Consider the following 57,671-nt stretch of genomic DNA (forward strand, 5'->3'; position numbering starts at 1 on the left):
AGCATATTGTTAACCAAAAAGTTTTAGAAACCATTGCGAAAGAAACTTCTCTGGAAATTGATTTCGGGGGCGGACTGAAAACTCTTGAAGACATTGAGATAGCTTTCAGTTCGGGAGCAAAGCAGATTACGATTGGAAGTATTGCGGTTCAGGATCCCGATTTCTGTTTTGATCTGATTGAAAAATATGGTCCGGAAAAAATTATTCTCGGAGCCGACTGCGAAAACCGTAAGATAAAAACTTCGGGCTGGCTGGAAGAAAGCGAACTGGATGTGATTGATTTTATTCTCAAATATAAAAATAAAGGAATTAAAAACGTGATCTGCACGGATATTTCCAAAGACGGAATGCTTCAGGGCGCATCGGATGAATTGTACAGAGAAATTGTAGAAAAGACAGCAGTTCAGTTAATTGCAAGCGGCGGAATTTCGTGTATTGAAGATGTCGGACAGATGAAAAAGATCGGCTGTTCCGGAACAATTATAGGAAAGGCAATTTATGAAGGAAAAATCAGTTTGCAGCAACTCCAAAATTTTATTGAAAATGCTTAAAAAAAGAATCATTCCGTGTCTGGATATCAAAGACGGAACTACGGTAAAAGGAATTAATTTTGAAGGATTAAGAAATGCGGGAGATCCTGTAGAACTTGCCAAAAGATATGAAAAAGAAGGCGCAGACGAACTGGTTTTTCTGGATATTACCGCAACGATAGAAGAACGGAAAACTTTTGCCGGACTGGTACAGAAAATCGCAGCAGAATTAAGTATTCCTTTTACGGTCGGTGGAGGAATTTCTACGGTGGAAGATGTAAGAAGACTCTTGGAAGCAGGAGCAGACAAGATCAGTATCAATTCTTCGGCGGTTAAAAATCCGGCTTTAATTTCAGAGTTGTCAAAAGAATTCGGAAGCCAGTGTGTTGTGGTTGCAATTGATACGAAATTAGTGAACGGATCCGATTGGGTTCATGTGAAAGGAGGAAGGGAAATAACGGATCTGAAAACATTAGACTGGGCAAAGAAAGCAGAAGAACTGGGAGCAGGAGAAATTCTTCTTACTTCAATGGATGGCGATGGTACAAAAAACGGATTTGATCTCAGAATAACGAAGTTAATTTCCGAAAGTATCAATATTCCTGTCATTGCTTCCGGAGGTGCAGGAAAAATGGAAGATTTTGAGGAAGTTTTTAATCAGACCAAAGCAACAGGAGCTTTGGCGGCAAGTATTTTCCATTTTGGAGAAGTACAGATTCAGGATCTTAAAAATAATTTGAAAATTAAAAAAATTGCAGTACGATGAATATCGATTTTAATAAAAGTGAAGGTTTGGTTCCGGTGATTATTCAGGACGACAGAACGTTACAGGTTTTAATGTTGGGTTACATGAATGAAGAAGCTTTTGAAAAAACCAAAAAAGAAGGAATTGTAACTTTTTTCAGCCGTTCCAAGAACCGACTCTGGACAAAAGGTGAGGAGTCCGGAAATTTTTTAAAGGTTAAAAATATTTCGACAGACTGCGATCAGGATACGGTTTTAATTAAGGCAATTCCTACGAATGTTGTTTGCCACACCGGAAGTTTCAGTTGTTTTGGCGATAAAGATTCTAAAGGTTTTCTGTATGAACTGGAAGAAAAAATAAGCCAAAGAATTGATGAAAAAACCGAAGGTTCTTACACGTATTCATTATTTCAGAGAGGAATTAATAAAATGGCTCAGAAAGTGGGAGAGGAAGCCGTAGAAGTGGTGATCGAAGCCAAAGACAGCAATGATGATTTATTTAAAAATGAAGCGGCAGATCTGCTGTATCACCTTTTGATTTTACTGAAAGCCAAGAATTTTACACTGAAAGATATCGAAGAAATTTTGCTTTCCAGAAACCGATAAAGTTGTATTTTTATCTCTAAACTCATTAAGAATCAACCGCAAAAGAGGCAAAAGACCATTATGTTGCAAGAATTAGAATATTCAAAGCTATCAGAAGAATAAAATCGAAGATTTTTTTAACTGTTTTAAATGAAATTTCAGCTTATTTTTGTCACTTATGTGTTTTAAATACAATTCATTAAAAAATTATCCCATGAAAGAAGACAACAATGAAAATCAGCAATCCAAAACCGAACCGGAAAGTAAAGGAAAAATTAACCCTGAAAAGGGAAAAGTAAAAGAAGTAAAACCTCCTAATTCTGATACTGCAAAAGGCGGTACAAGAGCCGGATAAATGAAAAGCCAGTCGGATTTTTCGGCTGGCTTTTTTAGAACAATTTGATTATCTCTATTTTTTCGATGCGACAGCGAAATGCTGCAATGCTCCGATTGCCGCTTTACCAATATTAAAAACATACTGAACATCAGTATTCGCAAAAGTATCATCCGCAGTATGAGGAAGATCGCTTCTGAGATATTCAAAAAATCCGGTGATTACTTCACCCTTTTTTTCAAAAGAGATGTAGTCGGTATCTTCTGCGGGATCGATTTTTACCTGTAATGGAGAATATAAAGTTGTGCAGGTCATCAATTCTTTGGTAACCTGTTTAGAAGCTTCATTATTTTTTGAGTTTCCTCCCTGATCTTCATCACAAAATACGGTATCGTTGAACATCCCTTTTTTACCACCAACCTGATCCAGATTGAAGACCATTTTTATATCAATCTGCCTGGTTTTGTTCTGATAAACGACTTCATTTACATAATGTCTGCTTCCGTACAATCCCTGCTCTTCTCCTGAAAAATGAATGAATTTAATGGAATATTCAGTTGGAATGTCTTTCAGGATTTTTGCGGCTTCCAGAATGATGGACGTTCCGCTTCCGTTATCGTTGACTCCGGGACCGTTAATACTGTCGAAATGCCCGCAAATAATGATGTATTTGTCAGGATATAAGGTTCCTTTCTTAGTAATGATCAGGTTTTTAGATTTTAATTTTCCTATGGAAAAAGGATCTTCTTCTATCTGGTTTTCGGAATATCCGTAAGATAAATATTTATTTTTGATCCAGTTCAGGGCGTTGTCATTTTCTACAGAACCTGTGGTTTTAACACCCAGTTTTTCAAATTCCTTTAAATTAGATACGATGTCCTCTTTTTTTAATAAGTTAACTCTGTCCTGATAAGTCTGAATAAATGTTTGTGCCTGAAATCCAACGGCTGTTACCGAAAAAAGAAAAATGGCTGTTAATTTTTTGAAATTCATATTGGAAATTAGTTTACTATTTTACAAATATAGAAATAAAAAATCCTGAGGAAAAGCTCAGAATTTTGCTTGACCGTTGATTATTTTCCAATAATTATTTTTCTTACCGCTTTTTGGTCTTTTGTTTTAATTGTTGCGATATACGTTCCGTTTGGTAATTCTGAAACATTTACTTTTGCTTCATTTTCCTTATTTAAAACAAGCCTGCCATTGATATCTGAAATTTCAAGCTTGAAATCTTTAACATCTTCAGGAAGTTCGACATTTAAATAATCTTTCGCAGGATTGGGATAGATCTTTATAGATTCTATAGAATTTCCAGAAAGTAACACTTCTTTTTTCTGCAAAGAATTTGCTGCTACTGCAAAGTGCTGTAAAGCTCCCAAAGAAGCTTTTGCTACATTATAAATATAAACAGGATCTGTATTAGCAAATGTATCGTTTGAAGTATGAGGATAATTACTTCTTATTTTTTCAAAAAAGCCTGTAATAATTTCGCCTTTTCTTTCAAAAGGAATATAATCTGTAGCTTCAGCCGGATCTACCGCCGTTAGAAGAGGAGAATATAAAGCGGTACAGTTTCGCAATTGCTGTGTAACGTTTGCTGAAGCTGCATTATTGCTCGACAGACCTCCCTGATCTTCATCACAATAGATCGTATTGTTATTATTGCCCATTTTTCCGCCAACCTGATCCAGATTAAAGACTAATTTAATGTCTAATTTCTTAATATTATTTTGATAAACAACGTTATTTACGTAATGTGAACTTCCAATTAGCCCCTGTTCTTCACCTGAAAAATGGATGAATTTAATTGAATATTCTGTAGGAACGTCTTTTAAAATTCTTGCAGCTTCCAGAATGATGGATGTTCCGCTGCCATTGTCGTTTACTCCGGGACCGTTTATACTGTCGAAATGTCCGCAAATGATAACGTATTTGTTAGGATAAACGGTTCCTGTTTTAGTTATGATTAAATTTTTTGAACTTTTGCCGTTGTAAGTGAAGGCATCTTCCGAAATCTGGGCTGTAGAATATCCGAAAGCCAGATATTTATTTTTAAGCCAGTTGAAAGCATTATTATTTGCTGTGGAACCCGTGGTTTTAATCCCTAGATTGGCAAAATTCTGTAAGTTTGTAGTAATATTGGTCTGTGTCACCATATTAGCTCTGTCCTGATAAGCCTGAATAAAAGATTGTGCATTGAAGCTTAAAGCAGATAAAGAAAACAGCAGAAATGTAGAAGTCTTTTTCATTTTGATATTAATTTTTGTAATTTGATTGGTATACAAATGTAATAATAAAAAAATCCTAAACAAAAGTTCAGGATTTTAATTTTATAGAGAATCAAAAATTATTTTCCGATCATTATTTTTCTTACCGCTTTATGGTCTTTTGTTTTAATCGTTGCGATATACGTTCCGTTTGTTAGTCCTGAAACATTTACTTTCGTTTCATTCTGTTTGTTTAAAACAAGTCTGCCGTTCATATCCGAAATCTCAAGACTGAAGTTTTTAACGTCTTTCGGAAGTTCAACATTTAAAAAATCTTTCGCCGGATTGGGATAGATTTTTATTAATTCCAATGGATTGTTGGAAAGTAGTTCTTCTGTTTTTAATAAAGAAGCTGATGCTACTGCAAAATGCTGCAAAGCACCAACAGAAGCTTTTCCGACATTGTAGATATAAACAGGATCTGTGTTGGCAAATGTATCGTTTGAAGTATGAGGATAATTACTTCTGATTCTTTCAAAAAAGCCTGTAATTACTTCACCTTTTCCCTCAAAAGGAATATAATCTGTATCTTCAGCCGGATCTACCGCTGTTAAAAGCGGAGAATAGAGAGCCGTACAGTTTCTTAATTGCTGGGTAACATCTGATGATGCTGCGTTGTTACCGGATAAACCTCCCTGATCTTCATCACAATAGATCGTATTGTTGTTATTGCCCATTTTTCCGCCAACCTGATCCAGATTAAACACCAATTTGATATCTAATTGTTTGATATTATTCTGATATACAACATTGTTTACATAATGCGAGCTTCCAATCAGCCCCTGTTCCTCGCCTGAAAAATGAATAAATTTAATCGAATATTCCGTAGGAACATTTTTAAGAATTCTTGCAGCTTCCAGAATAATGGAGGTTCCGCTTCCGTTGTCGTTTACTCCGGGACCGTTAATACTGTCGAAATGTCCGCAAATGATAACATATTTATTAGGATAAACCGTTCCTGTTTTAGTTATGATTAAATTTTTTGAACTGTTGCCGTTATAAGTGAAAGCATCTTCCGAAATCTGGGCTGCAGAATATCCGAAAGCCAGATATTTATTTTTAAGCCAGTTGAATGCATTGTTGTTGGCTGTAGAACCTGTTGTTTTGATCCCTAAATTGGCAAATTCCTGTAAATTTGTAGTAATATTGGTCTGGGTTACCATATTGGCTCTGTCCTGATACGCCTGAATAAAAGATTGCGCATTTAAACTGAAAGCAGATAAAGAAAAGAGCAGAAATGTAGGGATTTTTTTCACTTGATGATCAATTTTTATATTTTTAATAATAATGTGCAAATGTAACAATAAAAAAATCCTAAACAAAAGTTCAGGATTTTAATTGTTATGCAGACCAAAAGATTATTTTCCGATAATAACTTTTCTTACCGCTTTTTGGTCTTTTGTTTTAATCGTTGCGATATACGTTCCGTTTGTTAATCCTGAAACATTTACCTTAGTTTCGTTTTCCTTATTTAAAATAAGTCTTCCGTTCATATCCGAAATTTCTAGACTGAAGTTTTTAACATCTTTTGGAAGCTCAATATTTAAAAAGTCTTTTGTCGGGTTGGGATAGACTTTTACAGATTCTAAATGATTTACCGCTTTTTCGTCCGTAGCCAGTAAACTTGTAGAGGCTGTTGCAAAATGCTGTAAAGCTCCTACAGCCGCCTTTCCTACGTTGAAAACATAAGTGGGGTCTACATTGGCAAAAGTATCGTTTACGGTATGTTCATTATAACTTCTTACCGTTTCGTAAAAGCCTGTAATAATGTCTCCTTTTGCTTCAAAAGGCATATAATCGGAAGAGTAGGCGTTCGACATTACCGTCTGTAATGGTGAATACAGCGTTGTACATGCTGCAAGCTGCTGTGTAACGGAAAGAGAAGCTGCATTGTTTCCTGTTTGTCCGCTTTGGTCACTTTCACAATTGATGGCAACATTAGAATTGCCTATTTTTCCACCTACCTGATCTAAATTAAAAACCAGTTTGATGTTTAACTGACGGACACTGTTCTGGAAAACCACACTGTTTACATAATGTGCACTTCCCTGTAATCCCTGTTCTTCACCGGAAAAATGGATAAATTTAATAGAATACTCTGTCGGAATGTCTTTTAAAATTCTTGCCGCTTCCAGGATAATAGAAGTTCCGCTTCCGTTATCGCTTACTCCGGGACCGGTAATCGTGTCGTAATGCCCACAAATAATAACGTACGTATTCGGATAAACGGTTCCTGTTTTGGTAATAATTAAATTTTTAGAACTTGTAGAACTTCCGAAAGTAAACGGATCTTCTACGATCTGACTTGCTGTATAACCGTAAGACTGATATTTTGCTTTAAGCCAGTTCAGAGCATTGGTATTGGCAGTAGAACCCGTTGTTTTTACGCCAAGATTCCCAAATTCCTGAAGTAACGTTGTTATATTGGACTGGGTAACCAAATTGGCTCTGTTCTGATAAGCCTGAATAAAACTTTGAGCCTGAAATGCATATGTTCCTAATGAAAACAGCAGAAGAGTAGTTATTTTTTTCACTTTAAAGGAAAATTTTATAAATTTAATAATATTACGCAAATGTAAATAATAAAAAAATCCCAAGCAAAAAACCTGGGACTTATATTGATAACAAAAATTTTACATTATTTTACTTGATCTACAACTGCTTTGAAAGCTTCAGGGTGATTCATTGCTAAATCTGCTAAAACTTTTCTGTTAAGCTCAATGTTGTTCTTTTTAAGAGCCCCCATAAACTGAGAGTAAGACATTCCGTGCTCTCTGGTTCCCGCGTTGATACGAGTGATCCAAAGTGCTCTGAAGTTTCTTTTCTTCTCTTTTCTACCACGGTAAGCATATTGCATTGCTTTTTCTACCGCGTTTTTAGCTACCGTCCAAACGTTCTTTCTTCTTCCGAAATAACCTTTAGCGTGCTTAAAAATTTTCTTTCTTCTAGCTCTTGAAGCTACCGAATTTACTGATCTTGGCATAATTTAAATTGTTTTTTTGAAATGTGCGGTAATTATTTCATTACTCTTAGCGGCTCCATTTCAGGGTTAAAATGTTGAATTTGTTTGAATTCTTATAAACCGACTATAGATTTATAAAAACTACTTAATTGCTAATTGACGCAATACGCTTTTCTCGTCCACAGCAGCAACGTAAGAAGTCGTAGTAAGATTTCTCTTCTGCTTCGTTTCTTTCTTCGTTAAGATGTGGCTTTTGTAAGCGTTCTTTCTTTTGATCTTACCAGATCCGGTAAGAGCAAAACGTTTCTTAGCACCTGATTTCGTTTTTAATTTTGGCATTGTTTTGCTTTTTATTGTTTTGTTATCAATATCTGTTTTGGCTATTTCCGATTGCCCGGAATAATAGTCTGCAAAATTACAGAAAAATTTCGAGATTTGAAAAAGATTTTTTGAATAGAATAGGGAAGTGTATGAAGCTTTATATATTACCGTTTTGTGAGATAAATTTTATTTGAAGCTGTTTCCTGCTTTCCACTGTATCTTTTTGGTTGCGGACTCCGCTTAGCTCCGCCCGCAACCAAAAAGGATGTCGTTCCAATCAGGGCTAGAGTGGCAGTTCCCAATATAAATAGTAAACGAATATCCATAATATCTGTCATACTGAAAGCATCTAAACACAGTATTTCAATGTATTGTTGGTATCCTTTCAGGATGACAAACTTTGTAAATATTTTTGAATAAAAATTACTGAAAAGTTCCGGCAAAGCCGCTTGAAATAAAAAACAGCAACCATAATACTCTGATTGCTGCTTTTACTTATATGTATTATGTATGTCGAAAAAATTAAGCCTCAATAAACTCCAGAAGATCTTTATTAATCGTTTGATGTTCAGTAGTAGGCATTCCGTGAGGGAATCCCGGATAAGTAATCAGCTTACCGTTTTTCAATAGTTTAGCAGATTTTATAGCGGAATTTTCAATAGGCACAATCTGGTCGTCTTCACCGTGCAGCAACAGTACCGGAATATCAACAGCTTTCAGGTCTTCTGTAAAATCTGTCTCAGAAAAAGCTTTGATTCCGTCATAATGAGCCACAATTCCTCCCATCATTCCCTGTCTCCACCAGTTGGTCTGTACACCTTGCTTCACTACGGCACCTTCTCTGTTGTAACCGTAGAAAGGAACCGTTAAATCCATAAAAAACTGATTTCTGTTATTTAAAGTCTGATCTCTGATGTTGTCAAAAACCTCCATCGGAACGCCATCCGGATTGTTTTCGCTTTTTACCATTACCGGAGGAACAGCGCTTATCAATACTGCTTTTTTTGCTCTTCCGTTGGCATATTTGTTTACATAGCGGATCACTTCACCACCTCCTGTAGAATGTCCGATATGGATAACATCTTTCAGATCCAGAAATTCTACCAATTCTGCGGCATCAGAAGCATATTGTTCAATCGTATGATTATAAATATTCTGGCTGGAACGTCCGTGACCTCTTCTGTCGTGAGCAATTACCCTGTAACCTCTCTGCAAAAAGAAGATCACCTGTGCATCCCAGTCATCAGAAGATAAAGGCCATCCATGGTGAAACATCAATACTGGTCCTTCTCCCTGATCTTTATAAAAAATTTCTGTTCCGTCTTTTAATTTTAATGTACTCATTGCTTTGTTGTTTAATTTGTTATTCAATTTTAATTCTTAAATAAGTTGACTGTTGTCTTATTTTCTAAAGCAAATGTAGTAGTAAATTAAATGAATAATCTTGATCTATGTTAAAAATTAAAAAATATTTAATAATTAATGTAAATTTTATAACATAACTTTAATCTGATTCATTAAAATTAAATTGCTATAAAAGCAAAAGCCTCAAAAATAATTTGAGGCTGTATATTTTAGTTTCAGATCCGTAGATCCGGCTGTAGATTATTTAGCTGGTTTTTTAGGACTCATCATCATAATCATTCTTTTTCCTTCAAGCTTAGGAAGCTGGTCTACTTTCCCAACGTGCTCCAATTCCTGAGCAAGTTTTAAAAGTAAGATTTCTCCCTGGTCTTTAAAGATAATCGAACGTCCTTTAAAAAATACGTAGGTCTTTAATTTTGAACCTTCTTCAAGGAATTTCTCAGCATGTTTCTTTTTGAATTCGTAATCGTGCTCATCTGTCTGAGGTCCGAAACGGATTTCTTTCACAACTACTTTTACCTGCTTAGCTTTTAATTCCTTCTGCTTTTTCTTTTGCTCGTATAAGAACTTTTTATAGTCCAGAATCCTTGCAATAAACGGTTCAGCCTTATCGGAGATTACTACAAGATCCAATTCCTGCTCCTGCGCAATCTGTCTTGCCTTATCAGTAGGATAAACTCCCGGCTCTACGTTATCGCCCACCAAACGAAGCTCTCTCACACGAATTTTATCGTTGATCAAGTGTGCGTCCTCCTGTACCGGACGTCTCTGTGGGCCCCTGTTGTTAAATCTTTGTGCTATTGTATTATAATTTTATTGGTTAACTTCTATTTTTATCAATCATTCTGAATAAAAAGTAATTTTCAGTTATTCAGAATCATATTCTTTCAGATTTAAGCGTTAAACTCAAATCCTGTTTTTGACTGTTCTTTAAAATAAGCAACGAAATCTTCGATCTTCATTACTCCTAAATCGCCTTCGCTACGTCTTCTTACAGAAATTGTGCCATCCTTTTCTTCATTTTCTCCCACTACAATCATGAATGGAATCTTCTTTAATTCGGCATCGCGGATCTTTTTACCCGTCTTTTCGTTTCTGTCGTCAATTAATCCGCTAATATCGTGATTTTCCAGTAATTGAGAAACTTTTTTAGCATAATCTACGTATTTTTCACTGATCGGAAGAATGATAAACTGATCAGGAGCCAGCCACAATGGGAAATCTCCCGCTGTATTTTCAATAAGAATCGCAATGAATCTCTCCATAGAACCAAACGGCGCTCTGTGAATCATTACCGGTCTGTGCTTTTCGCCATCGCTTCCTGTGTACCAAAGATCGAATCTTTCCGGTAAGTTATAATCCACCTGAATCGTTCCAAGCTGCCATTTTCTGCCTAAAGCATCTTTCACCATGAAATCCAGTTTAGGACCGTAGAAAGCGGCTTCGCCATATTCAGTTACTGTATTCAATCCTTTTTCCGTTGCTGCTGTTACGATTGCATTTTCTGCTTTCTCCCAGTTTTCGTCGGTTCCGATGTATTTTTCTTTATTTTCAGGATCTCTTAAAGAAATCTGCGCAGTAAAATCAGCAAAACCTAATGAACCGAAAACATATAGAACCAAATCAATTGTTTTCTTAAATTCATCCATTAACTGATCCGGAGTACAGAACAAATGCGCATCATCCTGAGTAAATCCGCGAACTCTCGTTAAACCGTGAAGCTCACCACTTTGCTCATATCTGTAAACGGTACCGAATTCTGCATATCTTTTAGGCAGATCTCTGTAGCTCCATTGTGAAGTTTTGTAAATTTCACAGTGATGCGGACAGTTCATCGGCTTCAGCATGAATTCTTCTCCTTCATTCGGTGTTTTAATCGGCTGGAAGCTGTCGGCTCCGTATTTATCCCAGTGACCGGAAGTTACATACAATTCCTTCGCACCGATATGCGGAGAAATTACAAATTCGTAACCTGCTTTTTTCTGAGCTTCAGAAAGGAAATTCTCTAATTTTTTTCTTAAAGCAGCTCCTTTTGGCAACCATAAAGGTAATCCCTGACCTACTTTTTCAGAGAAAGCGAAAATTCCAAGTTCTTTACCCAGTTTTCTGTGGTCTCTTTTTTTAGCTTCCTCTAAAAGTTCAAGATATTCTGTTAAATCTTTCTGTTTTGGGAAAGAAATACCATAAACTCTTGTTAACTGAGGATTTTTTTCATTTCCTCTCCAGTATGCTCCGGCAGCATTTAAAATCTTCATTGCCTTTACAATACTTGTGTTCGGAATGTGTCCTCCACGACAAAGATCTGTAAAGTTATCATGCGTTACGAAAGTGATTTCTCCATCATTAAGATTAGAGATCAGTTCCACTTTATAAGGATTGTCTGCATACACTTTTAAAGCTTCTTCTTTAGAAACCGGATATAAAGAGAATGTAGATCCTTTTTTAGCATTTTCCAAAACCTTCTTTTCGATCTTTTCGAAATCTTTATCAGATAAACTTTCGTCCCCGAAATCTACGTCATAATAGAATCCTTTTTCGATGGCAGGACCAATGGTTAACTTAGCATTAGGATAAAACTCAAGGATTGCCTGCGCCAAAAGGTGGGCAGAAGAATGCCAGAAAGCTTTCTTTCCAAGATCATCATTCCAGGTAAGCAATTGTACCGTAGCATCCGTGGTTATAGGTGTGGTCGTCTCTACTTGTTTGTCGTTTACAACTGCGGAAATGGTATTTCTAGCCAATCCCTCGCTTATAGATTTTGCCACATCTAGCGGAGTAACTCCCGCCTCGAATTCTCTGACACTATTGTCTGGAAGTGTAATTTTTATCATTGTTTACTAAGAAATTTTAAGATGCAAAAATACGGATTTTTTATTTAAAATACTACTTTCACGCATTTTTGAGACGAGATTTAATACGAAAAATCTCAGAATACCGTTATAAATAATTAACGTTTAACCAACGGTCTAATTATGAATAGGTTAAATTATGACTGATGCTTTCTTTTGTACCGTACTTTTTCTTTAATAATCTCAATAACATCCACATTTCTCACTTTAGACTGTACCCAACCGTGAATATCTATATACAGCAAAGACCTTCTGTAGTATTCATTTTCAGAAAAAAGAGTTAATTTTTCATCAAATTTTTTGAAAGATTCCAATTGTTTGTCTGGTGTTATATTATTCAGATTTTTGAAAAAATGAATGCTTTCAAAATGAAATTCATCCGGTTTTTTCATCTTTTTGGTGAATTTTAAAGTTGCTTTTATAAATTCATCATAATCTTCATCGTTTCCGGATTCGTGTTTCGCCATCAGAATCAAAATTCGGGTGTGGAACAGTAAATCTTCCTGAACATTTCCCTTCGATTCGATCACTTTTAATGAATAACTGATGGATTCCTCAAATTTTTTGCTTCCAAAAAACATCGCTGCCATTTTTAAATAAAGAATCATAAAATGATGCTCATCAATTTTATCACGGAGCTTTTCCATTTTCAGCTCGATTTCAGGAATTAATTTCGAGCCGGAAAAGAATTCACCTTTCACAAAGTGAATGTTCATTAAAGTATTGTAATGCGTCAGAAAAATAAGTGATTGCAGGTTTTCATTTTGAGCAAAACTTGAAGAATGAACCACTTCATTAAAATCCTTAAAACTTTCCTCAAGAATATCAATATTTCCGTAAAGGAATAAGATTTTCAGCAGGTAGGTATTTCCTTTGATGTACCAAACGGGATGACTCACGATCATTTCAGGATTTTTGTGAAATAAATCCACCCATTGAAAAGCATATTTCAACGTATATTTATATTCCTGAAGCAATTGGTTTTTCCAGACGTGCGCTTTAAAATACCATAATTTCTCCGTAAAATTCAGCTTTTCAAAATTGATTTTCTGAATCTGCGCATTGAAAATTTTCATAATTTCCGCACGGTCTTCATCGTTTTTTACATAACCTTTTGTAAGCATTTCGCTGTACAGTTTCAGCGAAAGATTGGATAATTCTGTCGCATAATGATTCTGTTTGCTGATTTCTGTAGACTGTCTGATCAGTTCATCGGCTCGACCTTCAATACTTCGGGTAATGAACTGGGATTCAATTACTTTTTCCAGATCAATAATTTCCGAAGCAATACTTTTTTCATCCAATTCTAAAGCAGTCTGTTTTGCTTTGTCTAAAATTTTTAAAGCCTGTTTATAGAGCCCTTTTTGGTATAAAATATTCGCAAAATCAAGCTGTTCACGCAGTTGAATTCTGTAATTCTGATGACTTGGGTTCATTCGTAAACTCACCAGAATCTGCTTGTAAAGATGCGCTTTCAGGTTCGATAACTGCTGTTTTGTCGAAATTTTTTTGTTGATGATGATATGTTCATCGTATTCCTTCATCTTATCCAGTTCTGAAAAAAGAAGAAGAAATTTGGCATCCGCATTAATTCCGAGACGATTTACATACAAGGTGAATTGCCTTTTTTCTGAAGTTGTCAGAGATTTAATGAGTACGAATAAAAAATCTTTATGCAATTCTGCCATTGTAAATTTTTAAAATTTAAAATAATGATAATCAAATAATTGAAATTAAAATACAATATTTTGAGTATTGTATTTTTTATAAAAACTGAAAATGAATAAACGTTTCATCTTTCTAGTTTTGAATCAAAATTAAGTAAAAACTTCATTATGAAATCCGAAAAAGTCGAAATTTTTGATACAACCCTGCGTGATGGAGAGCAGGTTCCCGGCTGTAAGTTAAATACCGAGCAAAAATTAATTATAGCCGAAAAACTGGATGAACTGGGAGTGGATGTCATTGAAGCCGGTTTCCCGATTTCCAGTCCCGGAGATTTTCATTCGGTTTCGGAGATTTCAAAATTAGTAAAAAATGCGAAAGTCTGCGGATTGACGAGAGCCAATCAGAAAGATATTGATACCGCAGCCGAAGCATTAAAATACGCCAAAAGACCGAGAATTCATACCGGAATCGGAACTTCGGATTCTCATATCAGATTTAAATTCAATTCAAACAGGGAAGATATTGTTGAAAGAGCGGTTCAGGCGGTAAAATATGCCAAATCGTATGTGGAAGATGTAGAATTTTATGCGGAAGATGCAGGAAGAACAGACAACGATTATCTGGCAAGAGTTTGCGAAGAAGTGATAAAAGCAGGGGCAACCGTGCTTAATATTCCGGACACAACGGGATATTGTCTTCCTGAAGAGTACGGTGCAAAAATAAAATACCTGAAAGAAAATGTAAAAGGCATTGATCGCGTGATCTTATCCTGTCACTGCCACAACGATCTGGGAATGGCAACCGCCAATTCTATTGCAGGAGTCATCAACGGAGCAAGACAGATAGAATGCACCATCAACGGATTGGGAGAAAGAGCCGGAAACACAGCACTGGAAGAAGTGGTGATGATTTTAAAACAGCATCCATATTTAGAATTATATACTGACGTTCAGTCCAAAATGCTCAATCCTATGAGTGTTTTGGTTTCTGAATTGATGGGAATGCCGGTTCAGCCGAACAAAGCGATTGTGGGAGCGAATGCTTTTGCGCACAGTTCCGGAATTCATCAGGACGGAGTCATTAAAAACAGGGAAACTTACGAAATTATTGATCCTGCGGAAGTGGGCGTGAATGCTTCTACCATTGTTTTAACAGCAAGAAGCGGACGTTCTGCTTTGGCATACAGATTTAAGCATATCGGTTTTGAAGTTACTAAAAATGAACTGGATTTTCTGTATCAGGAATTTTTGAAAATTGCTGACGGTAAGAAAGAAGTCAATAATGACGATTTAAGTTCAATGATCGAAAAAGTGACAAGAAAAATAGGATAAAAGAATTGATTGTCCATTACATAAATTAGAATGAATACAAAAAAGACATTGTTTGATAAAGTCTGGGATGCGCACGTTGTAGAGACGATTTCGGACGGACCTCAGATTATTTATATTGATAAACATCTCATCCATGAAGTAACCAGTCCACAGGCTTTTGCGGAACTGGAAGCGAGAAATCTGGAAGTTTTCAGACCGAAACAGGTTGTAGCGACTGCGGATCATAATGTTCCGACTTTGGATCAGGATCAGCCGATTCGCGATGCATCCTCCAGAAATCAGGTGGAGCAGTTAACGGAAAACTGTAGGAAAAACAACATAGAATTGTATGGTTTAGGACATCAATATCAGGGAATTGTTCACATCATTGCTCCGGAATTAGGCGTTACACAGCCTGGAATGAGCATCGTTTGCGGAGACAGCCATACTTCTACACACGGCGCTTTCGGCTCGATTGCTTTCGGGATAGGAACAAGTCAGGTGGCGCAGGTTTTTGCGAGCCAGTGTTTACTGCTGAATAAGCCCAAATCGATGAGAATTACCGTAAATGGTGAGTTAAATAAAAATGTTCAGCCCAAAGATGTGATTTTGTATATTATTTCAAAAGTGGGAACCGACGGCGGAACAGGGTATTTCTGCGAATATGCCGGAAATGTCTTCGAAGAAATGTCGATGGAAGGCAGAATGACGGTTTGTAATATGAGCATCGAAATGGGCGCTCGAGGAGGAATGATTGCTCCCGATGAAACAACTTTTGAGTACGTAAAAGAAAGAACTTTCGCACCGAAAGGCGAGGAATGGGAAGAAAAACTGGAATACTGGAAAACTTTGAAAACCGATGAAGGAGCAGTTTTTGATGCGGAATTTTCTTTCGATGCTTCGGAAATTTATCCGATGGTAACGTATGGAACCAATCCGGGAATGGGAATTTCCATCAGTCAGAATATCCCGAATCCTCAGAACGAATCTGAAGAGAAGGCTTTAAAATATATGGGTTTGAAAGCGGGACAGGCTCTTTCTGATATTAAAGTGAATTATGTTTTTATCGGAAGCTGTACGAATGCGAGAATTGAAGATTTCCGTTCTGCGGCAAATTATGTTAAAGGAAAAAGGAAGTCAGATCATGTTCATGCGTGGCTTGTTCCGGGTTCTCAACAGGTTGCGAAACAGATTTTTGAAGAAGGTTTAGATACGGTTTTTAATGAAGCGGGTTTCCAGATCAGACAACCGGGATGTTCGGCGTGTTTAGCGATGAATGACGATAAAATTCCGGAAGGGGAATATTGTGTTTCCACTTCGAACAGGAATTTTGAGGGAAGACAGGGACAAGGTGCGAGAACGATTCTGGCAAGTCCGTTAACGGCTGCAAAAGTTGCTGTGGAAGGAAGAATTTCCGTCTTTGAAAACTGATGGAGATGAATTTACTTAAAACTTGTCTAATTTTTTTTACCACAAAAGACGCAAAAGATTTAAACACTTTAGTTTTTTAGGCTTAATACTTAAACGGAAAAAAGAGCACATAAGTTTAAAAGTGAATTGTCAATAGTGAATTGTCAATAGTGAATAGTGAATTTTAGAAATTGACTGTTGACTCACAAAGTGAAATTAACCATTCACTTTTTTAGCCCCGATAGAAACGGTTACCCCGGAGCAAGCGAAGGCAAAAGCAAGGGAGCGAGGAGTATGAGTGGATAGCGGGAAATAGCTCCTGAAAAAGAAAAAAACAATAATTAAAACTATTTTGGCTCAAAAAAAATGCAAAAATTAGTCATTATACAATCCAGAGCAATTCCTTTGCCTGTAGAAAATATAGATACGGATCAGATTATTCCGGCGAGATTTTTAAAAAGTATTGATAAAAAAGGTTTTGGCGAAAATCTTTTCAGAGACTGGAGATACGATGTTCATACGAATGAACCGAATCCTGATTTTGTCCTGAATAACGCAAAATACAGCGGTGAAATTCTGGTTGCCGGAAACAATTTCGGTTGCGGAAGCAGTCGCGAACACGCTGCATGGTCTTTAACGGATTATGGCTTTAAGGTGGTTGTTTCAAGTTTTTTTGCGGATATTTTTAAGGGCAATGCTTTAAACAACGGATTATTGCCTGTAAAAGTTTCTGAGGAATTTTTAAAAGAAATTTTAACTGGAATCACTGAAAATCCCGAAAAAGAAATTTTGGTAGATGTTGAAAAACAAACCATTACCTTTAATGATAAGACGGAAGGTTTTGAAATAGATTCTTATAAAAAAATATGTCTGCTGAATGGGTATGATGATATTGATTTTTTAATCAGCAGAAAACAGGCGATTGAACAATTCGAACTAAAAACACAAAAAGTGTATGAAAACTAATTTTAAAATTGCAGTGCTTTCGGGAGACGGAATCGGGCCGGAAGTGGTTGCAGAAAGTATTAAAATTTTAGATTCCATTGCGGAAGCATTCCAATATCAGTTTGATTTTAAATACGGATTGATGGGAGCGGAAGCGATTTATAAGACTGGAAATCCTTTGCCGGATGAAACACTGGAGATCTGCAAAGCGTCTGATGCGGTGCTTTTCGGGGCGATCGGAGATCCTTCTTTTGATAATAATCCGGATGCCAAAGTACGTCCGGAACAAGGGTTGTTAAAACTTCGTAAAGAATTAGGGCTTTTTGCGAATATCCGACCTTTGAAAACATATGCTTCTTTAATTGAGAAAAGTCCTTTGAAAAGGGAAATTATTGAAGGAACAGATATTCAGATTTTCAGGGAACTGGTGAGTGGAATTTATTTTGGCGAAAAATTTACGGATGAGGAAGCGGGTTATGCGTATGATATCTGCAAATACAACCGTGATGAAATCGCACCGATTGTTCACATGGCTTTTCAGGAGGCTCAGAAAAGGAGAAAAAAGTTAACTTTAATTGATAAGGCGAACGTTTTGGATACTTCAAGATTATGGAGAAAGGTCTGCAAAGAAATTGCTTCAGAGTATCCTGATGTAGCACTTGATTTTATGTTTGTAGATAATGCGGCGATGCAGTTAATTTTAAATCCGAAACATTTTGACGTGATTGTTACCGAAAATATGTTCGGAGATATTATTTCGGATGAAGCGAGTGTAATCGGCGGTTCTATCGGTTTGCTTCCTTCGGCTTCCATTGGAAATAAAAATGCTTTGTTTGAGCCTATTCACGGTTCTTATCCGCAGGCAAAAGGAAAAGGAATTGCAAATCCTGTTGCTTCTATTTTAAGTACGGCAATGATGCTGGATTATTTACAGCTTGAACAGGCAGCAGAAAAATTGAGACAATCTGTAGAATATGCCATTGAGAATAAATACGTTACGGTGGATCTTAATTCTGAACAGCCTTATTCCACAAGCGAAGTGGGAAGTTTTATCGCAGATTATATTAAATATTCCGAGAAATCGTATTACAATTTTGAAAATGTAAAGCTCGGAAAATCAACTATTGTTTAAAAATATGTCAGTTTTGCTTCGTAAGTCAACAGCCAAATAGTTACGGTAGTTGACAAGCGGGGCAGATTGACAGTTGTAGTTCATATTACCTATTTGATTTTTATTTGTTTTTTTTCTAAAAAAGGTTCCGCTCACTGAGCAGAACCTTTTTATTTTTCGTCGGTATTATCCGTTTTTCCGGATTTGTTGTTTTGAGAAGATTTCTGAACATCTTCCTTATCTACATCGGACGGATTTGTTTTTTCTGATGAAGCAGGAATGTCGGGGAAATCCTGATTTTGCTTTTTGGTTTCCGCAGAATTTGCAGATTCCTGTTTTTCTTTTTCTTCTGAATGCATAACTTTAAATTTTATAGTCCTAAAATGCCCAGCTTTCCGGTCTGGTCTTCTATGGTATAATTCAAAGCCTTTGCCAAAACAAAAATATTATTAAGATTTTCCATTAGCTGTTGTCTTCCTTCCGTTCTCAGCTTGTTCTGATCGATGGATTTTACAGCGGTATCTTTCGCTTTCTGCGTTACGTTTTTAATGTCTTTTTCAGAAATTCTGTTGAAAAAAGAATCGTCCATCGACTGGATTTCCACACTTGGCGTAATTCTGATGTCTGCATCGGGCAGTTCGGTGATCACTAATTTTTTATTGATCGAATCTACCTCCATTTTCATCTTGTTAAGATCATAAGAAACCTGTGCGTTAGTTTTTGTATACGTAATGATGCTGTTGCTGGAAACTTCTTTGCCTAAAAATTCATAGCCCATTTTGGTTTTCTGAATGGAAGAAGTGTTCTGCTCAAGAACGACCATTTTGTTCATTTTCGAAATCTGATTGGTCAGAATATAATAATCTGATTTCTCGGTTTTTTCACTAAGACTGAAGCATGATCTGAAACTGAAAAACAAAATCGTCATCAGTACAACACCAGCCAAAAACGGAACTAAAACTTTAATATTTCTCAAACCTTATTTACCAAAAATTTCTTTAATTACAGAACTGTCATCTTTTTTCAGAATTTCCACCAAATCTCTTTCGATGTATCCTGATGTAGGCATTTCGATAATTCTTCCCAATTCTTTTCCGTATTTCTGAACAATAATCGTAGGAACTTTCTGGATGTTGAAAAGACTTTCTTCGCCGTTCGGAGATTCCTTTTTACGGTTTACCGCAATAATGGTGAGTTTGCCTTCCGGATATTTTACCTCTTCAAGGATTTTCATGAGTCTCGGAAAATCTCTGTGAGAATCTTCGCACCATGTTCCCATGAAAACAGTAATGTTATACGTGTTAATCTTTCCTTTTTTAAGCTCTCCGATGGCTTTCTGATCCAAAGCATATTCATCATGCTCTTTCACATACCAGTCGGAATAGGGAGCTTCAAGAAATTTACTTTTAAGCTGATTTCCCAAAAGCATTTTTCCGTCGGCAGTGGTTTCAACCTCACGTCCTACAACCACTTTCTGTGCAGTAAGCTGTTGAGTTGCCATGAATAGAGCTGAAACAGCCATACAATTCGTAACAAATTTTTTCATACTATTTTTCAATAATTGTCTTTAAATCGGCAGGAGAGTAGTATTTGTTTTTCAGGACTTTATGATCTGCCTGTCTGTACACATTAAATTTCTCGCCGGATTTTTCATAAAATGATTCTACGTCTTTTGCTTTGTAAAATTCAACGGTTTCCTGTGCCTGTTCTTCATTATCGCAGGCTTTCGACATATTGGAACGCTGAACTTCGTTGAACAACTCTACAAATTTGTTGCCAAGTCCGAATTCCAGAACCGCTCCGCTTAAAACATACTGCAAATCGCATAAAGCATCTGCAATTTCTACAATATTATTATCTGTAATTGCCTGTTTCAGTTCATTCAGTTCTTCCTGAAGAAGTTCAACTCTCAGGTTGCATCTTTCCGGTGAAGGAATTTGAGGAGTATCTAAAATAGGGGCTTTAAACGTGGTGTGGAATTCTGCTACCTGGTTCAGACTATCAATTTTATCCATGAATATTTTTTATTTAGGCAAAGATAAAAAAATGCCATCTTTTAAAGACAGCATTTATAAAATTAAAATGTTTTTATAGTACTTTACTATTCAGCATATGTTCAAAATGTCCTGCTTAAAAATAATTTATGGTTCCAGCATCGGTGTATGGGTTGCGTAATTTAATTTGTATATGACCTGAATTTTTAGGTTTCTTCTTTCTTCTTGCAATTGAGAACTTGAGCAAATATAGTCGTTCTTATAAAAGATTCTTATTGCTTTTATAGTGCCTTTTGCTGAAGCAGGCATATTTTTAACAATTTTTGAATATACGTTTTGGACAACTATAGAAGCTTTGTCATTATCCATGTAATTGTCAAATGTAAAAGTTATAAAGGGAACAATGTTGCCATTATCATCTGGAGCAGTGGGTTTGCCTTCAGTAAAAGTAAATTCCTTGTAAAAATTATTTTCAAAGTAAGAACCTGCTGGAGGGGTATTATTATTAAAGAGTGTTTGTTGAACTATGATACCTCGATTATTTAAATAGTTAATTATTAATTCCGGTAGAGAAGTTGTATCTGGAGATGTCAAAAGTGGATCATACTTAGTATTTACTTTAATATTTGGATTAATAATAGCCGAAGGTAAATTATCAATTGGGAAAATTGCTTCGCCAATCTCACATTCTGAATTGTAAGGCAGAAAATCAATGTTTTGTGCTCCAATGTCTCCACTGCGGGACGAGGTAGTTTTCGAAGAAGAATAAGACTGTTCGGTTATGCCTAAATTTTCATTTTCACGATTGCAAGAAAAGAGGGTAGCCAGACCTAAGATCAATAATGTTTTTTTCATGGGTATTTTTTTTAATTATTTGAGACAAAAATACGCTCAAAAGATTTTAATTAATATCCCATAATTATGGTATATTTTGTATCAATTGTTTTAGAATTACACTTATTAGTTTTTAAATATAAAAAAGGCTGTCCGTTTCCGGACAGCCTTTTACCTCAAAGTTTAATTGAGTGAAGCAATTAGTTTTTGATGAATCTCTTAGAGACTTCTCCAATCTGGATCATGTAAGCACCTTTAATAAGACCGCTTACATTTACCGCGCCTCTTTCAAGTTTTCCTGAATTGATTAGTTTTCCACCCATGTCGAAGATTTTATACTCTTCGTTCGTTGTATTTGAAATATTTAAAATATCTTTTGCAGGATTCGGATACACTCGGATATCTGTAATCATATCTTTTGTATCTAAAATATTTTCTCTTCCTGATGATACAATATTTAAAGTATAATCTTCTACCTGACCGTACGTATACGTTCCACAAGAAGATGTAGGTACAGAGCTGTACTGCATCATCACTCTCATTCTTGTAGTTCCTACGGTTGCTGTTGAAGGAATCGTGATAGATCCTGTTACCGGACTTGTGGTAGATCCTGTTTTAGACCAAGCCAATTCTCCGCTGTCTGCGAAATCTCCGTCTCTGTTATAATCAATATAAACAGCATAAGCTTCATTATATTTGGTTGATGTCCAAACCGGAGTGATGGAAAGTGAGTAAGCAGAACCTCTTGTTACATTCGTAGAAACTGAAGTGAAGTTTTCGTAACCTGCCGTTCCTGTTGAAGTATTGTTAATACTTCCAAATGTTACATTTCCTATTCTTTCATCAGCAGTATTATTCGCTGAAGCAGAACAGTAAGAAACTGCTGTTCCTGCTAAAGTGGTTACAGAAACCGTGTTGCTGGAAACCGAAGCATTTCCTGCTGCATCTTTAGCTCTAACAGTAAAGCTGTATGTAGTAGAAGGAGATAAACTGGATACCGTATAAGAAGTAGAAGCGGTAGAGCCTATTAATGAAGCGCCCTGATAAACATCATAGCCTGTAACCCCTACGTTATCTGTTGCTCCGGACCATGAAAGATTGGTACTTGTAGAAGTTGTTCCTGAAGCTGCAAGAGTAGGAGCAGTAGGAGCAGTCGTATCGGAAGTTCCGGAACCTGCATTTACCGTAATGTTGGCATTATTCACATCAAAGAAAATGTGGTTGGAACCTTTTACCATAATTCTTCCTGTTGTGGTAGACGTATTCGGGATGGTTACCGCCTGTGTTCCGTCGTTTGGAGTTCCCGCCAATAGAGTAGTCCATGTATTTCCTCCGTCCGTAGACCAAAGAATATCTACGTTGGCTGCATTTACACCATTCGCTGTTGTTCCTGCCACATTCCATGTTACGGTTTGGGAAGTTCCTCCTGTAACGGTTGTTGCGGTATTTTGAGAGCTTACACTGAAAGGTCCTGCTGTTCCGTTTACCGTGATCACTGCATCATCCGAGTTATTTCCGGAACCTCCGGCTCTGTTGTCGCGAACTGTAAATCTGAAATTGTACGTTCTTGCTACATTGGATAGTGCTTCAACAGTAATCTCAGATCCTGCTGTTGTGGTAGCTCCTGCCAAAACTGAAGCCATTCTTGGGAAGTATCTTACCGGGGTAGTTTGTGGCGTCCATGATCTGAACGTTGGTCCTGTTGCTTTTGTAGCACTTGCCGCAGAACTTGCTCCGGTTTGTGAAGAGGATGCATTGTCCATTTGTTCCCAGATGTACGTTAAAGAATCTCCGTTTGCATCTGTTCCTGATCCTGTTAACATAAACGGTGTTCCTTTCGGAATGGTATAGTCTAAACCTGCATTTGCCGTAGGAATAGAATTTCCTGTACTTGTGCTTGTAGGGCAGGTTTTAGCTTTGATATTATTGGTAATCTGCTGAATGCTGATTGCGTGGAAGAAAGCATCCGAATGCGGCTGAATATCCTGAGAAGTAATTCCCGCATATCCCATAATCGTTGATCCTGATCCCGGTTCCATATTCGCTCCCGTTCCTTCGTTATTCATAGAGAAGGTGTGGTTTCCGCCGAACTGATGCCCTAATTCGTGTGCTACATAGTCGATATCGAAATTATCTCCTGAAGGAATTGCATCTGCTGGAGAAGTATAACCGCTTCCTTTGGAGCCATTGGTACAAACGCAGCCGATGCATCCTGCATTTCCGCCACCTCCAGAAGCTCCGAATAAGTGACCGACGTCATAATTTGCTTCACCAATAACCGAAGTTAATGTAGACTGAAGCTGTGAGTTCCAGTTGCTTAAGCTGGAAGCAGGAGAATAAGGGTCTGTAGAAGCATTGGTATAGATTACTGAATCGTTATTTGCGATTAAAACCATTCTCGCTGCAAAATCTTTTTCAAAAACACCGTTTACGCGGGTCATTGTGTTATTCATTGCTGCTAAAGCATTGGCTTTTGTTCCTCCGAAATACGTTGCGTATTCCCCGGTACAGGAAAGTGCTAATCTGAATGTTCTCAGTTTTGCATCATCGGCATTTGGTCTTGCCACCAGATTGGTTGTATTTGCAAAGCCTTTTTGCGCAACGTCGATTACGGTACATTCAAACTTGCTTAAATCGTCTTTTTTATCAGATTTTTTATAAACAACATAGGTTGAAAGATCTTTTGAATAAGGCTCGATGAAAACCGCTGATTTATCTCCATAAATTTCCATGGATGATAACCCCAGAGGTGAAACGCTAAAATAAACAGTGGAACCTGAGTCTCCTAATCCTTCACCGATATACGATTTGATGTCCGGATATTTTGCTGCCAGTTGAGGATCGAAATTAGAATTTTCTCTTACTTTAAAATTTTCCATTTTTCCCTCAGAATTCGGGAAAGAGATAATAATTTCAGACTTTTCTCCTGCAGCTAGTCTTTTGGGAGCTTTTGCAAGAGCATTTTTTAAACCATTAATATCCAGATTGTAGATTTTCGGATTGTTAATAGTTAATTTGTTTTCAAAAATTTCAGTAGCTGATTTTCCTGACGTTTCAGACCAAAGTCGGTCGGTCTGAGCGAATGAAATACCTGATGCAAGCATTCCAATCACCAATAGTTGTTTTCTCATACAAGTTTTCTATTTGATTGTGGAATATCAAAGCTAATAAAAAATATGTTATGAAAAATAAAATTTTTTAAGAAAAATTTAGATAATTCATTTAAATAATTATGCGATACATTAAATGTCAATATTTGGTGAATTTCTCAAAAAAAGAAAATAGCACCCGCAAAATACGGATGCTATTGAATTATTAATCGGATAATTCTAATTTTTAAAACTGATCATCTGCAGTCGGTCCGTACAATCCCGGAACTTTATTTCCTGTAGATCTTAAATACACAACCAGTTCTCCGCGATGATGGTACAAATGATTATACAAAAACGAACGGATTACCTGTATTTTCGGCATTGGCGGAAAGATTGAATTTCCTCCGGTTTCCATTCTCCATTCGTTCATCATGGTGTTTTCGTCCCAACTTTCAATGGCTTTCTGGGCTTTCGCAACATTTTCTTCAAATTTGGCAACAATGTTTTCCGCTTTGGAAATATCGCCTTTATCATATTGATATGTCCCCATATCGAATACATCCTGATTGAATGTTCCTTCGTACCAGTTGTAAACTTCGGCTACGTGGGAAGCCAACTGTGCTGTTGTCCAGTTAATTTCAGACGGCTTGTAATCCAAAGCGCTGTCCGGAATTGCCTGTAAAAGTTTTCGGGTATTTTCTGCTTCATGCAAAAATTCACCTAATAATGCCTGTTTAATCATTTGTTGATGTTTTTTTGAAATAATTTAGTTAAAATTTATTTTGTAATATCTCTGCCGATAACCAGTCTCTGGATCTCTGAAGTTCCTTCTCCGATGGTGCAAAGTTTAGAATCTCTGTAGAATTTTTCTACCGGGAAATCTTTTGTATATCCGTATCCTCCGAAAATCTGTACTGCATTGTTTGAAATTCTTACGCAGGCTTCAGAAGCATATAGTTTTGCCATTGCTCCTTCTTTTGTCATTTTTTGCTTAGCGTTTTTCAACGTTGAAGCTCTTTGGATCAATAGTTCCGCTGCATCAATTTCTGTTGCCATATCCGCTAACATGAAGTTAACTGCCTGAAATTCTGAAATGGATTTTCCGAACTGCTGTCTTTCTTTAGCATATTTTAAAGCAGCTTTGTAAGCTCCTCTCGCAGTTCCTAAACTTAAAGCGGCGATAGAAATTCTTCCTCCGTCAAGAATTTTCATTGCCTGTTTGAAACCTTCACCTACTTCACCTAATCTGTGAGAATCCGGTACGCGAACGTTATCAAAGATTAATTCAGCGGTTTCAGAAGCTCTCATTCCCAGCTTATTTTCTTTTTTACCGGAAGAAAAACCGGGCATTCCTTTTTCTAAAACGAAAGCGGTAGAATTATTTTTAGCTCCTTTTTCACCTGTTCTTGTCATTACAACAGCGATGTCTCCTGAAATAGCGTGGGTAATGAAGTTTTTTGCCCCGTTAATGATCCATTCGTCTCCATCCTTCACTGCAGTGGTAGACATTCCTCCTGAATCTGAACCTGTATTGTGTTCTGTAAGTCCCCAAGCTCCGATTACTTTACCGGAAGCCAACTGAGGAAGCCATTTGTTTCTCTGCTCTTCGTTTCCGAATTCATAAATGTGGTTGGTACAAAGCGAATTGTGTGCTGCCACAGAAAGACCGATGGATGGGTCTACCTGCGAAATCTCGTCCAAAATCGTTACATATTCATGATAACCAAGACCTGAACCTCCGTACTGCTCCGGAATAACAATCCCCATGAAGCCCATTTCTCCTAACTCATGAAATAGATCTTTGGGAAAAGTCTGGCTTTCGTCCCACTCCATAATATTAGGTCTGATATTCTTTTCAGCAAATTCTCTTGCCGTTTCCGCTATCATTTTGATGTTGTCAATAGTCTCTGTATTCATATAGATATCTGTATTTATATAGATAATAGTTAGTTCCCAAAGATAATTAAATTGCCGTAACGCCCAAAAAAATTATTTAACCCATAAGATGATCGTTCCAAAAATCTAGTTTTCAATTTTTTATATTCTTAAAATTAATGATATTTTAATAAAATTTTCCGAACTTTAAGCAGATTAATTTACTATTTTAGCCACCCAATTTTTAAAGCATGAAAAAATTTCTACTGCCTATTATTATGATTTCATCCTATTTTGCAGCTCAGGCTCCTGCAGGATATTACGATGGAACCACAGGTTTGACGGGTTACGCCTTAAAGTCGAAGCTCCATGATATCATCTCGGCGAAAAATATAAACTGGCATTATGGTGATCTTACCAATTATTATAATCAGACAGATTTAGATAAATATTACGATTACGGACCAAGCAATACGACAATTCTGCTCGATATGTATTCTGAAATTCCTACAGGTCCGGATGCTTATGAGTATACAACGGCAAATATTATCGGGAGTGCTTCGGCGGAAGGACAGGGCTGGAACCGTGAACATATGATGCCGCAAAGTACTTTTTACAGCAATTATCCGATGTATTCTGATCTGTTTTATGTGGTTCCTACGGATGCAAGAATCAATCAGCTGAGAAGCAATTATCCTTACGGAATTGTAGGTTCTACGATTTATTATACGTTTACCAACAGTTCGAGAATAGGGAATTGTGCGATTCCGGGAATTACTTATACAGGAAGAGTGTATGAGCCAATTAATGAATTTAAAGGGGATGTTGCGAGAAGTCTGCTGTACTTTGCAGTACGGTATGAAGGCAAATTAGGAACGTTTAATTTTAATAATAACGCCAATCCGGCTTCCGATACCAATCCTTTGGACGGAACGGAAGAAAGGGCTTTTGATCCTGCTTATTTCGCCATGCTGCTTCAGTGGCATCAGCAAGATCCTGTTTCTCAAAGGGAGATCGACAGAAACAATGCGGTTTATGGGATACAGAAAAACAGGAATCCTTTTATTGATAATCCTTCGTGGGTAAATACGATATGGGGACAGACTCCAGATGCAGTGGCACCGCAAACTCCCACAAATTTAACAGTAGCGCAAAACAGTGCTTATTTTACAACACTAAGCTGGACTCCAAGTACGAGTACGGATGTAATCGGGTATAAAATTTATCAGAACGGAACGTTGGTAGGCGCAACAAAGAATTCAACGTTCACGGCAGATCATCTTACGCCTTCTACAGCGTATACGTTTACGGTGAAAGCTTATGACAACGGATACTTGCTTTCTCCGGACAGTAATACCGCTTCTGTTACCACTTTAGCTTCAGATGTTTATGCCAAAGATTTAATGGTAACAAAATATCTTGAAGGAACTTCGAACAATAAAGGAATTGAAATCACCAATAAAACAGGACACCCTGTAAATTTAAGCGACTACAGACTGTCCATTCAGTTTACCAGCGGAACAAATTATTATTTTGTGGATCCTTATGAGCTGGAAGGAACTGTTCAGAATAACGAAACTTTTGTGGTGTTGAATCCGGATGCCAATTTCTCCTGCTACACGATCAATCAGGCAAAGTTTGTAACGGCGGCTCCGCAGATGACGTATTCCGGAAGTCAGTATCTCGAACTGAGGTACAAGTCTTCAACCGTTGATGCCATAGGCGTTTCGGGGACAAATAATTCTTCGGTTTTGGGGAATGTGTCTTTATACAGAAAATCCAACATCGCCCAGCCGACAACTACTTTTAATATTTCGGAATGGGATTCTTACGCAAGTAATTACTGCCAGAGTTTAGGAACCTTGGCAACCACAGAAGCGATTGTTGCCCAGAATAATGAATTTAAAATTTATCCGAATCCTGTAAACGATCATGTTTTCGTAAGTGGGAAAACAGAAAATATAAAAACAGCACAGATTTTAGATCTATCAGGGAAAGTGATTTATACTGAACAAAATCCATTTAAGAACAAAAAAGGCATTTCTGTTCAAAATTTATCTACAGGTACATATTTATTGAAAATTGATGATAAAATCTATCAGTTTATCAAAAAGTAAGCACTTGATTTCCTGAAAAGAGAAAATAAATATAAAATCGATATAAGCAGATTCACTAATAATCATTATCTATAAGTGTTTCTGCTTATATTTTTTATTTATAAGTAATAATGCTTATATTTGCAGAATGATAGCGGTCATTACCGGAGATATTATAAATTCGCAGCACGCGGAAACAGAGGTTTGGATCACCAAGCTTAAAAATCTTCTCGAACATTGGGGAAGCGCTCCCGGTACATGGGAAATCTACAGAGGAGACGAATTTCAGTTCAAATGTAAGATAGATGAAGTATTCTGGCGTTTTCTCGCCATAAAATCACTTATAAAAAGTCAGGAAAATTTAGACGTAAGAATTGCCATAGGTATTGGCGAAGAAAATTTTTCATCTGAAAAAATCACCGAATCCAACGGAACGGCTTATGTGCATTCCGGAAGACTTCTGAACGATCTGAAAAATGACGGACATACCGTTTCCATTAAAACATCCAATGATTCCGTAGACCGGGACCTTAATATTCTGCTGAAATGGTCTTCTAAAGATTTTGATTCCTGGACGGTTGCCAATGCAGAAATTATTCATGAGATGATTATGAATAAAGACATCACGCAGGAAGATCTTGCGAAAAAGTTTGCCATCTCGCAATCTTCTGTAAGCCAGAGACTGAAGCGTGCAAACTATGAACTGATCGTAGAAACCAATCAATATTTCAGAAAAAAAATATCCGAACTGTAAGCATGGTTTTTATTCAGCTCATATTGGCGCATTTATTTGGAGACTTTATTCTTCAGCCAAATTCATGGGTTGCAGAGAAGGAAAGCAAAAAGCTGAAAAGCAGATATTTGTACCTTCATGTTCTCATCCACACCATTCTGAGTTTTATTTTCCTCTGGAATACTCAACTTTGGTGGGTCGCCGTTTTGGTGGGATTCTCCCATTTCATTATTGATGCTGCAAAACTGAGTTTTCAGACCGCAAAATCTAAAAAATCATGGTTTTTTACCGATCAGGCTTTGCATATTGCTGTGATTGCAGGAGTTTCCTTTTATTTCAATGAATTTAATTTTGACTTTTTAAAAAATCAGGAAATTTTAAAAATCATCATGGCAGCTTTGTTTTTAACGACACCGGCTTCCATTTTTATCAAGATATTATTGTCTTCGTGGACTCCGGTTCCCGAAACTCAGAATAACATACAAACCGAATCTTTATCGAGCGCCGGAAAATATATCGGGATTTTAGAACGTTTATTGGTTTTCACCTTTATTGTGGTTAATCATTGGGAAGGCGTAGGTTTTATGGTCGCTGCAAAATCTGTTTTCAGATTCAGTGATCTTGCTCAGGCAAAGCAGAGGAAATTAACCGAATACGTTCTCATTGGAACGCTTCTGAGCTTTGGAATGGCAGTTTTAACAGGAATTTTAATTAAGTAATATAAATCTAATAAAAAGTAATTTTAGAAAATGGAAAAGAAAGAAATGTTGTACGAAGGTAAGGCAAAACAGGTTTTTGCAACCGATAATCCTAATGAAGTAGTGGTACGTTTCAAAGACGATGCTACAGCATTTAATGCTCAGAAAAGAGGATCTGTAGATCTTAAAGGAGAGATGAACAACGCGATCACGACTCTTATTTTTGAATATCTGAATGAAAAAGGGATTAAGACTCATTTCATTAAACAACTGAACGAAAGAGAGCAGTTGGTAAGAAAAGTATCCATCATTCCTTTGGAAATGGTAGTAAGAAACTATTCGGCAGGAAGCATGGCGCAGAGACTGGGAGTGGAAGAAGGAATTAAATCTCCGGTTACCATCTTCGATATCTGCTACAAAAAAGACGAATTGGGAGATCCGCTAATTAACGATCACCACGCAGTATTCTTAGGAGCTGCAACGTATGAGGAGCTTGATGAAATGTATGAATTAACTTCAGACATCAACGAAATCTTAATCGATCTTTTCGATAAAATGAACATCATCTTAGTGGATTTCAAAATTGAATTAGGAAAAACTGCAGACGGCGAGATCATCCTTGCAGACGAAATTTCTCCGGATACCTGCAGACTTTGGGACAAAGATACGATGAAGAAGCTGGATAAGGACAGATTCAGAAGAGATCTTGGTGAAGTTACCGAAGCTTACGTTGAGATCTATAACAGACTGAAAACGGTACTTGCTAAATAATTACTAGGGCAGAAGCCAGAAGTTTATCTGAATACGCAATGGTTTTGTTGTGAATTTCAGACTTCGAGCTCCCGGCTTCCACCATCAAAATTTAGAAAAAATAGAAATGAAAAGTTTAGACATTCATAAAAGTGAATATTTAAAACAATTTGAAACCCAAACCTACGGAAGAAATCTCTTTAGAACACAGGAAGAAGAAAGATTAGACGCTCCGAACGAGGAGTGCGGAATCTTCGGAATGTATTCTGATAACGATTTGGATACGTTTTCTCTTTCACAGTTCGGTCTTTTTGCATTACAGCACAGAGGTCAGGAAGCTTGTGGTATTTCTGTTCTTAAAAACGGGAAAATTACCAATATGAAAGATGAAGGTCTGGTTTTGGATGTTTATAAAGAGATCAACGATCCTGAAACTTTTATGGGAAATTCTGCGATCGGACACACGCGTTATACGACTGCAGGAGACAAAAAGAAATATAATTTTCAGCCGTTTTTCGCGAAAAACGAATACGACCAGATTATCCTTTCCATTGCACACAACGGTAACTTAACCAATGCCAAAGAACTGAAAACAGAACTGGAAGCGGAAGGGGTTGTGTTCAGAGCAACGTCCGATTCTGAGGTTATTTTAAGATTGATTCAGAAAAATCTTGATTTAGGACTTCGCGGAGCCATTAAAGCAACCATGGAGAAAATTGAAGGTGCTTATTCGGTTGTCGGGATGACGAGAAATAAATTCTTCGCATTCCGTGATTTCAACGGAATCCGTCCTTTGGTTTTGGGAGCAATTAATGAAAATTCTTACGTGGTAGCTTCAGAATCTGTGGCTTTAGATGCAGTAGGAGCGCAGTATGTGCGTGATATTTTACCGGGAGAAATTATTTATACCAATGAAAACGAACCCGGAAAACTTCATTCTTACATGGTAGATGAAGAAAAAGGAAAGCAGAGAATCTGTTCTTTTGAATATATTTATTTTGCAAGACCCGATTCTACTTTAGAAAATATTAATGTGTACGAAATCAGGGAAAAATCTGGAGAAAAAATCTGGCATCAGGCTCCTGTGGAAGCAGATGTTGTAATTGGAGTTCCGGATTCCGGAGTTCCGGCTGCCATTGGTTTTTCCAAGGCTTCGGGAATTCCTTTCCGTCCGGTTTTAATTAAAAACAGATACATCGGAAGAAGTTTCATTGTACCGACTCAGGAAATGAGAGAAAGAGTAGTGAACCTGAAATTAAATCCGATTATTTCCGAGATTAAAGATAAAAGAGTCGTGATTATTGATGATTCCATTGTACGTGGAACCACTTCAAAAAGACTCGTTAAAATTCTTAAAGATGCAGGCGTGAAGGAAATTCATTTCAGAAGCGTTTCTCCGCCGATTATCGCTCCTTGTTATCTGGGAATCGATACGCCGTCGAAAGACGATCTGATTTCTGCCAATATGTCTACGGAAGAACTTAGAGATTACTTAGGAGTAGATTCTCTTGAATTTTTAAGCGTTGAAAATCTGAAAGAAATTTTAGGCTCTGCCAATCACTGTTTCGGGTGTTTCACGGAAGAATATCCTGTAGGAAAAGGAGAGGAGGTAGAATTATTCAATTAAAATATTCCTGAAAAAAGAAAAATGTCAGACTTAAATTTTAAGTCTGACATTTTTTATTCTGTTTTAAATTGCTTAGAATTTATACGCTACACCAACCTGGAAAACGCCGTTTCTTACTGCGTCACCTGTATTGTTTTCTGCGATATCCGTAAGTCCTGCAACATATCTTGCCGTAATACCGAATTTCTGCTCAAAATAATAACCTGCTCCAAGACCTAAACCAAGATCAAAACCTTTGAAAGCCTGATCTACATCTACAGAACCTCCGTCACCTTTTAATTTTTGGCTGATTGCAAAACTGAACTGTGGACCAGCTTCAACATATAAATCCGGAAGAACATTGTACTGTACCATTACAGGAACTGAAATATAATCCAGATTAAGCTTTACAGAAGAATAAGTTTTGTCTTTAGCACCCATTCCGTTATACAAAACTTCCGGCTGTACGCTGAAAGAACTTGCTACAGGAATGTTTGCAAAGAAACCTCCGTAGAATCCTGCTTTTGCTTTAGAATCGTTATCGTTAATAGAAGATACGTTAAGTCCCGCTTTTACTCCGAATTTTACCGGTGAAGCTGAAGCTGCTGCTTTTTCCTGTGCAAATGATAATGTACCTGCTGTAATCGCAAGTCCTAGAAAAATCTTTTTCATAGTTTATTAATTTTTATGAATGTTTATTATTAAAGTGTTGCAAATTTAATAAAAAGAAAAAGATCAGGCCTCATGATGAAACCTGATCTTTGTTATGAAATCAAAAATTGTTTTTTATTTAAAACTTATAGTTCAGTCCTAATTGGAATGCTCTGTTTGTATTTACGTTTTTCTGAGCATCGGTTACTGCGTCAGAATTATTGTAAATGTGGGTGAGACTGTTCACATATCTCGCATTAATGCCGAGATTACGGGTAAAGTAATATCCCAGACCGACTCCAAAGCCCAGATTGAACTTTTTAATATCGTCTTTATTAATGCTTTCTGAAGCCGATAAAGTCTGTGTAGTGGTTGTTCCCGCAGTGGTTGTGGCAATAGTCTGTTCACCTTTGTTTTTACCGTCTACAAAATAACTTACTTCCGGACCTGCTTCTACGTAGAAATTGTCGGTAGGTTTCATCTGAAGCATTACCGGCACGGAAATATAATTCAGTGTAGTGCTGTAATCCTGCTTGGTTCTTACGGTTGTAGCTCCTGTGGTAACTTCCGTATCAGAAAGTACACTTTTTGCACCCATCTGGTTGTATAAAACTTCCGGTTGTAATGCAAACTTTTCAGATAATGGTACATTTACGAAAACACCTGCATTAAATCCTATTTTCTGGTTTTTGGCTGTAAGTTCCTGTTCGCTGAATTGGGAAGCGGTTGCCGCTCCTTTAATACCAAATCTTACAGGCTCCTTCATTTTCACCGGTGGGATAGCTGTTGTTTTTACTTCTTGTGCAAACACAAATACTCCTCCTGTTACTGCCATTGCTAGAAATAACTTTTTCATAATTTTACATTTAAATTTTACTACTTTTTTGTTTCCTCAAATTTTCATTCAGGTAACAGTTATTTTACAAAATGCTTGCCAAATAAAGGATTTTTAGATTTTGAAATGTTAATAATTCACAAATTTTGGAGTGAATTATTATGTGTTGAATGGTATTTTATTATCCAATCAAAAGGTCAGGCTTCATGATGAAACCTGACCTTTTTATGTATTGAAATCAAAATTGTTTTTACTGAGTCAACTTATTAGAATTTGTAAGCTAACCCAACCTGGAACGTGTTGTTTCTTGTTGCATCAGAACCGCTTGGTCTGTCTTTAGCAACGTCTGTTACACCCGCAACGTATCTTGCAGTAATACCTAAGTTATCTGTGAAATAATATCCAGCTCCTAAACCGATACCGAAGTTAAATGTGTTTAGATTATCTTTATTGATATCATCTGTATAGCTTGCTGAAGAAGTTGTTGTTCCTGAACCGTTGGTTACAGTAGTAGTTCTGTCTCCTTTATTTTTTGCGCTTACCAGGAATCCGAATTCCGGTCCTGCTTCTACGTAAAAGTTGGGAACGAAGTTATACTGGAACATTACCGGTACAGCGATGTAATCTAAATGAGTTGAATAAGACTCAACATTTCTTGTTGTTGTACCTAATGCAGTAAATTCGTCTGTGCTTTTTACTTTAGCTCCGTACTGAGAATATAAAACCTCCGGTTGAACACTGAATGAACTTGCTAAAGGAATGTTTGCAAAAACACCTGCGTTAAATCCGATTTTAGATTTTTGATCTTCAAGACTTGCATCTTTAGAAAGAGAAGCTACGTTCATCCCACCTTTGATACCAAATCTTACCGGGCTTGAAGATGAACCCGTCGTCTGAGCGAATGCTAATGAACCAGCTGTAAGTGCTACTCCTAAAATTAACTTTTTCATAACTTTAATTTTTTAATTTTTACTATTTCTAATTTTAAATTTTACTACTGTCAATTTTTTCGTTTGACGGAGAGTATCTTTCAAATTGCTTGCCAAAAAACAGATTATGATAAATGTCATAGAAAAATCCGCCTGTAAAAACAAACGGATTTTATTTTAATATTTTGATTTTCAGAAATTTAATTTTTCAATTAAACATTTGTTTAGAAATAATCTAAATTCTGAATTATACTGAAAATAAGTTAGATTTTTATTAGAATTTTCAAAAATTAAAGAGAAACATCATTCAGTTTTCTGTAAAAATCTAAAGAAGCCGTGATGTTTTTCAGGCTGCACTGATGATCGAAATTACACGCCCCGATTCCGGTAATCAACGAGAAATTGATCTTGCTGTCTGTATTTTTTTTATCGTTCAGCAAAAGATCAAAAATAGCTTCGTCTTTAAAATCGCTGATATCAAGGTAAGGATAATATTTTTGAATGCTTTCGATAATAAGTGTAGTGTCTTCTTCAGAAATTAAACCTTCAAGATAAGCAAGATGCGCTTCCGTAATCATTCCCATCGCCACAGCTTCGCCGTGAAGAATAGGATTTCCCTGGCTTAAACATAAACTTTCAACGGCATGACCGATCGTATGACCAAAATTCAGTGTTTTCCTGATGTTTTTTTCGTGAAAATCTTCCTGAACAACATTCTGTTTAATATCCATCGACGTCTGAATATGGGGAATTACGCCTTCAATATCCAGGTTATTAATTTGGGTGAGATTTTCCCAGTGAGATTTATCGGCAATTAATCCGTGTTTCAGCATTTCGGCAAATCCGCTTCTTAATTCTTTGAAGGGTAATGTTTCCAAAAATTTAGGATAGACAAAGATTTTCTCAGGAAAAGTAAAAGTTCCCACCATATTTTTATAATGCATCAGATCGATCCCTGTTTTTCCCCCGATAGAAGCATCACACATCGATAAAAGCGTCGTCGGAATATTAATAAACTGTATTCCTCTTTTATAAGTAGACGCTACAAAACCTCCCATATCCGTAATGACGCCGCCTCCGAGATTAATAACCAGAGCTTTTCGGTCTGCCTGCATTTCCGTAAGAATTTCCCAAAGCTGGTTTGCCGTTTGTATATTTTTCATTTCTTCATAAGCTTCAATCTCCAGAATTTCAAAGCCAAGATCTGTTTCCATATTTCCTAAAAGGATGGGAAGACAATATTCATGTGTATTTTCATCAACCAGAATAAAGATTTTGCTGAAAGATTTTTCGTGTAAGAAGTCGTTTAATTGAGAAAAATTATCGTTTAATATTGTTATCATTTTCAGATTTTCTGTAGGGTTAAATGTAAAACTATATTGCAAAGTTATGATTCTTAATTTTTAACTCGTTATTAAATATACTATCTTTGCAGAAATTTTTAGAATGAGCAGAGATAATAATAATTCAGAACGACCAAAGAGACCAAGAATTTCAACTAAGAAAAATTCTGATAATTCTCGTGCTTCCAGATCTGGAAATTCTTCAGAATCAAAACCTTTTAAAAAATCTTTCCCGAAAGCAGGAGAGAGAAATTCAGACTCAAGGAAAAGTGGTGGCACCAGTTACCAGGACCGAATGGATAAGAAATTCGGAAAAACTGAAAAAGAGCCTTTCATAACGAGTTCAGGTGAAGAAAAAAAATCTTTCGGCAAATCTGCCCCAAAAAGAGGAGGAAGCAGACCCAATACTTTTGATACGAGAGATAAATACGAAAGAGGAAGCCTGAAATACGGAAGAAGACCCGGAACAGAAAACAGAGAGGATAAAAATAAATCTTTTGTACAGAAAAGAAGACTGTCTAAAATTGAGAAGGATGTACATAAAGACACCATCCGTCTGAATAAATACATCGCCAATTCCGGAATCTGCAGCAGGAGAGAAGCCGATGAGCTGATTACGCAAGGTCTGGTGGAAGTAAACGGAAAAGTGGTAACGGAAATGGGATATCAGGTTCAGAAAACGGATAAAGTGGTTTTCGACGGACAGAATATTACACCCGAAAAGCCGGTTTACGTTCTTCTTAACAAACCAAAAGGGTATATTTCTACCACAAAAGACGACAAAGCCAGAAAAACAGTAATGGATCTTGTAGCGAACGCTTCACCGTACAGAGTTTTTCCGGTAGGAAGATTAGACCGTTCTACAACCGGAGTTATTCTTTTAACGAACGACGGCCATATGACGAAAAAACTGACGCACCCGTCTTTTGATGCAAAGAAAATTTATCATGTAACATTGGATAAAAAGCTTACACACGAGGATATGAAGCTTATTGCGGAAGGAATCCGTCTGGATGAAGGAGTTGCTGAAGTAGATCAGATTTCGTTCATCGAAGGGAAACCGAAAAATGAAGTGGGAATCGAAATTCACATCGGATGGAACCGTGTTATCAGAAGAATTTTCCAGAGATTAGGATATGAAGTGGAAGCCTTAGACCGAGTAATGTTTGCCGGATTAACGAAGAAAAACATTAAAAGAGGGCACTGGAGAATCCTTACAGAACAGGAAGTAAATAATCTTAAAATGCTTTAATTTTGAAGTAGATTTTAAGCTAAAAATAAAAAGACGCTGAATTTTTTTTTCAGCGTCTTTTTTTGCTTTAACACGAATATCACAATGAGTTTGTTTAAACTTTTTTATCAATAAAATATTCTTGTTGGAAAGCGCAAAGACGCAAGATTTTTATTAGTTTTCAATCTTTAAGGCGCAAGAAAATCAAAGATTTTCAACAAGGATTAATGCTTAATTTTATCGTATATAAAAATCTTTGCGCCTTAAGAAAAGACAGTATTAAAGAATATTTTGAGTCTTTGCGATAGTTATATTAAAGTTATTTAAAGTAAAATGGTAGAAAACTCTATAGAGTTTTATCTGTGTAGACACCATATTCTCAAAGCATTCTGCGTTCCGTAGGAACGCTATCTTTAGAAATTTATCATATTTAAGATATCAATCCTATGGATTGATTGACGGATTTATTCTTATTTCTACAGAGATTCTGCTCCTAAAGGAGCAAACTCTTTTACTTTAAATAACTTCATTATTAAGTTTAATATTAAATTGTGCTATCTGTGAAAAAGCATCAGTGCAATTTGTGTTTAAAAACTATCCCAAAACCGTAACCCCTTTCTGAATCATATCATAAATGGCATCTCTTCCGTTATCCGGCTTTACATTTACGGCACGTGTTCCGTTGAAGTGAAGACAGGTTACATAACCATTGGCTACTGCATCGGTACAGGTATATTTTACGCAGTAATCCATAGCAAGACCTACGATTTCCACCAACTGGATGTCGTGATATTTTAAAAAATCGTCCAGACCTGTCTTCATGAAATGATTATTGTCCTGAAAACCGCTATAGCTGTCGATTTCTACATTTTTACCCTTTTGTACGATGTGGGTTACTTTCTCTCTGTTAAGATCTTTATGGAATTCTGCCCCGAAAGTTCCCTGAATACAGTGATCCGGCCACATAAACTGCGGAACCCCGTTTAAAATAATGCTTTCGCCTACTTTTCTGCCATTATTGCTGGCAAAACTTTTATGATCTGCAGGATGCCAATCCTGGGTAAGTACTATCTGATCGTATTCGTTTTCTTCCATCAGAGCATTGATGTAAGGAATTACTTCATTAGCTCCCGGAACTGCCAAAGCTCCGCCTTCACAAAAATCATTCTGCACATCTACGATTATTAACGCTTTTTTCATATTTAAAATCTCGAAATTTTTGATAAATCTACGAATTCTTAGCTTCAAAAAATTGTCCAAAGCAGAATTATCGGACAAATCGGCATTTCGTTTAATAATTTTTTGACAGAGGATTGATTTATTTTTGGTAATCGCAAAGTTGCTACCTGTTTTTAACAGTTATGTCGTTTTTAGTGGCAAAAACATCAATAATTTTCAACTGTTTTTATCGTAGATAAATCCTTGTGTGTTTGGGATTGCCAACAAATAAGCGTAAAACCAAATTCTAATAACTTATCTTTGCAAAAATTAAATTTTTTATGTCATTTGAGTCTTTAGGATTATCACACAATATTATTCGTTCGGTTAAAAAACTGGGGTATCTGAAACCTTTCCCCATTCAAGAGCAGGCTGTTCCCGTTATTTTGCAGGGAAAAGATCTGATGGGAATTGCACAGACCGGTTCGGGAAAGACGGCTTGTTTTGTGATGCCTATTTTAGAAAAACTACAAAACACGGAGGTTAAAAAAGACCGTAACGTTCAGGTTCTTATATTAGTTCCTACCCGTGAACTGGCGATTCAGATTGATGAGGTTTTCAGGGCTTTTACAGACAATTTAAAGCGTGAAGTTCGTACCATGGCAGTTTATGGCGGTGTTTCCATCAATCCGCAGATGAAAGGATTATTCGGGGTTGAAGTTCTCATCGCTACGCCCGGTCGTTTATTGGATCTGATCGATCATAATGCGTTGAGCATTTCCGGAATTCAGCATCTGGTGATTGATGAGGCGGATAAAATGTTTCAATTAGGCTTTGGTGAAGAAATGAATAAGCTTTTCGCAATGATGCCTGTTGCCAGACAGACAACTTTGTTTTCTGCCACTTTGAATGATAAAGTTTCTGAGATGAAAGAGCGTTTATCCATCAATCCGACGATTGTTGAGATTAAAAAAGAAGATGTTGAAATAGACAATATCGAACAGTTGGCTTATCATGTGGCTCCGGAAAATAAAGGTCCGTTTTTACGCTATTTAATCAAAGAGAAAAAGGTGGAGAAAGCTTTGATTTTCGTCTCTTCAACAAGGGCAGCAGATAATCTGGTTGAAAAATTAAAGAAAAACAAAATAAAAGCAGTTGCCATTCACAGTCAGAAATCGCAGGGAGCACGAAGAAATAATCTGGAAGAATTTAAATCGAACGGAGCTCAGATTTTGGTTGCAACAGACCTGATCGGTCGTGGAATCCACATAGAATCTTTACCATGCGTCATTAACTACGAATTGCCGCGTTCGCCTTTGGATTACATTCACAGAATCGGAAGAACAGGACGTGCCAATGAAAAAGGAACGGCGATTACTATTTTAACGGATGACGAATTGCAGCATTTCCGCGTAATCCAAAAGAAAATGGGAAGGAAAGTAACTCTGCAGAGAACGGAGGATGTTAATCTGCACGGTTATTAATAAAATACAGGGCTTCAATTTTAAAATTGAGGCTTTTTTTATTTAAACACAAAAGCGAATGACAAAGCTAAGTTCAAGAACAATAAAAAGTGCTCAAAAGTAAAAGATCAAAGATTTTTAAAAAATGTTGTGCTCTTTTCTTCTTACGCTTGTTAACTTTTAATAAAGACCCAAATCTTTTGTCTTATTTGTCATTTTGAGCGCAACGAAGTGAAGCCGAAAAATCTCAAATCACAACGTTTTAAGAGATTCTTCATTGTATAATGCTGCGAAAAATTCCATTTAGAATGACAGAGGGATTTTACTGCAAAAGATCGCATAAGAAGAAAATCAAAGATTTTCATTGGTTAATTCTTTTTCATATTCAGTTTTCTTTAAATTTTAATAAATTTACAAAAACTAATATTCAAAAAAAGTCTGAACAATAATTTCAGACAAATCGGCATTTTATGAAAGAATTTACCATTGTTCGCGGATTGTTGGATAACCGGAAAAGATCATTAACTATTGACGATATTTTTATAAAGTTTGAAAATAAAGATCAAAACAATGATTTATTTACGATTATTAACAAGGAAGATATTGCCGGAATTCGCTATGGTATTCATTTTATAAGAGGTTTGAAGTTTTATACTGGCAGAGAATATTTAATTTTTATCCAAAATAAATCGGGAAGGGAACTTAAAATTAATTTCAAGCTTTTTTACAGAAGAAAATTATCCGAAAAGCATCAGTTATATTGCGATATTATTGATGAATTGTGGGATAAATTTATTCGAGATATTACAAGTAATTATTATTTAAAATTCAAGAATAATGAAAAATTCAGTGTTTCAGGAATTGAAATTGCTGAAGACAGAATCAGATTCAATAAGACAGAAATTTTGTTTGAAGATCTGGAATTAAAACAATATCACCATCATTTTATGATTTTCTCAAGAGAGGACAATTATAAAAACAAAATGTTATACTACTTAAAAGATAAAGACGCTGTTATTCTGTTTAGCGTATTAAAAACTATAATTAAAGATGAGCAACTTAGAACAAAAGAAATTTCCCATAGGTCAGTTTAAACAGCCTGAAAATATTTGCGACATAACGCTTGATGAATATATTAAAGTTATTAAAGATTTTCCGGGAAGACTGAAAAATCTGATTGAAGATTTCAGCGACGATCAGCTCGATACCCAATACAGAGAAGGTGGATGGACGGTAAGACAGGTGGTTAATCATCTTGCGGACAGTCATATCAACAGTTTTATGCGCCTGAAACTCGCTCTTACGGAAGAAAACCCTACGATAAGACCTTATGACGAAGCAAAATGGGCAGAACTTCAGGACAGCCAGAATATTTCAGTAAAACCCGCCATGAGAATGCTGAAAGGAACTCACCAGAGATGGACGGCTCTGTTAAAAAGCATGACTAACAAACAGTTTGAAAGAACTTTTCATCATCCGGAACACAATAAAAACTATAATCTGAGAAGTTATCTTGCGTTGTACGCATGGCACTGTAATCATCATTTTGCGCACATCGAAAATCTGAAGAAAGAAAAAGGTTGGTAAAGAAAAGTCTCCATAATCCTGAAGATTTTAAGGAAATTATAAACAGGATTTCCTGCCTGAAAGAAAATTCGCCAAAAAAATGGGGGAAAATGAATGTCAGTCAGATGATGAGACATTGCAGTGATGTACTTTTAGTGCCACAGAAAAAGGTAATACTTCCTTCGATACATAGTGTTTTTCGGTGGATAGGAATTGCCACAAAAATAGAAATGCAAATTTTTAACAACGGAATTCCCCGAAATATGCCGACTTTTCAAAAACTTATTGTTAATTTTGAGTGTGATTTTGATGCAGAAAAAAAGAACCTTCTGAAAACACTTTGCGATTACCGCCATCATTTTGAAAACGGAAATTTACCCCGTCATCATGAGCTTTTCGGACGGATGAAAGAAAAAGACTGGGGATTTTTAGAGTATAAACATCTGGATCATCACTTAAAACAATTTGGGACATGAGTTTTTTTGATAAAATATTTGGCGGAAAAGGAGAGGCAACGGAACAGAAATCATTCTGGAAAAAGATAGAATCCGAGGAAGATCTTCAGAAAGCCGTTGAAAGTTCTTTTCAGCACAGGATTGCAATATTCAAGCATTCAACAAGTTGCTTCATCAGCAAAACCGTATTGAAAAATTTTGAAAAAGAAATAGAAAATCTGGATCAGAAAATAGATTTATATTACTTAGATTTGCTGGCTCACAGACCGATTTCCAATAAGATTGCAGAAGATTTGGGAGTAACGCACCAAAGTCCGCAACTCATTGTAATAGAAAACGGAAAAGCCATTAATAACGCTTCACACCAGAGTATATCGGTAGACCAAATTATATAATGACGAATATCAATAATTATTTAGCAAGAGTTTTAAATGTTCCTTTAGAAAAAGTGAATATGTGCAGTCTGCATTATGAAGTGAAAAAAGTGCAGAAAAATCAGTTTCTTTTACAATACGGGGAAGTCTGCAGATATATTTATTTTGTAGAAAAAGGACTTTTGAAAATGTATTCCATCGATAAAAACGGGAAAGAGCATATCATTCAGTTTGCGCCGGAAAGCTGGCTTACTTCAGACCGAAGCAGTCTTTATTTTAATGAAAAATCTGTTTACTATATTGAAGCCGTAGAAGATTCGGAAGTGCTTCTGCTGCATCCGGATTTCATCAATAAACTGATCGGAGAATTCCCCGACAGCCTCGAAAAAAGTGATATTCTTCTTCAGAAACATATTAAAAGTCTTCAGGACAGAATCAATTCCCTTCTTGCAGAAACTGCGGAAGAACGATATATGAAGTTCATCAAAATGTATCCGGATTTACTTTTGAGGGTTCCACAGTGGATGATCGCCTCTTATCTTGGCATTACTCCGGAAAGTCTGAGCCGCGTTAGAAAAGAACTCGCAAGGAAAAACTTCGTTCCGGACAGCAAATAATCTTTTGAATAAATTTATTTAGAATTAAAATTGGTTTAAGCCTATTTAATAATTAATTTCATATAATTCTCAGATTTTCATTTGAGTATCAATTTTTCTTATGACCAAGGTCATAAACACTTAACATAATATTATCCTACTTTTGAAAGATCACACCACTTAAAATATAATATTATGAAATGTATCCTGTCAATTGCCCCTCTTGGGCTTCTGGTATGGAGTTGTCAGAAAAAAGAAAACTCAACAACTTCCGATTCCGGCTATGATTCTGCCACGATAACGGATTCTTCTGTTAATGCAACCACAACAATGTCTAATGATTCCATTCCTTTGGCAGACAGTACAACGGTACGTTCCACAGGAAAGAATGCAGACAGTACAAAAACGGCAAAATAAATTTCACATAATTAAATGAAAAACCCGTTTTCAGTTTAAGAAGCGGGTTTAACTTGAGTAACGAATTTTTATTCAGAAGACAATATTTTTTATCGAGTATTCTTAAATCGTAAATAAATTTTGGGTGCGATTTTTGCATATATAAAATGTATTTCCAATTTTATTTCTACTGAGAATGCTTTATAATTAAAGAAATATTAAAAATAATTTATATGATTATTAAAGAAGAAATTTTGCATTCGGTAGGAGCCAATATCAAAGACTACAAACCTTCGGAAAACAGATTTATTGAAGGAAGCCATCCCAATTATTATCATCACCTCATCAGAGGAAAGGTTAAACTCAGCACCGTTTACGAGACAACAGATGGCTGATCTTACCGGAAACTGCCATCCAAACGAGTAAGCTCATGAGAGAAAACAGACTGTAAAAATCAGAAAACGGAAAATATTGTATTAAATATAGAATTTGTGGTCTTTTTTTTGTAGAAGAATTGTTAAAATTCTAAAAATATGAAAACTATAAGCTGCATGAATATTGATCCTGAATTATTATATACATTCGGAGCAGAAGATAGATTTTATAAAGCAAAGGAAATTATCTATAATGAAGGAGACAATGCCTTTTATTACTATCAGATTGTAAAAGGAAAAGTAAAGCAGAACAGCTATAATGAAGAAGGCAAAGAGTTTATCCATAATATTTTAGGAGAAAAACAAAGCTTTGGAGATCCCATGCTTTTTTTAGAAAAATTCTACGTGATGAATGCAATATGCATGACGGATGTAGAAATCATAAGGCTAACAAAGAAAAATTTTATGGACCTTTTGGAAAAAAATCCGAAAATTTCTCTGGAAATGAATTCCTGCCTTTCACAAAGATTGTATTTTAAAGCGATCATGCTGCAGAATATGTCTTCCCAGAATCCTGCTGTAAGGCTGAAAGGTCTGCTGGATTATCTTAAAAGTTATCATGAAGGAGACTGCGAACAGTGTTTTCATGTAGATCTTACAAGACAGCAGATTGCCAATCTTACCGGATTACGCGTAGAAACGGTGATCAGAACCCTTAAAAAAATGGAAAAAGAAGGCAGTTTAAAAATAGAAAGCCGAAAAATTTTATATTAATCAGATCAATATGACTGAAGTCATAAAAACGACACATTTTCAGTTGTAGATTTATTATCTGTTTCACTTACATTACTTTGGATATTTACAGATCACACTTTCAAAGCGGATCTTGTAAATACTTTAAATCAAATTCAACATAAGAAAATAGCAGGAGCCTGAACTTTATCCGATCAGGATTCGGGGGAATGTTTAACTCATAATACTCTTCCGGATTACCTCTTTATTTATGACTATGCAGAGAGGTAATCTTTAATGAACATCAAACACCAAAAAAATCATGGTAGGCAAAACCACAGATAATAAAGATAAAAGTAACGCCGCAGATTCTTCATCTGAAAAAAGCAAACAGACAGAAAAAAATGCTGTGAATGAAAATGAAATGGAGAATTCTTCGCTTCACAGATTCTTTATTTCAGCAATAAATGATATTTATTTTGCTGAAAATGCACTGATGGATGCTTCAGACCAAATGAAAAAGGAAGAACTAAAAGAAACTTCTAAAGATACACACAAGCCATCTTGAAAAAGATAAACCACAAAATAGTAAAATTATGAAAGACAAAAAAACGACGAATGATAAGCTGGATCAGCTCGCGTCGCACACCACATCAAATGACGATACAAAACTTACAACCAATCAGGGACTTAAAATAAATGATAACCAGAATTCCCTTACAGCAGGAGAAAGAGGAGCCACTTTACTGGAAGATTTTATTCTGAGAGAAAAGATCACTCATTTTGATCACGAAAGAATTCCTGAAAGAATTGTTCATGCACGCGGATCAGCAGCGCATGGCGTTTTTAGGCTGAAAAAAAGCCTTAAAAAATATACAAAAGCTAAATTTTTAACAGAAACAGACAGAGAAACGCCGGTTTTCGTAAGATTTTCTACCGTTGCAGGAAGCAAAGGAAGTACAGATTTAGCTCGGGACGTAAGAGGCTTTGCCATAAAATTTTACACAGAAGAAGGAAACTACGATCTCGTAGGAAACAATATACCTGTTTTTTTTATTCAGGATGCCATTAAATTTCCGGATCTTGTACATGCCGTAAAGCCGGAACCGCACAACGAAATTCCACAGGCAGCTTCTGCGCATGATACCTTCTGGGATTTTATTTCTCTGATGCCCGAAAGTATGCACATGATTATGTGGGTAATGAGTGACAGAGCAATCCCGAGAAGTTTCAGCAGAATGGAAGGTTTTGGCGTTCATACCTTCAGATTTATTAATGATGAAGGAAAAGCCCATTTCGTAAAATTTCATTTCAAGCCAAAACTAGGCGTTCATTCCGTAGCCTGGGACGAAGCACAGAAAATTTCAGGAGTAGATCCGGATTTTCACAAAAGAGATCTTTGGGAATCTATCGAAAGCGGTAATTTTCCGGAATGGGATTTCGGAGTACAATTAATTCCCGAAGAAGACGAAGATAAATTTGATTTTGATCTTCTCGATCCTACGAAAATTATTCCTGAAGAAGAAGTTCCGGTAGAGATTTTCGGGACCTTAACATTAAACAGAAATCCGGATAATTTCTTTGCAGAAACAGAGCAGGTGGCTTTTCATCCGGGACATCTGGTTCCGGGGATCGATTTTTCCAACGATCCTCTTTTGCAGGGAAGGCTATTTTCCTACACAGATACACAGCTTTCAAGATTAGGTTCGCCCAATTTCCATGAAATTCCGATCAACAGATCTGTAAATACCGTTCACAACAACCAGCGCGACGGACACATGAGACAGCAGATCGTAAAAGGAAAAGTAAGCTACGAACCCAATTCTATCGGAGGAGGATGTCCTTTTCAGGCAATGATGTCGGAAGGTGGTTTTACTTCACATCAGGAAAGAGTTTCAGGGACAAAAATAAGAGCCAGAAGCGAAAGTTTTGTAGATCATTACTCACAGGCAAAATTATTTTACAGCAGCCAGTCCGATTATGAAAAAACACACCTTCAGAACGCCCTGATTTTTGAACTGTCGAAAGTTACCATTCCGGAAATTCGGGAAAGAGTAGTCGGACAGCTTAATTTTATTGATAAATCTCTGGCGCAGACCGTTGCTTCAAAAGTTGGCGTTGAGGTAAAAGAACTGGAATTTCCAAACAAGAGTCTTCCGGCAGACAGCAACCCTGCAGATCTGCAAAGTGAAGAAAGAGAAGCCCATACAAGAGCTTCTGAAGCCCTGAGTATGGCAAATACTGTAAAAAATACAATTCAGGGAAGAAAAATAGGCTTTATTGTTGCTTATGGAGCAGATTTTGGCATTATAAATGATTTAAAAAATAAACTGGAAGATCAGAATGCAGTTGTAGAAATTATCGCACCAAGTTTGGCTCCGGTAAAGACAGATAAAGGAGATGCTTTAACACCGAAACATTCTCTTACAAGCACGGCAAGTGTATGTTTTGATGCCTTGTTTGTCGGAGCGGGAGAAGAGGCAGCCAAAGAGCTTATGAACGCAGAAAACAAACACAAAGTTTTGCATTTCATCAATGAAGCATATCAACACTGCAAAGCAATTTATTTTGGAGAAGGCACAGAAGCAATTTATAAAAGCAGCAATGTCGCAGTGAAAAAGCATGAAGATCCTGCCATTGTAAACTGGGAAGATTCTGATCCCGACCATAAATTTACGGAAGCCATTGCCAACCACAGAGTATGGGAGCTTGAAGCTGAAAGAAATGCATAATAAATTTTGATCTGCACAGACAGAAATTTTATACACACCACAACCACTTAAAATATTAAAGATTATGGAATTTCAAAAAAACCTCTTAGATTACATCAGTCAGTCGCTCATTACCGCTGATGAAACCATTTCTGTGGTAGAGAGCGTTACCTCCGGCTGTTTACAGCTTGCCTTTTCACAAATGCCCAATGCATCATTGTTTTATAAAGGCGGAATGACCACCTACACTTTACCCGAAAAAGTAAGACTGCTGAACGTAGATCAGGCCGAAGCCGAAGAATGCGACTGCGTTTCGGAAAATATCGCAGAAACAATGGCTTTAAATGTCGCCAAATTTTTCGAATCCGACTGGTCTATTGCGACAACGGGATATTGTACACCGATCCGTAATTCCTCGTATAAGATTTTTGCCTACTTTTCTTTCTCGTACAAAGGAGAAATTGTACTGACTAAAAAACTGGAGCTTCACCCGAAAACACAGGCACTGAATGCTCAGTTGTACTATACCGAATTTATTTTAGGCTGTTTTAAAAGTGAAATCAACCAGCTTTTAATTTTAAAATGATGAGGGAATTGAAATTAGACAGTAAAACCGTTCTTATCACCGGAGCCGACAGCGGAATCGGAAAAGCTGTAGCCCTGCTTTTTGCTGAAGAAGGCGCAGATATTGCGATCATTTATCATTCGGATGAAAAAAATGCTCGCGAAGCAAAGTCAGAAATTGAAAATCTGGACAGAAAATGCTCTGTTTTCAAAGGGGATATTAATGATTATGAATTTTGTGAAGAGGTAACCTCAAAAGTAATTTCAGAATTCGGAAAAATCGATATTCTTGTGAATAATGCAGGAATTCAGTTTCCTTCGAAAAATATTGAAGAGCTGGAAGAAAAAAATATCCGGACAACATTCAATTCAAATATCATCGGAATGATTTTGTTAACCAAAGTTGTATTTCCGTATCTGAAAGAGGGGAGTTCCATTATTAATACGACTTCGGCAGCGGCGTATCAGGGACATCCAGAACTTTTGGATTATTCAGCAACCAAAGGAGCCATTGTTTCCTTTACAAGATCTTTGGCGCTACAGGCAAAACCAAAAGGAATCCGCGTGAATGCAGTAGCTCCGGGACCGGTAACAACGCCTTTAACAGAAGAAACTTTTGATGAAGAGGAAGAAGACCCGGACAAACCTCCTTTCGAAAGAAACGCTACACCGGAAGAAGTTGCCACCAGTTTTCTTTTCTTGGCAAGTGAAGACGCAGCACAGCTTACCGGACAGGTTTTTCATCCCAACGGAGGAATTGTTGTTAACGGATAACTTTGCCTTATTCTATAAATTAGCTTTAGCCCGCACATTTGTGCGGGTTATTTTTATTTAGCTTGGATAAGAATTAAGATTAATTTTAAATGTCTAAACCACCTTCTCTACAATTCACTTATCTTTGATAGGAGATACGGATCAATTTTTTGATCATTAAAATCCTTTATCTTATGAGAAAATTCTGTACAGGATTATTTTTATTGGTTAGCAGTTTTCAATGGATCTGCGCTCAGGAAACAGACAGTCTGCAGTTTAAAGATAATGCAGATTCTGCAATGGTTCTGAAAAGTCTGCCTGAAGATAAGACCCATCAGTTCAGCTATGAAAAGCTGATCGTTCCTGCGGTACTTATTTCCTACGGAATTGCCAGTCTGAGTATTGACGAACTAAAAACACTGAATTCTTCCACGCAATATGAAATAAGCGAACATAAACCGGATCATATTAAACTGGATAATTATACACAGTTTGCTCCCGCAGTTTTGGTTTACGGACTGAATGCCTTCGGAGTGAAAGGAAAACATAATTTCAGGGAAAGAAGCATTATCTACGGAACTTCCATGATGATCACTTCTGCCATCACCATTCCGCTGAAACACGCCGTAAAAGAAGAAAGACCGGATCATTCCAACAGGCTTTCTTTTCCTTCGGGGCATACAGCTATTGCATTTGCATCGGCGCAGTTTATGTTCAGGGAATATAAAGACCACAATCTTTTGCTGGGAATTTCAGGATATTCTCTGGCGGTTTTTACAGGAGTGTACAGAATGCTGAACGATAAACACTGGTTCGGAGACGTAATCGGTGGAGCAGGATTCGGGATTTTGTCTACTGAACTGGCGTACTGGCTTTATCCGAAAATCAATAAACTTTTAGGCGGAAATCCTGAAAAATCTCAGGCGATGATGATGCCTTACTATCAGAAAGGAAATGTAGGAATAGGATTTGTGAAGAATTTTTAATCATCAGACAAAACAAAAGCAGTGAATTTCTCCACTGCCTTTTATCTTAATTTTTTAGTCTGCTTAAACTTTTTATTTAACTGCAAAAGGTACTGTATTAATACACAACTATTTTTTTAATTAGTTTAAACAAATTTTTATTAGTTTAAACGGTTGCTTTTCCTTCAACGCCATCAGAATTATCGGTCGTATTGCCAGTAATGGCTGCCGCTACAAAATTGAAAAGACTCACCAGTTTTCCTGCTTTCGTGTTCCAGTAATACGTTTCTTTAGGCTCTACACGGATGATGGATACATTCGGGTCATCTTTTCCTTCCTCAAACCATGCTTTTGCCATGGGCGACCATTTGTCTTCAATTGTCGATTTGTCTTTGTAGATAGTAGCATCTCCGTAAACCGAAAGATATTCGTAATCAGAATTATTCATAAAAAACAACTGCACTCTTTTATCGTCTCTTATTTCAAAGTTTTTGTTGCTTGTATCTCCGCTGATAAACCAAAGATTTCCTTCGTCGTCGGTTTCCTGAAGTGACATCGGACGCGAATTGATCGGAAGTTTATCCAATTCTGTACAAAACATACAGATTCTTGCATTTTCAGATAATTCTTTAATTTTTTTAACCGCTTCCGTGTGGGTAAGATTTTCTGTTGACATAATATTATATTTTAGTGATTGATTTTCTATTAAAACTGAATTTTAATTACTGTTGTTTATTCAAAAACCCGACCACAATTGAAAAATTCAACATAAAAATAAAAGAAGACGGTATATTTTCAGAAGATTTTTGTTGAGCTATTTTTTCAGATAATTAATGATTCCGATCACATCATCCTTTCCAAAACCTTCATCATGAGCAGATTGATACGTTCTGATTAAAGTTTCCGACAACGGAAAATCTGCCCCTGCATTTTTAGCCAGAAGAATATCTTTCAGCATCAGATCCAAAGCAAAAGCGGGATCGTAATTTTCTTCTGTTAAAAGCGGCGTTTTTACTTTGGTAGCGCCACTTCCGCTTGCACTTTCATTAATAATTTCAAGCATATCTTTACGGTCGATTCCTAGTTTATCCGAGAACAGCACCGTTTCCGCAAGTCCCTGATAAATCGCTGAAAGGAAATAATTAACCGAAAGCTTCGCGGCAATTCCTTTTCCGTTTTCTCCCAAATGTTTAATGGTTTTTCCAAGCTTTTGCAGATAAGGTTCGGCTCTTTTAAGATCTTTTTCCTCTCCACCTGCCATAATCAGTAATGTTCCTTCAGCCGCAGGTTTCGTACTTCCGGCAACCGGAGCATCGATAAAACCGGCTTCTTTAATTTTTACCGCACTCGAAATTTCTCCCGTCATTTCCGGCGAAATCGTACTCATATCAATAAAAAGCTTTTCCGAAATATCAAGTGAAAGAATTTTCTGATAAACGTCTTTCACTGCGGCATCGTTCGTAAGCATGGTGAAAATAATATCGCTGTTTTTTACCACATCCTCAACGGTATCGCAAACAACAGATTTTTCTTTAAAATCTTCCGCTTTTTCGGGCGTTCTGTTATAAACTGACAGTGTAATTCCTGCTTTTTCTAAATTTTTTGCCATCGGATGTCCCATATTTCCTAATCCGATAAATCCTGTCTTTTCCTTCATTTTCAATAGTTTTGTTGAAAAACTTGTTTAAACTTTTTTACCGCAAAAGATGCAAAAGATTGTAACACTTTAGTTGTTTAAGTTTAATACTTAAATGGAAAAAAGAGCACATAAGTTAAAAAAAATCAAAGATTTTTTTCTCTTTGCAGACTTTTGAAACACTTAAAATAAATCCAATAAAGTCTTTTGTATCTTTTGCGGTAAAATTTAAAATTAGTTTACACAAACTTTAAATAATAATTTGAATTTTTTACTGCAAATCCTGTACAAAAATACGTTGCAGAATACATTTATTTCTTCAGAACTTTTATAATTGATAAAACTTACAGACATTTGCAAAAAATAGAGCAGTGAAGATTATAGATATGGAGAGCTGGAACAGGAAAGAGCATTTCGAATTTTTTTCTAAAATGAAAAGTCCGTATTTCGGATTTACTTCGGAAGTAGACTGTACCAAAGCTTATGATGAGGCGAAAAAGAATAACCAGTCGTTTTTTGCGGCATATCTTTACAAATCTATGATTGCCGTAAACTCTGTAGATGCGCTGAAACTGAGAATTGTAAATGATGAGGTAATTTTATATGATGAGGTTCATGTGGGAAGCACAATTGGCAGAGAAGACGGAACTTTCGGATTTTCTTTTTTTCATTTTTCTGATGATTTTGAAGTTTTTAATGAAAGACTTCAGGAACAGGTAAAAACCGTACAAAATTCTACAGGACTGGGAATCAGCAATGATGGTTTACCCGTCAATCACATCAGGCATACATCCATTCCGTGGACTTCTTTCAGCGCGCTGCTGCATCCTACGAATTTCGACCCTAAAGAATGTATTCCCAAGATAGCCTTCGGAAAATTCAGCGTAAGAGACGGGAAAAAATTTCTTCCGGTTTCCATAGAAGCGCACCACGGTTTGGCAGACGGATTACATCTTGCGCAGTATTTTGAGGAATTCCAGAAACAACTGAATCTCGGGTAAATACATTTAAAATCCCATTTTATATTTTACTTTTTCTGCATACATCTCTGAAGCGATCTTTTTTGTTGCTTTAGAATCTGCATTGTTGCGGCTGTAATTCCCATATTTCATTTTTTAATTACGGTATTGATCGTAATCATAAAAAAAGATGACAAAAACTTCTAGATTTGTTCTCAGATAATTGAAATATCAGAAACAGGATCCCGAAAAATAAGGCAACAGCAGAAATAACGTGGTATGTATGTGGTATTTTTTATTATGTAAAATTTTAATCATTTTTTCTTTCTTTGTCTTTGGTTAAAATCTTAATCGTTGTTTTTACGATATTATTTTAAGCATAAATACAGTAAGTAAAGAAAAAAGTAAGCAACAGGATGTTATTGAAACAGTAAGAATTATTCAAGACTTAAAAACACCTCAGAAAATTGGCTTCATCGGACAAAACTGAGGTAAGAGAAAGAAGAGATTTATGCTGAAGCTTGTCGGAAAAGCATCAGAAATTAGAAGAGATGAGAAAAATTATGAAAAACGAAAAAACTGAATTCAATTTAGAAGATTTAAACCAAAAGATTTTTGTACAGGACGAAATTTTAGCATTAGCAAAAGAAAATTCTCCTCGTCTGCTGAATAAATTCAGATTGGTAGAACCGGATTTTTTCAGCAGGTTATCTGCAATCCAGCCCGACCTTAAAAATTCAGAGCTTATATTTTGTATTTATTTAAAGCTTAATTTAACCACGAAGGAAATTGCAACCTACACGTTTGTAACTCCAAAGGCAATACAGAATAGGAAAAACAGACTTCGGAAAAAACTCAACATTGCTTCCGATCTGGATATTTATAAATGGTTTAATGATCTTTAAACCATTTTTTTTAAAATTCTAACACGGCTTTCTCCAGATCATGGTACAGTAAAACTTTCCAATGATTTTCAACAGCTTCTTTTTCCCATTTTATTCTTAAATTCATCGCTCTTTTTCCGTCGAAATCGCTTTTGTAAGCAAGATGATATTTGAGGTAAGACTGTTGCGGAAGATTGTCTGCGCCGTAAAAAACCGTTTTATTGCTTTCTTTAATCCAAAATACCTGCATAAACGGAGTATGACCACCGACAACTTCAAAGGAGATTTCGTCCGTAATATTTCCTCTGTCTTCATCCATCCAGACAATATTTTCGAGCTCGATCAGTTTTTCGAGGGTATCAAAATCAAAAGAATAATTTCCCCGGTTTTCCATGGCAAAAGCCAGTTCCCGTTTCTGGATATAGATTTCGGCATTCGGAAAAGCAGGTTCAAATCCATTTTCAGTTCTGGTAATCGTTGTTTCGATATGGTCTTTGTGAAGATGAGACAGCAAAACCTTGGTAATCTGATCAGGATGAATATTTTCCTTTTCCAGAATTTCTGAAATCACCGTTTTTCCTTCTTCATTTTTCCATCCGATTCCTGCATCCAGAAGAATACTATCTTTTTCTGTAACAACTAAAAAAGGAGTAACAGACATTCTGATTCCTTTTATCGTGTCTTTATTTTCTTCAGTTAAAAGGGTAAAATCTTTTGTCTTATTGGTAGAAAAATTTCCTTCTTTTAATGGTATAATTTTCATGGTGCAAATTTCTTTATTATTTGTAAAATGAAAAAATATTTTCATCAATACCTTTCATTACCAAAACCGATAAATACAGCGGACTTTTTAGCGGTAAATTAAGTATTTTTGTACCGCTGTTTTTAATCACAAAATGAACCGGAGAAAAAGAATTTAAAAATAAATAAAAGTGATTATCTGTAGTTTTAAATCATTGTGTTCTTTGCTGAGTGAATAGTTTATTCTGAGTTTGTCGAAGCACCTCTGTGAAATTAAAAACGAATAGCTGTAAAAAAAATCTTCGAGCACTTTGCGCTAAAAACAGTATGATTAATAACGGATAATCAATAAAAAGAATATAAATTTTAATTTACTGAAAATGAAAGTAGAAATCTGGTCGGATGTGATGTGTCCGTTCTGTTATATAGGAAAAAACAATTTTGAAAAAGCACTGGAAAATCTGTCTTTTAAAGATCAGGTAGAAGTGGAGTGGAAAAGTTTTCAGTTAGATCCTACTTTAGACCCGAAAGAAACAAAGACAACTTCCGAATATTTTAAAGAAAAGAAAGGTTTCCCTGAAGCTCAGGCGCAGCAGATGATCGCGCAGGTAAAACAGATGGGAAGCGGAGCCGGAATTGATTTTAATTTTGAAAAAGCATTAATTACCAATACATTTTCCGCTCATAAATTATTGCATTTAGCCAAAAAATACAATAAGGCAAACGAAATGGAAGAAGCTCTTTTCATCGCTCATTTTGTAGATGGTAAAAATGTAGGAGATGTGGAAACATTGGTTGATCTTGCCGCTTCTTTGGGGATTGATCAGGAAGAAGCTCAGAAAGTTTTAGCTTCCGAAGAATATAATACTGAAATCAGCAAAGATATTACAGAAGCGAGAAACAATGGCGTTTCCGGCGTTCCGTTTTTTGTACTGAACGGAAAATATGCGGTTTCCGGAGCGCAGCCTGTGGAACTTTTTGCCAGTGCATTGCAGCAGACTTACGACGAAACGGTAACTCCGTTAAAAAATCTTTCGGATAACGGAGCTTCGTGTGATGCAGACAGTTGTGAAATCTAAGCTTAATTAAATGATAAAAATAAACGACGAACTTCAGTTTTCGGTTGAAGATGCGCTTTTTGTTTTTGCTTTGGATTCTGAAGCAGGAAAAGTGTTTAATGATAAAAACAAACTGATTACAGGAATCGGAAAAGTAAATGCCGCGATGGAATTAACGAAAGAAATCTACCGTAACCGTCCAAAACTGATTGTTAATCTGGGGTCTGCAGGAAGCAAAAGTTTTCACAAGGGAGATGTTGTATGCTGTACAAAATTCATCCAGCGCGATATGGATGTGAGAGGACTTGGTTTCAGCCTGTACGAAACCCCGCTTTCAGGAATTCCGCCCGTTTTGGAATATGGTTTGAAAAGACAGGATCTTCCGGAAGGAATCTGCGGAAGCGGCGACAGTTTCGAGATGAATCATTCGGAAACGGTTTATAATATTGTGGATATGGAAGCTTATCCTTTGGCTTTGATCGCGATGAAGGAAGAAATTCCTTTCCTGTGCCTGAAATATATTTCCGACGATGCAGGAAGTGATGCTGCGGACGATTGGGCGGTTCAGGTTCATCTGGCTTCGGAGGCGTTTAATAAAATTCTGTTTTCGTAAATATTAACAATGATGATGAAAGTGTGAGATTCAACATTTTAAATCTCATAAATTTCAGCATCCGTAAATACATAGAATCTTCCTTTTTTAGGGAGATTTTTTGTATCTAAACCTGTGAATTCACTGAAAGCGGGAAGCAACAATTGATTTTCTGTCACCACAAAACAAGGCAGTTTGATTTTTTTTACCACAGAATTAATGACAAATCCGGGATGAATATGTCCCGTAATCTGAAATTTTTCATTCTTCTTCTGAAAATCGTGGACGAATAAAAAATCATCAATATTTAAGGTTTCATCTTTGAAATTCAGGCAGAGTTTGGCTTCTAATTTTTTCGAAATTCTGTCGTGATTGCCTTCTACGAGATGGAATTCGAGGTTAGGAAACTCAGCTTTCCATTCACAGAACTTGTCTACACCGGAATTGTCTCCTGCGTGAAGCAGATCGCCGACAACGATAAATTTTTCCGGCTGAAAATATTCGATTAAAACGGATAATCGCTGCAGATCATTTTCAAAAATATGATCGGAAAGCGCAATTCCGTTTTTGCGGAAATGGGCTGTTTTTCCAATGTGAAGATCCGACAAGATCAAGGCTTTTTCTTTTTTCCAGAATAATGCTCTCTGATTGGTTAATGTAAAGACTTCGTCCTGAATATGGATATTTTTTGTTACTATTTTCATCTGATATAAAAACGTTAGCATTGCAATTGTCATTCTGACGAAGGAATAATCTCAAATTTAAAATAGATTCTTCACTACACATCTGAACTGCGTTCGTAGACTTTCTGTCTATGTTCTGAATGACACAACGCCGTAAAATTCATAATTGACTTATTGACAATTAGCTCTATTTTCCTTTTTTCGCCTGCTGAATCAGTTTCTGAATTCTCGCATCCAGTCCTTCACTGGAAAGCGTCTGTCGCAAACTGTCCACTTTTATCGGGAAACTCAGCGGGGTAAAAGTATTGGCAAATTTCAGGATTATTTTTGATTTTTCAATCCGTTTAAAAGCTTCCACCAATCGCTGTTCCTGCAATTGCGCATTAAAAACTTCTGTATAAGCCTGTCTTACAAGGAAATGGTTTGGATCGTAATCTTCGAGAACTTTGAAAATTAATCCTGCCGAACTTTGCAGAGATTTGTTGGAACGCTGTTTTCCTGCATAATTCTGGATCACCATTCCTGAAATGACCGCAATGTCACGGAATTTTCTTCTTGCCATTTCTGCTGAATTGATGCTGGAAATTACATCCGTCATCAGATTTTCCCTGCTCAGAATTTTATGGAGATTTTCATCATTCAGCGGAATTTCTTTGTCACTGAACAGTTCAAAACCATAATCATTCATCGCCATTGAAAAGGAAATGGGAGCCAGTTTTGAGATTCTGTAGGCAATTAAAGCCGACATCACTTCGTGAACAAGCCGACCTTCAAACGGATACATAAACAGATGGTATCCTTCGCGGTTTTTAATGAGTTCCACCAGAAATTCGTCCTCTTTCGGGATATGAGAACGTTCTTCCTGATTCATCAGCAAAGGATGCAGAAATTTCAGTTCCTTTTCTGAAGCTTTCGGATTAAGTGCTCCGGATAACTTTTCTCTTAAAAACTGTCCTAAATTTGAACTTAAAGGCAGTCTTCCTCCTAGATAACTCGGCGCAAAAGCTTTTCCTTTGGCAGCGCGGACAAAAACCGTCATATCTTTAATCATCGCGACTTCCAGAACTCTTCCTGCCAAAATAAATTTTTCATCTTTTTTAAGTTTTGAAATGAAATATTCTTCCACCATTCCTATATAACCGCCGGAAATGAATTTCACTTTCAGCATCGCATCGCTTACAATAACGCCCATATTCATCCGGTGAAGCATGGCAATTTTTCGAGACGTTACTTTATACAAACCGTCTTCCTGAATCACAATTTTATGGAATTCTTCATAGCTTTTCAGCACACTTCCGCCGATGGTAAGAAAATCGAGGATGCTTTTCCATTCTTCATCCGTCATTTCCTGAAAAGCATATACTTTTTTAATCCTTTCGTACAATTCCTGCGGGTAAAATCCGTCACCGACCGCCAAAGTCATTAAAAACTGAACCAAAACATCAAAACACAAAACCTGCGGATCTCTCGGCTCAATCACTTTCTGTTTTACGGCTTCTTTTAAAGCGGCAACTTCAATCAGTTCCAAGGAATGCGTCGGAACACAGTAAATTTTTGAAGTTTCGAAAGGGGAGTGACCGCTTCGTCCTGCACGCTGCAAAAATCTCGCAACGCCTTTTGCTGAACCAATCTGAATAACGGTATCAACCGGCTTAAAATCGATTCCCAAATCCAGAGAAGAGGTGGAAACGACGGCTTTCAATTTTCCGGAACTTAGATTTTCCTCAATCCAGATTCTCAAATGAGCATCAATTGAACTGTGATGAATAGCAATCTGCCCTGCAAAATCGGGATAGGCTTCAAGCAACAACTGATACCACATTTCACTCTGGCTTCGCGTATTCGTAAAAACAATCGTAGATTTCGATTCTAAAATAATAGGAACAATTTTATCGGCTAATTTTGCGCCTAAATGTCCCGCCCACGGAAGAATTTCCACTTCA

At 36.6% G+C, this 57,671-nt stretch carries 60 protein-coding genes (2 of these 60 only partly in view); 32 read left to right on the plus strand and 28 right to left on the minus strand.

The window, feature by feature from the left end; genetic code table 11:
• The 4 genes from hisA to PFY09_RS02260 form a co-directional block, all read left to right on the plus strand.
• Positions 1-551 carry the 3' portion of a 1-(5-phosphoribosyl)-5-[(5-phosphoribosylamino)methylideneamino]imidazole-4-carboxamide isomerase gene (gene hisA, locus PFY09_RS02245; protein WP_271161271.1) on the plus strand. Its footprint begins 172 nt before the window's first position, so only the last 551 of its 723 coding nucleotides appear in the window; its start codon lies beyond the left edge, outside the window; the stop codon is at positions 549-551.
• Positions 544-1,296, plus strand: a complete 753-nt coding sequence (gene hisF, locus PFY09_RS02250; RefSeq protein ID WP_271161272.1) for an imidazole glycerol phosphate synthase subunit HisF — start codon at positions 544-546, stop codon at positions 1,294-1,296. Before hisA ends, hisF begins: the two co-directional genes overlap by 8 nt.
• On the plus strand, positions 1,293-1,880 hold the full coding sequence (gene hisIE, locus PFY09_RS02255; RefSeq protein ID WP_271161273.1) for a bifunctional phosphoribosyl-AMP cyclohydrolase/phosphoribosyl-ATP diphosphatase HisIE: 588 nt from the start codon (positions 1,293-1,295) through the stop codon (positions 1,878-1,880). Before hisF ends, hisIE begins: the two co-directional genes overlap by 4 nt.
• A gap of 193 nt (positions 1,881-2,073) precedes the next feature.
• Positions 2,074-2,214 (plus strand): hypothetical protein, encoded by a 141-nt coding sequence (locus tag PFY09_RS02260; protein WP_271161274.1) that lies wholly within the window; start codon positions 2,074-2,076, stop codon positions 2,212-2,214.
• 54 nt (positions 2,215-2,268) lie between these two features.
• Here PFY09_RS02260 and PFY09_RS02265 read toward each other — a convergent pair whose 3' ends face one another.
• From PFY09_RS02265 to PFY09_RS02310, 10 genes are all read right to left on the minus strand, one after another.
• Positions 2,269-3,186, minus strand: coding sequence for a M28 family metallopeptidase (locus tag PFY09_RS02265; RefSeq protein WP_271161275.1), 918 nt, complete (start codon positions 3,184-3,186; stop codon positions 2,269-2,271).
• An 80-nt stretch (positions 3,187-3,266) separates the two neighbouring features.
• A complete protein-coding gene (locus tag PFY09_RS02270; protein ID WP_271161276.1) occupies positions 3,267-4,442 on the minus strand; it encodes a M28 family peptidase in 1,176 nt (391 codons plus the stop codon).
• A 98-nt stretch (positions 4,443-4,540) separates the two neighbouring features.
• Complete coding sequence (locus PFY09_RS02275; RefSeq protein WP_271161277.1) at positions 4,541-5,716, minus strand: M28 family peptidase; 1,176 nt, start codon at positions 5,714-5,716, stop codon at positions 4,541-4,543.
• Positions 5,717-5,818: 102 nt separating this feature from the next.
• Positions 5,819-6,994, minus strand: coding sequence for a M28 family peptidase (locus PFY09_RS02280; RefSeq protein WP_271161278.1), 1,176 nt, complete (start codon positions 6,992-6,994; stop codon positions 5,819-5,821).
• 104 nt (positions 6,995-7,098) lie between these two features.
• A complete protein-coding gene (rplT, locus tag PFY09_RS02285) occupies positions 7,099-7,443 on the minus strand; it encodes a 50S ribosomal protein L20 (protein ID WP_029293267.1) in 345 nt (114 codons plus the stop codon).
• A gap of 120 nt (positions 7,444-7,563) precedes the next feature.
• Positions 7,564-7,761 carry a 50S ribosomal protein L35 gene (rpmI, locus tag PFY09_RS02290; protein WP_076390550.1) on the minus strand — a complete coding sequence of 66 codons (198 nt, stop codon included), beginning with the start codon at positions 7,759-7,761 and terminating at the stop codon, positions 7,564-7,566.
• A 504-nt stretch (positions 7,762-8,265) separates the two neighbouring features.
• Positions 8,266-9,087, minus strand: coding sequence for an alpha/beta fold hydrolase (locus tag PFY09_RS02295; RefSeq protein WP_185204507.1), 822 nt, complete (start codon positions 9,085-9,087; stop codon positions 8,266-8,268).
• 261 nt (positions 9,088-9,348) lie between these two features.
• Positions 9,349-9,849: a translation initiation factor IF-3 gene (infC, locus tag PFY09_RS02300; protein ID WP_175608770.1), complete on the minus strand. Its 501-nt coding sequence runs from the start codon at positions 9,847-9,849 to the stop codon at positions 9,349-9,351.
• A gap of 152 nt (positions 9,850-10,001) precedes the next feature.
• Positions 10,002-11,939: a threonine--tRNA ligase gene (thrS, locus tag PFY09_RS02305; protein ID WP_087710108.1), complete on the minus strand. Its 1,938-nt coding sequence runs from the start codon at positions 11,937-11,939 to the stop codon at positions 10,002-10,004.
• Positions 11,940-12,094: 155 nt separating this feature from the next.
• On the minus strand, positions 12,095-13,645 hold the full coding sequence (locus tag PFY09_RS02310) for a hypothetical protein (protein ID WP_271161279.1): 1,551 nt from the start codon (positions 13,643-13,645) through the stop codon (positions 12,095-12,097).
• A gap of 147 nt (positions 13,646-13,792) precedes the next feature.
• Here PFY09_RS02310 and PFY09_RS02315 point away from each other — a divergent pair, with 147 nt between their 5' ends.
• The 4 genes from PFY09_RS02315 (at position 13,793) to leuB (ending at position 18,422) form a co-directional block, all read left to right on the plus strand.
• Positions 13,793-14,956 carry a 2-isopropylmalate synthase gene (locus tag PFY09_RS02315; RefSeq protein WP_076390256.1) on the plus strand — a complete coding sequence of 388 codons (1,164 nt, stop codon included), beginning with the start codon at positions 13,793-13,795 and terminating at the stop codon, positions 14,954-14,956.
• Between the two features lie 30 nt (positions 14,957-14,986).
• Complete coding sequence (gene leuC / locus PFY09_RS02320; RefSeq protein ID WP_271161280.1) at positions 14,987-16,366, plus strand: 3-isopropylmalate dehydratase large subunit; 1,380 nt, start codon at positions 14,987-14,989, stop codon at positions 16,364-16,366.
• A 345-nt stretch (positions 16,367-16,711) separates the two neighbouring features.
• Positions 16,712-17,311 (plus strand): 3-isopropylmalate dehydratase small subunit, encoded by a 600-nt coding sequence (leuD, locus tag PFY09_RS02325; RefSeq protein WP_271161281.1) that lies wholly within the window; start codon positions 16,712-16,714, stop codon positions 17,309-17,311.
• Entirely contained in the window at positions 17,301-18,422 is a 1,122-nt protein-coding gene (leuB, locus tag PFY09_RS02330; protein WP_271161282.1) for a 3-isopropylmalate dehydrogenase, read from the plus strand. The genes leuD and leuB overlap by 11 nt, the downstream gene beginning before the upstream one ends.
• Before the next feature lie 149 nt (positions 18,423-18,571).
• Here the strand turns inward: leuB and PFY09_RS02335 are convergent, their stop codons facing one another.
• The 8 genes from PFY09_RS02335 to PFY09_RS02370 all read right to left on the minus strand — a co-directional run bounded on the left by PFY09_RS02335 (position 18,572) and on the right by PFY09_RS02370 (position 26,238).
• Positions 18,572-18,760, minus strand: a complete 189-nt coding sequence (locus PFY09_RS02335) for a hypothetical protein (RefSeq protein ID WP_087710119.1) — start codon at positions 18,758-18,760, stop codon at positions 18,572-18,574.
• Positions 18,761-18,771: 11 nt separating this feature from the next.
• On the minus strand, positions 18,772-19,377 hold the full coding sequence (locus PFY09_RS02340; protein WP_256037898.1) for a DUF4230 domain-containing protein: 606 nt from the start codon (positions 19,375-19,377) through the stop codon (positions 18,772-18,774).
• Between the two features lie 3 nt (positions 19,378-19,380).
• Positions 19,381-19,947 (minus strand): TlpA family protein disulfide reductase, encoded by a 567-nt coding sequence (locus PFY09_RS02345; RefSeq protein WP_271161283.1) that lies wholly within the window; start codon positions 19,945-19,947, stop codon positions 19,381-19,383.
• 1 nt (position 19,948) lies between these two features.
• Positions 19,949-20,416 (minus strand): nucleoside triphosphate pyrophosphohydrolase family protein, encoded by a 468-nt coding sequence (locus tag PFY09_RS02350; protein WP_271161284.1) that lies wholly within the window; start codon positions 20,414-20,416, stop codon positions 19,949-19,951.
• A gap of 126 nt (positions 20,417-20,542) precedes the next feature.
• Complete coding sequence (locus PFY09_RS02355; RefSeq protein ID WP_256037897.1) at positions 20,543-21,250, minus strand: hypothetical protein; 708 nt, start codon at positions 21,248-21,250, stop codon at positions 20,543-20,545.
• 179 nt (positions 21,251-21,429) lie between these two features.
• On the minus strand, positions 21,430-24,360 hold the full coding sequence (locus PFY09_RS02360; protein ID WP_271161285.1) for a zinc-dependent metalloprotease: 2,931 nt from the start codon (positions 24,358-24,360) through the stop codon (positions 21,430-21,432).
• Between the two features lie 205 nt (positions 24,361-24,565).
• Positions 24,566-25,063, minus strand: coding sequence for a DinB family protein (locus PFY09_RS02365; protein ID WP_256037895.1), 498 nt, complete (start codon positions 25,061-25,063; stop codon positions 24,566-24,568).
• Positions 25,064-25,098: 35 nt separating this feature from the next.
• Complete coding sequence (locus PFY09_RS02370) at positions 25,099-26,238, minus strand: acyl-CoA dehydrogenase family protein (RefSeq protein ID WP_076390246.1); 1,140 nt, start codon at positions 26,236-26,238, stop codon at positions 25,099-25,101.
• Between the two features lie 209 nt (positions 26,239-26,447).
• Between PFY09_RS02370 and PFY09_RS02375 the strand changes: the two genes are divergently transcribed.
• The 5 genes from PFY09_RS02375 (at position 26,448) to purF (ending at position 32,100) form a co-directional block, all read left to right on the plus strand.
• Positions 26,448-28,313 carry an endonuclease gene (locus PFY09_RS02375; protein WP_271161286.1) on the plus strand — a complete coding sequence of 622 codons (1,866 nt, stop codon included), beginning with the start codon at positions 26,448-26,450 and terminating at the stop codon, positions 28,311-28,313.
• 127 nt (positions 28,314-28,440) lie between these two features.
• The gene (locus tag PFY09_RS02380; RefSeq protein ID WP_076390244.1) at positions 28,441-29,046 is read left to right on the plus strand and encodes a SatD family protein; all 606 of its coding nucleotides are present in this window, start codon (positions 28,441-28,443) and stop codon (positions 29,044-29,046) included.
• Positions 29,047-29,048: 2 nt separating this feature from the next.
• Positions 29,049-29,744: a DUF3307 domain-containing protein gene (locus PFY09_RS02385; protein ID WP_271161287.1), complete on the plus strand. Its 696-nt coding sequence runs from the start codon at positions 29,049-29,051 to the stop codon at positions 29,742-29,744.
• A 30-nt stretch (positions 29,745-29,774) separates the two neighbouring features.
• Positions 29,775-30,494 (plus strand): phosphoribosylaminoimidazolesuccinocarboxamide synthase, encoded by a 720-nt coding sequence (gene purC / locus PFY09_RS02390; protein WP_076390242.1) that lies wholly within the window; start codon positions 29,775-29,777, stop codon positions 30,492-30,494.
• Positions 30,495-30,600: 106 nt separating this feature from the next.
• Positions 30,601-32,100 carry an amidophosphoribosyltransferase gene (purF, locus tag PFY09_RS02395; protein ID WP_116547843.1) on the plus strand — a complete coding sequence of 500 codons (1,500 nt, stop codon included), beginning with the start codon at positions 30,601-30,603 and terminating at the stop codon, positions 32,098-32,100.
• Positions 32,101-32,172: 72 nt separating this feature from the next.
• Here purF and PFY09_RS02400 read toward each other — a convergent pair whose 3' ends face one another.
• From PFY09_RS02400 to aroB, 4 genes are all read right to left on the minus strand, one after another.
• Complete coding sequence (locus PFY09_RS02400; RefSeq protein WP_076390240.1) at positions 32,173-32,751, minus strand: porin family protein; 579 nt, start codon at positions 32,749-32,751, stop codon at positions 32,173-32,175.
• A gap of 118 nt (positions 32,752-32,869) precedes the next feature.
• The gene (locus PFY09_RS02405; RefSeq protein WP_271161288.1) at positions 32,870-33,586 is read right to left on the minus strand and encodes a porin family protein; all 717 of its coding nucleotides are present in this window, start codon (positions 33,584-33,586) and stop codon (positions 32,870-32,872) included.
• A 245-nt stretch (positions 33,587-33,831) separates the two neighbouring features.
• Positions 33,832-34,515: a porin family protein gene (locus tag PFY09_RS02410; protein WP_271161289.1), complete on the minus strand. Its 684-nt coding sequence runs from the start codon at positions 34,513-34,515 to the stop codon at positions 33,832-33,834.
• 269 nt (positions 34,516-34,784) lie between these two features.
• Positions 34,785-35,837: a 3-dehydroquinate synthase gene (aroB, locus tag PFY09_RS02415; protein WP_271161290.1), complete on the minus strand. Its 1,053-nt coding sequence runs from the start codon at positions 35,835-35,837 to the stop codon at positions 34,785-34,787.
• 295 nt (positions 35,838-36,132) lie between these two features.
• Between aroB and PFY09_RS02420 the strand changes: the two genes are divergently transcribed.
• The gene (locus tag PFY09_RS02420) at positions 36,133-37,089 is read left to right on the plus strand and encodes a pseudouridine synthase (protein WP_108411583.1); all 957 of its coding nucleotides are present in this window, start codon (positions 36,133-36,135) and stop codon (positions 37,087-37,089) included.
• A gap of 573 nt (positions 37,090-37,662) precedes the next feature.
• Here PFY09_RS02420 and pncA read toward each other — a convergent pair.
• Positions 37,663-38,268 (minus strand): bifunctional nicotinamidase/pyrazinamidase, encoded by a 606-nt coding sequence (pncA, locus tag PFY09_RS02425; RefSeq protein ID WP_256037891.1) that lies wholly within the window; start codon positions 38,266-38,268, stop codon positions 37,663-37,665.
• 299 nt (positions 38,269-38,567) lie between these two features.
• On the opposite strand from pncA, the gene PFY09_RS02430 reads away from it, so the two are divergent.
• The 14 genes from PFY09_RS02430 to PFY09_RS02495 all read left to right on the plus strand — a co-directional run bounded on the left by PFY09_RS02430 (position 38,568) and on the right by PFY09_RS02495 (position 49,196).
• Positions 38,568-39,710, plus strand: coding sequence for a DEAD/DEAH box helicase (locus PFY09_RS02430; RefSeq protein WP_271161291.1), 1,143 nt, complete (start codon positions 38,568-38,570; stop codon positions 39,708-39,710).
• 449 nt (positions 39,711-40,159) lie between these two features.
• A complete protein-coding gene (locus PFY09_RS02435) occupies positions 40,160-40,783 on the plus strand; it encodes a hypothetical protein (protein WP_271161292.1) in 624 nt (207 codons plus the stop codon).
• Entirely contained in the window at positions 40,740-41,276 is a 537-nt protein-coding gene (locus PFY09_RS02440) for a YfiT family bacillithiol transferase (RefSeq protein WP_076390234.1), read from the plus strand. The genes PFY09_RS02435 and PFY09_RS02440 overlap by 44 nt, the downstream gene beginning before the upstream one ends.
• A complete protein-coding gene (locus PFY09_RS02445) occupies positions 41,270-41,731 on the plus strand; it encodes a DUF1569 domain-containing protein (RefSeq protein WP_271161293.1) in 462 nt (153 codons plus the stop codon). Before PFY09_RS02440 ends, PFY09_RS02445 begins: the two co-directional genes overlap by 7 nt.
• Positions 41,728-42,105 carry a bacillithiol system redox-active protein YtxJ gene (gene ytxJ / locus PFY09_RS02450; protein WP_076390233.1) on the plus strand — a complete coding sequence of 126 codons (378 nt, stop codon included), beginning with the start codon at positions 41,728-41,730 and terminating at the stop codon, positions 42,103-42,105. The genes PFY09_RS02445 and ytxJ overlap by 4 nt, the downstream gene beginning before the upstream one ends.
• Entirely contained in the window at positions 42,105-42,701 is a 597-nt protein-coding gene (locus PFY09_RS02455; protein ID WP_076390232.1) for a Crp/Fnr family transcriptional regulator, read from the plus strand. Before ytxJ ends, PFY09_RS02455 begins: the two co-directional genes overlap by 1 nt.
• 174 nt (positions 42,702-42,875) lie before the next feature.
• Positions 42,876-43,097: a hypothetical protein gene (locus PFY09_RS02460; protein WP_271161294.1), complete on the plus strand. Its 222-nt coding sequence runs from the start codon at positions 42,876-42,878 to the stop codon at positions 43,095-43,097.
• Positions 43,098-43,309: 212 nt separating this feature from the next.
• On the plus strand, positions 43,310-43,471 hold the full coding sequence (locus PFY09_RS02465; protein ID WP_271161295.1) for a hypothetical protein: 162 nt from the start codon (positions 43,310-43,312) through the stop codon (positions 43,469-43,471).
• A 138-nt stretch (positions 43,472-43,609) separates the two neighbouring features.
• Complete coding sequence (locus PFY09_RS02470; protein ID WP_271161296.1) at positions 43,610-44,224, plus strand: Crp/Fnr family transcriptional regulator; 615 nt, start codon at positions 43,610-43,612, stop codon at positions 44,222-44,224.
• Positions 44,225-44,504: 280 nt separating this feature from the next.
• Positions 44,505-44,750, plus strand: a complete 246-nt coding sequence (locus PFY09_RS02475; protein ID WP_271161297.1) for a hypothetical protein — start codon at positions 44,505-44,507, stop codon at positions 44,748-44,750.
• Positions 44,751-44,778: 28 nt separating this feature from the next.
• Entirely contained in the window at positions 44,779-46,914 is a 2,136-nt protein-coding gene (locus PFY09_RS02480) for a catalase (protein WP_271161298.1), read from the plus strand.
• A 64-nt stretch (positions 46,915-46,978) separates the two neighbouring features.
• Positions 46,979-47,479, plus strand: coding sequence for a CinA family protein (locus PFY09_RS02485; protein ID WP_076390227.1), 501 nt, complete (start codon positions 46,979-46,981; stop codon positions 47,477-47,479).
• Positions 47,476-48,231: an SDR family oxidoreductase gene (locus PFY09_RS02490; RefSeq protein ID WP_271161299.1), complete on the plus strand. Its 756-nt coding sequence runs from the start codon at positions 47,476-47,478 to the stop codon at positions 48,229-48,231. Before PFY09_RS02485 ends, PFY09_RS02490 begins: the two co-directional genes overlap by 4 nt.
• Before the next feature lie 173 nt (positions 48,232-48,404).
• Positions 48,405-49,196: a phosphatase PAP2 family protein gene (locus PFY09_RS02495; protein WP_271161300.1), complete on the plus strand. Its 792-nt coding sequence runs from the start codon at positions 48,405-48,407 to the stop codon at positions 49,194-49,196.
• Between the two features lie 145 nt (positions 49,197-49,341).
• Here the strand turns inward: PFY09_RS02495 and PFY09_RS02500 are convergent, their stop codons facing one another.
• Both PFY09_RS02500 and PFY09_RS02505 read right to left on the minus strand, forming a co-directional pair.
• Positions 49,342-49,851 carry a pyridoxamine 5'-phosphate oxidase family protein gene (locus PFY09_RS02500; RefSeq protein WP_084196337.1) on the minus strand — a complete coding sequence of 170 codons (510 nt, stop codon included), beginning with the start codon at positions 49,849-49,851 and terminating at the stop codon, positions 49,342-49,344.
• 138 nt (positions 49,852-49,989) lie between these two features.
• Complete coding sequence (locus PFY09_RS02505; RefSeq protein ID WP_271161301.1) at positions 49,990-50,832, minus strand: NAD(P)-dependent oxidoreductase; 843 nt, start codon at positions 50,830-50,832, stop codon at positions 49,990-49,992.
• 350 nt (positions 50,833-51,182) lie between these two features.
• Between PFY09_RS02505 and PFY09_RS02510 the strand changes: the two genes are divergently transcribed.
• Positions 51,183-51,812, plus strand: coding sequence for a chloramphenicol acetyltransferase (locus PFY09_RS02510; protein WP_271161302.1), 630 nt, complete (start codon positions 51,183-51,185; stop codon positions 51,810-51,812).
• Positions 51,813-52,333: 521 nt separating this feature from the next.
• A complete protein-coding gene (locus tag PFY09_RS02515; protein WP_123906798.1) occupies positions 52,334-52,675 on the plus strand; it encodes a helix-turn-helix transcriptional regulator in 342 nt (113 codons plus the stop codon).
• Between the two features lie 10 nt (positions 52,676-52,685).
• Here PFY09_RS02515 and PFY09_RS02520 read toward each other — a convergent pair whose 3' ends face one another.
• Positions 52,686-53,417, minus strand: a complete 732-nt coding sequence (locus tag PFY09_RS02520; protein ID WP_256037877.1) for an MBL fold metallo-hydrolase — start codon at positions 53,415-53,417, stop codon at positions 52,686-52,688.
• A gap of 358 nt (positions 53,418-53,775) precedes the next feature.
• On the opposite strand from PFY09_RS02520, the gene PFY09_RS02525 reads away from it, so the two are divergent.
• Together PFY09_RS02525 and PFY09_RS02530 are read left to right on the plus strand one after the other, a co-directional pair.
• Entirely contained in the window at positions 53,776-54,474 is a 699-nt protein-coding gene (locus tag PFY09_RS02525; RefSeq protein ID WP_271161303.1) for a DsbA family oxidoreductase, read from the plus strand.
• A 10-nt stretch (positions 54,475-54,484) separates the two neighbouring features.
• Positions 54,485-55,066 (plus strand): 5'-methylthioadenosine/S-adenosylhomocysteine nucleosidase family protein, encoded by a 582-nt coding sequence (locus PFY09_RS02530; protein ID WP_271161304.1) that lies wholly within the window; start codon positions 54,485-54,487, stop codon positions 55,064-55,066.
• A 38-nt stretch (positions 55,067-55,104) separates the two neighbouring features.
• On the opposite strand, the gene pdeM is transcribed toward PFY09_RS02530, so the two are convergent.
• Entirely contained in the window at positions 55,105-55,749 is a 645-nt protein-coding gene (gene pdeM, locus PFY09_RS02535; protein ID WP_271161305.1) for a ligase-associated DNA damage response endonuclease PdeM, read from the minus strand.
• A 166-nt stretch (positions 55,750-55,915) separates the two neighbouring features.
• Positions 55,916-57,671 carry the 3' portion of a ligase-associated DNA damage response DEXH box helicase gene (locus PFY09_RS02540; RefSeq protein ID WP_408640197.1) on the minus strand. It continues 644 nt past the right edge of the window, so 1,756 of the gene's 2,400 nt are visible here — the last part of the coding sequence; its start codon lies off the right edge, out of view; it ends in the stop codon at positions 55,916-55,918.

Source organism: Chryseobacterium gambrini (genome assembly GCF_027920505.1).
Classification (GTDB): Bacteria; Bacteroidota; Bacteroidia; order Flavobacteriales; family Weeksellaceae; genus Chryseobacterium; species Chryseobacterium gambrini.

Excerpts from the sequence above, each read along its gene's own strand:
- hisF (WP_271161272.1), top strand. The coding sequence starts at position 544 with ATGCTTAAAAAAAGAATCATTCCGTGTCTGGATATCAAAGACGGAACT.
- hisIE (WP_271161273.1), top strand. The coding sequence starts at position 1,293 with ATGAATATCGATTTTAATAAAAGTGAAGGTTTGGTTCCGGTGATTATT.
- PFY09_RS02260 (WP_271161274.1), top strand. The coding sequence starts at position 2,074 with ATGAAAGAAGACAACAATGAAAATCAGCAATCCAAAACCGAACCGGAA.
- PFY09_RS02265 (WP_271161275.1), bottom strand. The coding sequence starts at position 3,186 with ATGAATTTCAAAAAATTAACAGCCATTTTTCTTTTTTCGGTAACAGCC.
- PFY09_RS02270 (WP_271161276.1), bottom strand. The coding sequence starts at position 4,442 with ATGAAAAAGACTTCTACATTTCTGCTGTTTTCTTTATCTGCTTTAAGC.
- rplT (WP_029293267.1), bottom strand. The coding sequence starts at position 7,443 with ATGCCAAGATCAGTAAATTCGGTAGCTTCAAGAGCTAGAAGAAAGAAA.
- rpmI (WP_076390550.1), bottom strand. The coding sequence starts at position 7,761 with ATGCCAAAATTAAAAACGAAATCAGGTGCTAAGAAACGTTTTGCTCTT.
- PFY09_RS02295 (WP_185204507.1), bottom strand. The coding sequence starts at position 9,087 with ATGAGTACATTAAAATTAAAAGACGGAACAGAAATTTTTTATAAAGAT.
- thrS (WP_087710108.1), bottom strand. The coding sequence starts at position 11,939 with ATGATAAAAATTACACTTCCAGACAATAGTGTCAGAGAATTCGAGGCG.
- PFY09_RS02310 (WP_271161279.1), bottom strand. The coding sequence starts at position 13,645 with ATGGCAGAATTGCATAAAGATTTTTTATTCGTACTCATTAAATCTCTG.
- PFY09_RS02315 (WP_076390256.1), top strand. The coding sequence starts at position 13,793 with ATGAAATCCGAAAAAGTCGAAATTTTTGATACAACCCTGCGTGATGGA.
- leuC (WP_271161280.1), top strand. The coding sequence starts at position 14,987 with ATGAATACAAAAAAGACATTGTTTGATAAAGTCTGGGATGCGCACGTT.
- leuD (WP_271161281.1), top strand. The coding sequence starts at position 16,712 with ATGCAAAAATTAGTCATTATACAATCCAGAGCAATTCCTTTGCCTGTA.
- leuB (WP_271161282.1), top strand. The coding sequence starts at position 17,301 with ATGAAAACTAATTTTAAAATTGCAGTGCTTTCGGGAGACGGAATCGGG.
- PFY09_RS02335 (WP_087710119.1), bottom strand. The coding sequence starts at position 18,760 with ATGCATTCAGAAGAAAAAGAAAAACAGGAATCTGCAAATTCTGCGGAA.
- PFY09_RS02345 (WP_271161283.1), bottom strand. The coding sequence starts at position 19,947 with ATGAAAAAATTTGTTACGAATTGTATGGCTGTTTCAGCTCTATTCATG.
- PFY09_RS02350 (WP_271161284.1), bottom strand. The coding sequence starts at position 20,416 with ATGGATAAAATTGATAGTCTGAACCAGGTAGCAGAATTCCACACCACG.
- PFY09_RS02355 (WP_256037897.1), bottom strand. The coding sequence starts at position 21,250 with ATGAAAAAAACATTATTGATCTTAGGTCTGGCTACCCTCTTTTCTTGC.
- PFY09_RS02360 (WP_271161285.1), bottom strand. The coding sequence starts at position 24,360 with ATGAGAAAACAACTATTGGTGATTGGAATGCTTGCATCAGGTATTTCA.
- PFY09_RS02365 (WP_256037895.1), bottom strand. The coding sequence starts at position 25,063 with ATGATTAAACAGGCATTATTAGGTGAATTTTTGCATGAAGCAGAAAAT.
- PFY09_RS02370 (WP_076390246.1), bottom strand. The coding sequence starts at position 26,238 with ATGAATACAGAGACTATTGACAACATCAAAATGATAGCGGAAACGGCA.
- PFY09_RS02375 (WP_271161286.1), top strand. The coding sequence starts at position 26,448 with ATGAAAAAATTTCTACTGCCTATTATTATGATTTCATCCTATTTTGCA.
- PFY09_RS02380 (WP_076390244.1), top strand. The coding sequence starts at position 28,441 with ATGATAGCGGTCATTACCGGAGATATTATAAATTCGCAGCACGCGGAA.
- PFY09_RS02385 (WP_271161287.1), top strand. The coding sequence starts at position 29,049 with ATGGTTTTTATTCAGCTCATATTGGCGCATTTATTTGGAGACTTTATT.
- purC (WP_076390242.1), top strand. The coding sequence starts at position 29,775 with ATGGAAAAGAAAGAAATGTTGTACGAAGGTAAGGCAAAACAGGTTTTT.
- purF (WP_116547843.1), top strand. The coding sequence starts at position 30,601 with ATGAAAAGTTTAGACATTCATAAAAGTGAATATTTAAAACAATTTGAA.
- PFY09_RS02400 (WP_076390240.1), bottom strand. The coding sequence starts at position 32,751 with ATGAAAAAGATTTTTCTAGGACTTGCGATTACAGCAGGTACATTATCA.
- PFY09_RS02405 (WP_271161288.1), bottom strand. The coding sequence starts at position 33,586 with ATGAAAAAGTTATTTCTAGCAATGGCAGTAACAGGAGGAGTATTTGTG.
- PFY09_RS02410 (WP_271161289.1), bottom strand. The coding sequence starts at position 34,515 with ATGAAAAAGTTAATTTTAGGAGTAGCACTTACAGCTGGTTCATTAGCA.
- aroB (WP_271161290.1), bottom strand. The coding sequence starts at position 35,837 with ATGATAACAATATTAAACGATAATTTTTCTCAATTAAACGACTTCTTA.
- PFY09_RS02420 (WP_108411583.1), top strand. The coding sequence starts at position 36,133 with ATGGATAAGAAATTCGGAAAAACTGAAAAAGAGCCTTTCATAACGAGT.
- pncA (WP_256037891.1), bottom strand. The coding sequence starts at position 38,268 with ATGAAAAAAGCGTTAATAATCGTAGATGTGCAGAATGATTTTTGTGAA.
- PFY09_RS02430 (WP_271161291.1), top strand. The coding sequence starts at position 38,568 with ATGTCATTTGAGTCTTTAGGATTATCACACAATATTATTCGTTCGGTT.
- PFY09_RS02435 (WP_271161292.1), top strand. The coding sequence starts at position 40,160 with ATGAAAGAATTTACCATTGTTCGCGGATTGTTGGATAACCGGAAAAGA.
- PFY09_RS02440 (WP_076390234.1), top strand. The coding sequence starts at position 40,740 with ATGAGCAACTTAGAACAAAAGAAATTTCCCATAGGTCAGTTTAAACAG.
- ytxJ (WP_076390233.1), top strand. The coding sequence starts at position 41,728 with ATGAGTTTTTTTGATAAAATATTTGGCGGAAAAGGAGAGGCAACGGAA.
- PFY09_RS02455 (WP_076390232.1), top strand. The coding sequence starts at position 42,105 with ATGACGAATATCAATAATTATTTAGCAAGAGTTTTAAATGTTCCTTTA.
- PFY09_RS02460 (WP_271161294.1), top strand. The coding sequence starts at position 42,876 with ATGAAATGTATCCTGTCAATTGCCCCTCTTGGGCTTCTGGTATGGAGT.
- PFY09_RS02465 (WP_271161295.1), top strand. The coding sequence starts at position 43,310 with ATGATTATTAAAGAAGAAATTTTGCATTCGGTAGGAGCCAATATCAAA.
- PFY09_RS02470 (WP_271161296.1), top strand. The coding sequence starts at position 43,610 with ATGAAAACTATAAGCTGCATGAATATTGATCCTGAATTATTATATACA.
- PFY09_RS02475 (WP_271161297.1), top strand. The coding sequence starts at position 44,505 with ATGGTAGGCAAAACCACAGATAATAAAGATAAAAGTAACGCCGCAGAT.
- PFY09_RS02480 (WP_271161298.1), top strand. The coding sequence starts at position 44,779 with ATGAAAGACAAAAAAACGACGAATGATAAGCTGGATCAGCTCGCGTCG.
- PFY09_RS02485 (WP_076390227.1), top strand. The coding sequence starts at position 46,979 with ATGGAATTTCAAAAAAACCTCTTAGATTACATCAGTCAGTCGCTCATT.
- PFY09_RS02490 (WP_271161299.1), top strand. The coding sequence starts at position 47,476 with ATGATGAGGGAATTGAAATTAGACAGTAAAACCGTTCTTATCACCGGA.
- PFY09_RS02495 (WP_271161300.1), top strand. The coding sequence starts at position 48,405 with ATGAGAAAATTCTGTACAGGATTATTTTTATTGGTTAGCAGTTTTCAA.
- PFY09_RS02500 (WP_084196337.1), bottom strand. The coding sequence starts at position 49,851 with ATGTCAACAGAAAATCTTACCCACACGGAAGCGGTTAAAAAAATTAAA.
- PFY09_RS02505 (WP_271161301.1), bottom strand. The coding sequence starts at position 50,832 with ATGAAGGAAAAGACAGGATTTATCGGATTAGGAAATATGGGACATCCG.
- PFY09_RS02515 (WP_123906798.1), top strand. The coding sequence starts at position 52,334 with ATGAAAAACGAAAAAACTGAATTCAATTTAGAAGATTTAAACCAAAAG.
- PFY09_RS02520 (WP_256037877.1), bottom strand. The coding sequence starts at position 53,417 with ATGAAAATTATACCATTAAAAGAAGGAAATTTTTCTACCAATAAGACA.
- PFY09_RS02525 (WP_271161303.1), top strand. The coding sequence starts at position 53,776 with ATGAAAGTAGAAATCTGGTCGGATGTGATGTGTCCGTTCTGTTATATA.
- PFY09_RS02530 (WP_271161304.1), top strand. The coding sequence starts at position 54,485 with ATGATAAAAATAAACGACGAACTTCAGTTTTCGGTTGAAGATGCGCTT.
- pdeM (WP_271161305.1), bottom strand. The coding sequence starts at position 55,749 with ATGAAAATAGTAACAAAAAATATCCATATTCAGGACGAAGTCTTTACA.